Annotated in this window: 57 protein-coding genes and 5 pseudogenes (1 of these 62 running past the window's edge); 47 read left to right on the top strand and 15 right to left on the bottom strand. The window is 64.1% G+C overall.

Translation table 11 applies throughout. From position 1 onward, the window contains the following. From ACFX5Q_RS21655 to ACFX5Q_RS21645, 3 genes and pseudogenes are all read left to right on the top strand, one after another. A protein-coding gene (locus ACFX5Q_RS21655; RefSeq protein ID WP_404281303.1) for a flavin-containing monooxygenase crosses the window boundary here: on the top strand, positions 1 to 358 show its 3' portion. Its footprint begins 743 nt before the window's first position; the window shows 358 of its 1101 coding nt (coding positions 744–1101); its start codon lies beyond the left edge, outside the window; its stop codon occupies positions 356 to 358. Continuing rightward, a pseudogene (locus ACFX5Q_RS21650) lies at positions 355 to 615 on the top strand (ATP-binding cassette domain-containing protein); the annotation flags it as partial. The gene ACFX5Q_RS21655 and the pseudogene ACFX5Q_RS21650, both read left to right, overlap by 4 nt. Positions 616 to 698: 83 nt before the next feature. Then, positions 699 to 830: a hypothetical protein gene (locus tag ACFX5Q_RS21645; protein ID WP_404281302.1), complete on the top strand. Its 132-nt coding sequence runs from the start codon at positions 699 to 701 to the stop codon at positions 828 to 830. Positions 831 to 852: 22 nt separating this feature from the next. Here ACFX5Q_RS21645 and gcvA read toward each other — a convergent pair whose 3' ends face one another. Then, on the bottom strand, positions 853 to 1767 hold the full coding sequence (gene gcvA / locus ACFX5Q_RS21640) for a transcriptional regulator GcvA (protein ID WP_404281301.1): 915 nt from the start codon (positions 1765 to 1767) through the stop codon (positions 853 to 855). A gap of 120 nt (positions 1768 to 1887) precedes the next feature. On the opposite strand from gcvA, the gene ACFX5Q_RS21635 reads away from it, so the two are divergent. Then, positions 1888 to 2592, top strand: a complete 705-nt coding sequence (locus ACFX5Q_RS21635; protein WP_404281300.1) for an SDR family oxidoreductase — start codon at positions 1888 to 1890, stop codon at positions 2590 to 2592. Positions 2593 to 2602: 10 nt separating this feature from the next. Continuing rightward, the gene (locus ACFX5Q_RS21630; protein ID WP_404281299.1) at positions 2603 to 2731 is read left to right on the top strand and encodes a hypothetical protein; all 129 of its coding nucleotides are present in this window, start codon (positions 2603 to 2605) and stop codon (positions 2729 to 2731) included. 36 nt (positions 2732 to 2767) lie between these two features. Here the strand turns inward: ACFX5Q_RS21630 and ACFX5Q_RS21625 are convergent, their stop codons facing one another. After that, positions 2768 to 3304: an Hsp20/alpha crystallin family protein gene (locus tag ACFX5Q_RS21625; RefSeq protein WP_404281298.1), complete on the bottom strand. Its 537-nt coding sequence runs from the start codon at positions 3302 to 3304 to the stop codon at positions 2768 to 2770. Between the two features lie 304 nt (positions 3305 to 3608). On the opposite strand from ACFX5Q_RS21625, the gene ACFX5Q_RS21620 reads away from it, so the two are divergent. Then, positions 3609 to 3848 (top strand): hypothetical protein, encoded by a 240-nt coding sequence (locus tag ACFX5Q_RS21620; protein ID WP_404281297.1) that lies wholly within the window; start codon positions 3609 to 3611, stop codon positions 3846 to 3848. On the opposite strand, the gene ACFX5Q_RS21615 is transcribed toward ACFX5Q_RS21620, so the two are convergent. Beyond that, a complete protein-coding gene (locus ACFX5Q_RS21615; RefSeq protein WP_404281296.1) occupies positions 3742 to 4440 on the bottom strand; it encodes a GNAT family N-acetyltransferase in 699 nt (232 codons plus the stop codon). The genes ACFX5Q_RS21620 and ACFX5Q_RS21615 overlap by 107 nt on opposite strands. 333 nt (positions 4441 to 4773) lie before the next feature. Between ACFX5Q_RS21615 and ACFX5Q_RS21610 the strand changes: the two genes are divergently transcribed. The 7 genes and pseudogenes from ACFX5Q_RS21610 to ACFX5Q_RS21580 all read left to right on the top strand — a co-directional run bounded on the left by ACFX5Q_RS21610 (position 4774) and on the right by ACFX5Q_RS21580 (position 11580). Continuing rightward, complete coding sequence (locus ACFX5Q_RS21610) at positions 4774 to 5775, top strand: sugar phosphate isomerase/epimerase family protein (protein ID WP_404281295.1); 1002 nt, start codon at positions 4774 to 4776, stop codon at positions 5773 to 5775. Between the two features lie 48 nt (positions 5776 to 5823). Further along, entirely contained in the window at positions 5824 to 6876 is a 1053-nt protein-coding gene (locus ACFX5Q_RS21605) for a substrate-binding domain-containing protein (protein WP_404281294.1), read from the top strand. Positions 6877 to 6953: 77 nt separating this feature from the next. Next, positions 6954 to 8477 carry a sugar ABC transporter ATP-binding protein gene (locus ACFX5Q_RS21600; RefSeq protein WP_404281293.1) on the top strand — a complete coding sequence of 508 codons (1524 nt, stop codon included), beginning with the start codon at positions 6954 to 6956 and terminating at the stop codon, positions 8475 to 8477. Continuing rightward, on the top strand, positions 8478 to 9455 hold the full coding sequence (locus ACFX5Q_RS21595; protein ID WP_404281292.1) for an ABC transporter permease: 978 nt from the start codon (positions 8478 to 8480) through the stop codon (positions 9453 to 9455). It abuts the gene before it with no gap. Next, on the top strand, positions 9452 to 10327 hold the full coding sequence (locus ACFX5Q_RS21590; protein WP_404281291.1) for a MurR/RpiR family transcriptional regulator: 876 nt from the start codon (positions 9452 to 9454) through the stop codon (positions 10325 to 10327). The genes ACFX5Q_RS21595 and ACFX5Q_RS21590 overlap by 4 nt, the downstream gene beginning before the upstream one ends. Further along, positions 10324 to 11215: pseudogene (locus ACFX5Q_RS21585) on the top strand (ribokinase). The gene ACFX5Q_RS21590 and the pseudogene ACFX5Q_RS21585 overlap by 4 nt, the downstream one beginning before the upstream one ends. A gap of 8 nt (positions 11216 to 11223) precedes the next feature. Then, positions 11224 to 11580 (top strand): hypothetical protein, encoded by a 357-nt coding sequence (locus ACFX5Q_RS21580; protein WP_404281290.1) that lies wholly within the window; start codon positions 11224 to 11226, stop codon positions 11578 to 11580. A gap of 36 nt (positions 11581 to 11616) precedes the next feature. Here ACFX5Q_RS21580 and ACFX5Q_RS21575 read toward each other — a convergent pair whose 3' ends face one another. Continuing rightward, a complete protein-coding gene (locus ACFX5Q_RS21575) occupies positions 11617 to 12624 on the bottom strand; it encodes an aldo/keto reductase (protein WP_404281289.1) in 1008 nt (335 codons plus the stop codon). Between the two features lie 183 nt (positions 12625 to 12807). Between ACFX5Q_RS21575 and ACFX5Q_RS21570 the strand changes: the two genes are divergently transcribed. The 8 genes from ACFX5Q_RS21570 (at position 12808) to ACFX5Q_RS21535 (ending at position 22374) form a co-directional block, all read left to right on the top strand. Further along, positions 12808 to 13032, top strand: a complete 225-nt coding sequence (locus ACFX5Q_RS21570; RefSeq protein ID WP_404281288.1) for a hypothetical protein — start codon at positions 12808 to 12810, stop codon at positions 13030 to 13032. A gap of 327 nt (positions 13033 to 13359) precedes the next feature. Then, a complete protein-coding gene (gene ligD / locus ACFX5Q_RS21565) occupies positions 13360 to 15855 on the top strand; it encodes a DNA ligase D (RefSeq protein WP_404281287.1) in 2496 nt (831 codons plus the stop codon). A gap of 243 nt (positions 15856 to 16098) precedes the next feature. Further along, positions 16099 to 17049, top strand: coding sequence for a toll/interleukin-1 receptor domain-containing protein (locus tag ACFX5Q_RS21560; RefSeq protein WP_404281286.1), 951 nt, complete (start codon positions 16099 to 16101; stop codon positions 17047 to 17049). 109 nt (positions 17050 to 17158) lie between these two features. Continuing rightward, the gene (locus ACFX5Q_RS21555) at positions 17159 to 18064 is read left to right on the top strand and encodes a Ku protein (protein ID WP_404281285.1); all 906 of its coding nucleotides are present in this window, start codon (positions 17159 to 17161) and stop codon (positions 18062 to 18064) included. A 14-nt stretch (positions 18065 to 18078) separates the two neighbouring features. Continuing rightward, positions 18079 to 19182: a tetratricopeptide repeat protein gene (locus ACFX5Q_RS21550; protein WP_404281380.1), complete on the top strand. Its 1104-nt coding sequence runs from the start codon at positions 18079 to 18081 to the stop codon at positions 19180 to 19182. A gap of 232 nt (positions 19183 to 19414) precedes the next feature. After that, the gene (locus tag ACFX5Q_RS21545) at positions 19415 to 20059 is read left to right on the top strand and encodes an alpha/beta fold hydrolase (RefSeq protein ID WP_404281284.1); all 645 of its coding nucleotides are present in this window, start codon (positions 19415 to 19417) and stop codon (positions 20057 to 20059) included. Between the two features lie 9 nt (positions 20060 to 20068). After that, positions 20069 to 20839: an exodeoxyribonuclease III gene (locus ACFX5Q_RS21540; RefSeq protein WP_404281283.1), complete on the top strand. Its 771-nt coding sequence runs from the start codon at positions 20069 to 20071 to the stop codon at positions 20837 to 20839. Between the two features lie 338 nt (positions 20840 to 21177). Continuing rightward, positions 21178 to 22374, top strand: a complete 1197-nt coding sequence (locus tag ACFX5Q_RS21535; RefSeq protein WP_404281282.1) for a hypothetical protein — start codon at positions 21178 to 21180, stop codon at positions 22372 to 22374. A gap of 6 nt (positions 22375 to 22380) precedes the next feature. Here ACFX5Q_RS21535 and ACFX5Q_RS21530 read toward each other — a convergent pair whose 3' ends face one another. The 4 genes from ACFX5Q_RS21530 to ACFX5Q_RS21515 form a co-directional block, all read right to left on the bottom strand. Continuing rightward, entirely contained in the window at positions 22381 to 22473 is a 93-nt protein-coding gene (locus ACFX5Q_RS21530; protein ID WP_404281281.1) for a putative RiPP precursor, read from the bottom strand. Between the two features lie 76 nt (positions 22474 to 22549). After that, positions 22550 to 22651, bottom strand: a complete 102-nt coding sequence (locus ACFX5Q_RS21525; protein WP_404281280.1) for a putative RiPP precursor — start codon at positions 22649 to 22651, stop codon at positions 22550 to 22552. A gap of 65 nt (positions 22652 to 22716) precedes the next feature. Beyond that, positions 22717 to 22818, bottom strand: a complete 102-nt coding sequence (locus tag ACFX5Q_RS21520) for a lasso RiPP family leader peptide-containing protein (protein ID WP_404281279.1) — start codon at positions 22816 to 22818, stop codon at positions 22717 to 22719. Between the two features lie 83 nt (positions 22819 to 22901). After that, entirely contained in the window at positions 22902 to 23003 is a 102-nt protein-coding gene (locus tag ACFX5Q_RS21515) for a lasso RiPP family leader peptide-containing protein (protein ID WP_192181609.1), read from the bottom strand. 470 nt (positions 23004 to 23473) lie between these two features. Between ACFX5Q_RS21515 and ACFX5Q_RS21510 the strand changes: the two genes are divergently transcribed. The 14 genes and pseudogenes from ACFX5Q_RS21510 to ACFX5Q_RS21445 all read left to right on the top strand — a co-directional run bounded on the left by ACFX5Q_RS21510 (position 23474) and on the right by ACFX5Q_RS21445 (position 35838). Beyond that, positions 23474 to 24301 carry a hypothetical protein gene (locus tag ACFX5Q_RS21510; RefSeq protein WP_404281278.1) on the top strand — a complete coding sequence of 276 codons (828 nt, stop codon included), beginning with the start codon at positions 23474 to 23476 and terminating at the stop codon, positions 24299 to 24301. After that, positions 24277 to 25014: a WD40 repeat domain-containing protein gene (locus ACFX5Q_RS21505; RefSeq protein ID WP_404281277.1), complete on the top strand. Its 738-nt coding sequence runs from the start codon at positions 24277 to 24279 to the stop codon at positions 25012 to 25014. Before ACFX5Q_RS21510 ends, ACFX5Q_RS21505 begins: the two co-directional genes overlap by 25 nt. Positions 25015 to 25307: 293 nt before the next feature. Then, a pseudogene (locus tag ACFX5Q_RS21500) lies at positions 25308 to 26060 on the top strand (tetratricopeptide repeat protein); the annotation flags it as partial. A gap of 49 nt (positions 26061 to 26109) precedes the next feature. Continuing rightward, positions 26110 to 26472, top strand: a pseudogene (locus tag ACFX5Q_RS21495) (tetratricopeptide repeat protein); the annotation flags it as partial. Positions 26473 to 26499: 27 nt separating this feature from the next. After that, on the top strand, positions 26500 to 27129 hold the full coding sequence (locus ACFX5Q_RS21490) for a tetratricopeptide repeat protein (RefSeq protein ID WP_404281379.1): 630 nt from the start codon (positions 26500 to 26502) through the stop codon (positions 27127 to 27129). A gap of 110 nt (positions 27130 to 27239) precedes the next feature. After that, positions 27240 to 29264 carry an amidase gene (locus ACFX5Q_RS21485; protein ID WP_404281276.1) on the top strand — a complete coding sequence of 675 codons (2025 nt, stop codon included), beginning with the start codon at positions 27240 to 27242 and terminating at the stop codon, positions 29262 to 29264. A gap of 250 nt (positions 29265 to 29514) precedes the next feature. Then, positions 29515 to 30057 (top strand): cysteine hydrolase family protein, encoded by a 543-nt coding sequence (locus ACFX5Q_RS21480; protein WP_404281275.1) that lies wholly within the window; start codon positions 29515 to 29517, stop codon positions 30055 to 30057. A 162-nt stretch (positions 30058 to 30219) separates the two neighbouring features. Then, positions 30220 to 30705, top strand: coding sequence for a GFA family protein (locus ACFX5Q_RS21475; protein ID WP_404281274.1), 486 nt, complete (start codon positions 30220 to 30222; stop codon positions 30703 to 30705). A 317-nt stretch (positions 30706 to 31022) separates the two neighbouring features. Beyond that, a complete protein-coding gene (locus ACFX5Q_RS21470) occupies positions 31023 to 32225 on the top strand; it encodes an amidohydrolase family protein (RefSeq protein ID WP_404281273.1) in 1203 nt (400 codons plus the stop codon). Positions 32226 to 32368: 143 nt separating this feature from the next. Further along, complete coding sequence (locus tag ACFX5Q_RS21465) at positions 32369 to 33073, top strand: Crp/Fnr family transcriptional regulator (protein ID WP_404281272.1); 705 nt, start codon at positions 32369 to 32371, stop codon at positions 33071 to 33073. Positions 33074 to 33126: 53 nt separating this feature from the next. After that, positions 33127 to 33300, top strand: coding sequence for a hypothetical protein (locus ACFX5Q_RS21460; protein WP_404281271.1), 174 nt, complete (start codon positions 33127 to 33129; stop codon positions 33298 to 33300). A gap of 562 nt (positions 33301 to 33862) precedes the next feature. After that, positions 33863 to 34525: an outer membrane protein gene (locus ACFX5Q_RS21455; protein WP_404281270.1), complete on the top strand. Its 663-nt coding sequence runs from the start codon at positions 33863 to 33865 to the stop codon at positions 34523 to 34525. A gap of 215 nt (positions 34526 to 34740) precedes the next feature. Further along, entirely contained in the window at positions 34741 to 35400 is a 660-nt protein-coding gene (locus ACFX5Q_RS21450; protein WP_404281269.1) for a DUF6151 family protein, read from the top strand. 285 nt (positions 35401 to 35685) lie between these two features. Further along, positions 35686 to 35838, top strand: coding sequence for a hypothetical protein (locus tag ACFX5Q_RS21445; RefSeq protein WP_404281268.1), 153 nt, complete (start codon positions 35686 to 35688; stop codon positions 35836 to 35838). Between the two features lie 102 nt (positions 35839 to 35940). Here ACFX5Q_RS21445 and ACFX5Q_RS21440 read toward each other — a convergent pair whose 3' ends face one another. Continuing rightward, positions 35941 to 36483 (bottom strand): imm11 family protein, encoded by a 543-nt coding sequence (locus tag ACFX5Q_RS21440; RefSeq protein WP_404281267.1) that lies wholly within the window; start codon positions 36481 to 36483, stop codon positions 35941 to 35943. 92 nt (positions 36484 to 36575) lie between these two features. On the opposite strand from ACFX5Q_RS21440, the gene ACFX5Q_RS21435 reads away from it, so the two are divergent. After that, a complete protein-coding gene (locus tag ACFX5Q_RS21435; protein WP_404281266.1) occupies positions 36576 to 38240 on the top strand; it encodes an FAD-dependent oxidoreductase in 1665 nt (554 codons plus the stop codon). A 409-nt stretch (positions 38241 to 38649) separates the two neighbouring features. On the opposite strand, the gene ACFX5Q_RS21430 is transcribed toward ACFX5Q_RS21435, so the two are convergent. Both ACFX5Q_RS21430 and ACFX5Q_RS21425 read right to left on the bottom strand, forming a co-directional pair. After that, a complete protein-coding gene (locus ACFX5Q_RS21430; RefSeq protein WP_404281265.1) occupies positions 38650 to 38964 on the bottom strand; it encodes a GYD domain-containing protein in 315 nt (104 codons plus the stop codon). 201 nt (positions 38965 to 39165) lie between these two features. Then, positions 39166 to 39906, bottom strand: a complete 741-nt coding sequence (locus ACFX5Q_RS21425) for a sulfotransferase family protein (protein ID WP_404281264.1) — start codon at positions 39904 to 39906, stop codon at positions 39166 to 39168. Positions 39907 to 40170: 264 nt separating this feature from the next. Here ACFX5Q_RS21425 and ACFX5Q_RS21420 point away from each other — a divergent pair, with 264 nt between their 5' ends. The 3 genes from ACFX5Q_RS21420 to ACFX5Q_RS21410 all read left to right on the top strand — a co-directional run bounded on the left by ACFX5Q_RS21420 (position 40171) and on the right by ACFX5Q_RS21410 (position 43091). After that, entirely contained in the window at positions 40171 to 41370 is a 1200-nt protein-coding gene (locus ACFX5Q_RS21420) for a PLP-dependent aminotransferase family protein (protein WP_404281378.1), read from the top strand. A 260-nt stretch (positions 41371 to 41630) separates the two neighbouring features. Then, on the top strand, positions 41631 to 42434 hold the full coding sequence (locus tag ACFX5Q_RS21415; RefSeq protein ID WP_404281263.1) for a hypothetical protein: 804 nt from the start codon (positions 41631 to 41633) through the stop codon (positions 42432 to 42434). A 108-nt stretch (positions 42435 to 42542) separates the two neighbouring features. Beyond that, complete coding sequence (locus ACFX5Q_RS21410) at positions 42543 to 43091, top strand: YbhB/YbcL family Raf kinase inhibitor-like protein (RefSeq protein ID WP_404281262.1); 549 nt, start codon at positions 42543 to 42545, stop codon at positions 43089 to 43091. Between the two features lie 50 nt (positions 43092 to 43141). Here the strand turns inward: ACFX5Q_RS21410 and yghU are convergent, their stop codons facing one another. Further along, positions 43142 to 44008, bottom strand: a complete 867-nt coding sequence (yghU, locus tag ACFX5Q_RS21405; protein ID WP_404281261.1) for a glutathione-dependent disulfide-bond oxidoreductase — start codon at positions 44006 to 44008, stop codon at positions 43142 to 43144. 248 nt (positions 44009 to 44256) lie between these two features. Between yghU and ACFX5Q_RS21400 the strand changes: the two genes are divergently transcribed. Then, positions 44257 to 45159 (top strand): S1C family serine protease, encoded by a 903-nt coding sequence (locus tag ACFX5Q_RS21400; protein ID WP_404281260.1) that lies wholly within the window; start codon positions 44257 to 44259, stop codon positions 45157 to 45159. Between the two features lie 202 nt (positions 45160 to 45361). On the opposite strand, the gene ACFX5Q_RS21395 is transcribed toward ACFX5Q_RS21400, so the two are convergent. Beyond that, positions 45362 to 45973, bottom strand: a complete 612-nt coding sequence (locus tag ACFX5Q_RS21395) for a hypothetical protein (protein ID WP_404281259.1) — start codon at positions 45971 to 45973, stop codon at positions 45362 to 45364. 206 nt (positions 45974 to 46179) lie between these two features. On the opposite strand from ACFX5Q_RS21395, the gene ACFX5Q_RS21390 reads away from it, so the two are divergent. From ACFX5Q_RS21390 to ACFX5Q_RS21360, 7 genes and pseudogenes are all read left to right on the top strand, one after another. Next, entirely contained in the window at positions 46180 to 46779 is a 600-nt protein-coding gene (locus tag ACFX5Q_RS21390) for a YdeI family protein (RefSeq protein ID WP_404281258.1), read from the top strand. A gap of 96 nt (positions 46780 to 46875) precedes the next feature. After that, positions 46876 to 47112 (top strand): annotated as a pseudogene (locus ACFX5Q_RS21385) (cytochrome-c peroxidase); the annotation flags it as partial. A gap of 295 nt (positions 47113 to 47407) precedes the next feature. Continuing rightward, positions 47408 to 48616 carry an ABC transporter substrate-binding protein gene (locus tag ACFX5Q_RS21380; RefSeq protein WP_404281257.1) on the top strand — a complete coding sequence of 403 codons (1209 nt, stop codon included), beginning with the start codon at positions 47408 to 47410 and terminating at the stop codon, positions 48614 to 48616. Then, positions 48613 to 49413 carry an ABC transporter ATP-binding protein gene (locus ACFX5Q_RS21375; RefSeq protein ID WP_404281256.1) on the top strand — a complete coding sequence of 267 codons (801 nt, stop codon included), beginning with the start codon at positions 48613 to 48615 and terminating at the stop codon, positions 49411 to 49413. The genes ACFX5Q_RS21380 and ACFX5Q_RS21375 overlap by 4 nt, the downstream gene beginning before the upstream one ends. After that, a complete protein-coding gene (locus ACFX5Q_RS21370; protein WP_404281255.1) occupies positions 49406 to 50110 on the top strand; it encodes an ABC transporter ATP-binding protein in 705 nt (234 codons plus the stop codon). Before ACFX5Q_RS21375 ends, ACFX5Q_RS21370 begins: the two co-directional genes overlap by 8 nt. 7 nt (positions 50111 to 50117) lie before the next feature. Then, positions 50118 to 51005: a branched-chain amino acid ABC transporter permease gene (locus ACFX5Q_RS21365; protein ID WP_404281254.1), complete on the top strand. Its 888-nt coding sequence runs from the start codon at positions 50118 to 50120 to the stop codon at positions 51003 to 51005. 1 nt (position 51006) lies between these two features. Then, complete coding sequence (locus ACFX5Q_RS21360; RefSeq protein WP_404281253.1) at positions 51007 to 51987, top strand: branched-chain amino acid ABC transporter permease; 981 nt, start codon at positions 51007 to 51009, stop codon at positions 51985 to 51987. A 300-nt stretch (positions 51988 to 52287) separates the two neighbouring features. Here ACFX5Q_RS21360 and ACFX5Q_RS21355 read toward each other — a convergent pair whose 3' ends face one another. Next, positions 52288 to 54045 carry an adenylate/guanylate cyclase domain-containing protein gene (locus ACFX5Q_RS21355; protein ID WP_192180011.1) on the bottom strand — a complete coding sequence of 586 codons (1758 nt, stop codon included), beginning with the start codon at positions 54043 to 54045 and terminating at the stop codon, positions 52288 to 52290. Between the two features lie 387 nt (positions 54046 to 54432). Further along, positions 54433 to 55065 carry a tyrosine-type recombinase/integrase gene (locus ACFX5Q_RS21350; protein WP_192180012.1) on the bottom strand — a complete coding sequence of 211 codons (633 nt, stop codon included), beginning with the start codon at positions 55063 to 55065 and terminating at the stop codon, positions 54433 to 54435. Positions 55066 to 55319 lie beyond the last annotated feature (254 nt).

Raw genomic sequence — 55319 nt, 5'->3', positions numbered from 1 at the left:
CATCCTCAAGCAGGTCGACGCCGGGCGCATCCCGGTCATCGATGTCGGCACGGTGGCGGCGATCAAGTCCGGCAAGATCAGCATAGCGCCCGACATCGCCGGCTTCACCGAGCATGGCGCCTCCTTCACCGATGGGCGGCAGGAGGCGTTCGAGGCCGTCATCCTCGCTACCGGCTACCGGCCGGCATACGACAAATTCCTGCCGGCGGAGCTGCGGCCGGCCAAAAGCGGCGTCAACCCACGCGCCTCCGAACTCGGCCTCTATCTGGTCGGCTTCCACAATCCGGTCACCGGCCTGCTGCGGGAGATAGGCCGCGAGGCGACCGCGGTGGTGGCCGACATCGAACGGCGGGGCTGAGGCGCCGCCGGCGAGGCCGACCGGGTCGATCCGGCCGTCGCGCTCATCAGCTGCTGCCGACATTTATCGACAACGCCGACTGGCCGGGCGTTGACGTTACCGAGCGGCAAAGACGCTGGATCGACCGGCCGATCGCCGAATTCTCGCTGGGCACGCGGGCCAAGATCGCGATTGCCGCCGCACTGCTCGGTGCGCCGCCGCTGCTGATCTTCGATGAATCGCTGAACGGGCTCGATCCGCTCGCCGCCTGGGAGATCAAGCGCATCATCCCCGCCGTGGCCGCAAGCGGTCGCCACGCCGTCATCATCTCCACCCATGTGGTGGAGGCCGTGCCCAGCCTGTGCAACCGCGCCGTGCCGAGGGTTGCATCGCCCGCGACTGGGATGCCCGGCAATTGGCCGAGGCGGACGGCGATGCCTTCGAGGCCGAAGTCATGCTCGCACTGAAAGCCGGCGCATCCGCACCGGCGTGACGCGTGCCGAACCGGCGGCCAATCAGTCCGCAATGGTACGGATCGCTTCGCGGCCAGCCTCATCCAGCAGCCATTGCCGCACGGCCTGCGTCGGCTCGGGATGGCGCTGCTTCCTCGGCATCACGACGTGGAAATCATAGGTGCCGCGCATTTCCGCGCCGACCGGCTGGATCAGCCGGCCGGCCGCGATGTCGGCCGCGACGAGGAAGCGGCTGGCCAGCGCGATGCCCTGGCCGGCGATTGCCGCGTCGATCGCAAGACCGGTCTGGTTGAAGCGCATGCGTTTGGCTTCCGTCGCCATCTTCAGGCCGAGCGCCCGTTCCATGAATTCCGGCCACAGATTGTGCGTATCGTGCATCAGGACATGATGCTGGATGTCGGCCGGCGCGATCCCGCCAACACCGGGCGGCAGCAGGGCAGGGCTGCACACGGCGATGATCTGTTGCGGGAACAAAAGGTCGACGATGAGGCCGGGTCCGAACGGCGGCTGGCCCTGCCGCACGGCGATGTCGACGCCGTCGGCCTGGAAACTGGACAGGCTTTCGCTGGCCAGGATGCGCAGGTCGACCAGCGGATTGTGCGCCACGAATTCCGGCAGTTTCGGGATCAGCCATTTGGTGGCGAAGCTCGGCGTGACGCTGATCGTCAGCCGCGCCGGTTCGGGACGCAGCAGCGCCGTCGCCTCCGAGATCAGCTCGAAGGCGCGGCGGATATTGGGCACATAGGCACGGCCCTCGTCGGTCAGCGCCAGGCCGCGCGGTAGCCGCTCGAACAGCTTTGCGCCAAGGCTGGCCTCCAGCCCGCGAATGTGCTGCGCCACCGCGCCCTGGGTCACGTTGAGTTCATGCGCGGCGAGGCGGAAGTTGAGATGCCGCGCCGAGGCCTCGAAGGCACGAAGCGCGTTGAGCGGCGGCAGGCGGAGGAAGGCTTCGGGCATCGAGGAGTTTTTCTACAGTCTGATTTCAGGCTTTCTGGTTCGAGCCAGAGGCGAAAACCGGATATATCATGGCGGAGACGTCGAAGATATTGCGGCTTGCCGCTCAGGAAGGACAAAAAAGTGAGTGTAGAAAAAGTAGCAGTGGTCGTTGCCGGGGGCAGCGGGATGGGTGCGGCGGCGGCTAAGCGCCTGGCAGCGGACGGCTTCAACGTCGCCATTCTGTCCTCATCGGGCAAGGGCGAGGCGCTGGCCAAGGAACTTGGCGGCCTCGGCGTCACCGGGTCCAACCAGTCGAACGACGATTTGCAGCGCCTTGCCGACCTGACGCTCGAACGCTTCGGCCGCATCGACGTGCTGGTCAACAGCGGCGGCCATGGGCCGCGTGCGCCGATCCTCGAAATATCGGACGAGCAGTGGCACACCGGTATGGACGTCTATCTGATGAACGTCATCCGGCCGGTGCGGATCGTCACGCCGCACATGGTCAAGCAGAAGGCCGGCGCCATCATCAATATCTCGACGGCATGGGTCGTCGAGCCGAGCCCGATGTTCCCGACCTCGGCCGTGTTCCGCGCCGGCCTTGCCGCCTACACCAAGATCTTCGCCAACACCTACGCCGCCGACAATGTGCGCATGAACAACGTGCTGCCGGGCTGGATCGACAGCCTGCCCACCACCGAGGAGCGGCGCGACAGCGTGCCGATGCAGCGCTACGGCACTTCGGAGGAGATCGCCGCGACGATTGCCTTCCTGGCCTCGGAAGGTGCCAGCTATATCACCGGCCAGAACATCCGCGTCGACGGCGGCATCATCCGGGCGGTCTGACGGCCACCGCGTGCAGGACTGCGGCTTCCTGCTGACCGATTATCCGGCGGTGCTCGCCTGGACAGGCCGCGTGCTGAAGGCCATCGGCCCGGGCTACCCCGTGCATCCCTACAGCACAGATCCGCATTCCGGCGCCTGAGCAGCCGGGCGCACGAGGCGCCCGGTTCCGGTATCGTCAGTGCTTGCTCTTGCCGGTTCCGACGTTGCTGCCACTGATCGGAATGCGCCTGGATTTGGCCAGGGCGCGCTGGGTCTTCGGCAGCGTCACGGTGAGCACGCCATTGTGGAAAGCGGCACGGACCTTGTCTTCCTCGACCTCGGTGCCGAGCGGGATGCGCCGCTCGAAGCGGCCGTAGAAGCGCTCGGAGAACTGCTTGTCCTTGTCCTCGGTCTCGGCGCGCTTTTCGCCGCGCAGCGTCAGCATGCCGTCGTTGAGCATCACCTCGACGTCCTTTTCCTCCATGCCGGGGATGTCCGCCGTGACGCGGATTTCCGTCTCGCCATCGGAGATTTCCACGCTCGGCCAGTTGGCCCGAGCACCAAAACCCCCGACGAAGGACGGCAGCCGCGTCTCGAAGCCGCGCATGGCGTCGTCGAACAGGCGGTTCATCTCGCGATGCAGCATCATGAAGGGATCGCGCTCGCCCTCGCGATAGAAGTTCGGAGCCTGACTGCCTTCCCGGCTCCAGGGCATGAGATCACGAATAGCCATTTCATTAGCCTCCTTTTCTCGACTGGTCACATCAGGCGATGCCGGCCCGCATCGCGTGTTCAGCCTGGATCCGCAGACTCTCAAGTCGAACCGTGCCGCCGCTCCGGGTTCCAGGCAGGGCGGTCAAGGAGCCGGCGCTCCCTGCGCCGGTTCCGTTCGGCAAACCGGCAAATGTCGAACTGGAGGTTGCCGGCTCGAAGTCAAGCCCCAGATTCCATCCCGCGACACATTTTACCGATGCCGGTCTTCGGCTGAGCGCCCCCGGCGTCGTATCGTCACCCTTGCATCAGGCACGGAGGACACCATGACACGCAACGACATCATTTCGGTTCTGGGGCCTGTGGACGAGGCCGTCATCGCCGACATCGCGCTGACCGGCGCCAGCCTCGAGGAATTGCGCGAGGCCTTCGCCTGGATCGGCGCTGAGGAGGCGCTGGTCAATGAGGGCCATCCCTTGCCGGATGCCAGGGTGGCGCGGCTGATCGAGATTCTTGAAGTGCCGGAGGACGAAGATGGGCCAAGGGCGCCGGCGGCGCAGGGGTAGGGCAGTAGGGCAGTAGGGCAGTAGGGTTATGCACGGGTCCGCACCACCTTACTTCCCCAACCCCCCAACTCCCCAACTCCCCATTCCCCTTGCCCTTACGCCCCGACAGCACCCTGCGCATGATCAGCGAGGCGTGGCCGCCCACGCCATGCGCAGCTTCCCGCTTCTCGACCACTTCGAAGCCGTGCTTGCGGTAGAAGGCGATGGCCCGGTCGTTGCCTTCGATCACTTCCAGCGCAATGCTCGCAATACCCGCATGGGCGGCAAGCACCGCATGCAGCATGTCGGTCGCCAGCCCCGAGCCGAATTCGCTCCTGTCCACGTGCAGCCGGTCGAGCATGACGTCGCCCTTTTCGTCCTTCGCCGCCATCGCGTAGCCGGCGATCGAGCCGTCGAGCCGTTCCGCCACGAAGGACATCTTGTTGTCGTCCTTGAGTTCCGCCGCCAGCCGCTCCGGCGCGTGCTTGTCGTCCGACAGCCGTGCCGTGGTCTCGGCGCCCATGATCGGCGCATAGGTCCGGCGCCAGGATTCTCCCAGCAGCCTTGATGCCGACGCCACGTCCTGTTCGGTCATCGCCCTGATCCGGTTCATCGCCAACTCCTGTCCTGGGTGACTTCGAAATTCACCGCCTCAAGCGCGACTTCAGCCAGCGATGGCGAAGGTGAGGATCAGATGCTTTGCGTGTGGAACGCAACGGCACACCAGCTGTTCCGCTGCATCGTTCTCCTCTGCTCGACGCCAGCCAGGCGATGCTAGCCAAGGGCAGGAGATCTCGCAAGAACCGTGAGGGCCGCAGCCGCACAGCGCCGAATCTGCCAATCTCCCGACAAAGGGACAGCGCGCGACGCGCGCCGCTCGCTTCTTGAAATAATAACTTTACAAAAATTCGTAATTATGTGAAGTAACGCAACTGAAAGGCCATCCATGACATCGCACCGCTTTGCCACCCGTCTGAATTCCTTTGCCTCGCGGCCCGAGGCAGAATGGCCCGGCCTTGCCGGCAAGCCGTCGCTGATGCAGATGGCGGCGCGCGCAGCCAAGGTCGAAGGACTCACCGACCTCGACCTCAACTTTCCCGACCATGTCGGTGAAAAGCCAACAGAAATTGCCCGGAAACTGGGCGATATCGGGCTTTCCATCAATGGCTTCGCCATGCGCTACTACTCCAATCCGGCTTTCAAGCTCGGCGCCTTCACCAATCCGGACCCGGCGGTGCGCCGCGAAGCCATCGACCTGACAAAGGCCGGTATCGACGCAGCGCGTGAAGCCGGCGCCAGCCTGATGACGCTGTGGCTCGGGCAGGATGGCTTCGATTATGCCTTCCAGGCCGACTATGCGACGCTCTGGCAACACGAAATCGATGGAATTCGTGAAGTTGCGGCGCATGATCCCGGTTGTCAGATCAGTCTGGAATACAAGCCGAACGAGCCGCGCTCTTACTCGCTGATGCCGGACGCTGCGACGACCTTGCTGGCGATCCGCGATGTCGGCCTGCCCAATCTCGGCGTCACGCTCGACTTCGCCCATGTGCTCTATGCCGACGAACAGCCGGCCTTCGCAGCCGCGCTCATTGCCCGCCACAGCAAGTTGCTCGGCGTCCATCTCAACGACGGCTACGCCAAGCGTGACGACGGCCTCATGGTCGGTGCTGTGCACACGTTGCAGACGATCGAATTGCTTCGTCAGATCCATCGGGATGGCTACGCCGGCGCCATCTATTTCGACACATTCCCCGACATGACCGGGCTCGATCCCGTGCGTGAGTGCGAGGTCAACATCGCCACCGTCATGCGCATGCTCGGCGTCGTCGAGCGCCTCGAGAAGGACAACCGCCTGTCCGCTGCCGTCGCAAGCCAGGATGCCGTCACCTCGCAGGCCATCGTCCAGGAAGCCATGCTTGGGCGCGACACGCCCGGAGTCACCTGAAGCGCCCGGCGTCGCCATACGCCGTTTTTCACCAAGGGAGGAATGACCATGAAACTTCTGCTTGCCGCCGCCACCGCTGCCCTGATGGCTTTGTCCAGCGGCTCGGCCTTTGCCGCCGACCTTGCGCCGCTCAACTCCGATACCGAGAAGGACCGCATCGACTGGTCGCAGCTGGAAGCAAAGTTCGGCGCGTTCCCCAAATTGCCCGACGGCACCAAGGCCGGCGCCGTCTCCAAGACGCTGACCAACGAATACTGGCGCTCGCTGGGCGAGGGCTACAAGGCATTCGGCGACCGCGTCGGCGTGCCGGTCGTCTATCAGGCGGCGCAAAGCGAGGGCGACCAGCTCGGACAGCTAACCATCGCCGAGGGCTTGGTGACGCAGGGCTACAATGTGCTGCTCGTCTCGCCGCAGACCGACTCCAATCTGCAGCCGATCATGGAACAGGCCAAGGCAGCCAATGTGCCGGTCGTCAACGTCAATGACGCCGTCATCCCGCAGGCCGAGCACTATGTCGGCAATGTCCAGCGCGACAATGGCGTGCGCGTCGCCAAATGGTTCATCAAGAACCGGCCGAATGGTGGCAAGGTCGCCATCGTCGAGGGCCAGGCCGGCGTCTATGCCGCTGTCCAGCGCACCGACGGCTTCAAGACCACCATCACCGAAGGAGGCAAGTTCGAGGTCGTCGCCAGCGTGCCCGGCAACTGGGACCGCCAGACCTCCTATGATGCGGCCACCAACATCCTGCAGCAGCACCCCGACCTGATCGGCTTCTACGCCAACAATGACGGCATGGCGCTGGGCATCGTCGAGGCGATCAAGGCGGCCGGCCTGCAGGACAAGGTCGCCGTGTTCGGCACCGACGGCATCTCCGACGCCTATGCCTCGATCCGCGCCGGCGAATTGACCGGCACTGTCGACAGCTTCCCGGTGCTGACCGGCGAGGTGGCGCTGGAAACGGCGCTGCGTCTCGTCGCCGGGCAGAAGCTGCCGCGCGTCGTCGCCACGCCGCAGGCGCTGATCACCAAGGACAATGCCGACCGCTATTCCGGCCCCGATGCACGCAAGGCATTGCTCGAGGACGCGGCCGTCGGCCAGTAGCACAAAAGACAGGGCGAGGCGGCGGGTGTCGGCAGAGCATTTTCGCTCGGCTGAGACTTGCCCGGAGAATGGTACCAATGTCACCCCGGCTGCAATTCGCAGGTATCTCCAAGCTGTTTCCTGCCGTGCGGGCCCTCGACGACGTGTCCTTCTCGGTCGGCGCCGGCGAGATCCATGGCCTGCTTGGCGAGAACGGCGCCGGCAAGTCGACGCTGCTGCGCGTCCTGTCGGGGGTCTACCGGCCGACAGCGGGAAGCGTCCTGATCGACGGCCAGCCAGTGACGCTGAACAACCCGGTCGCGGCGCGCGCCGCCGGTGTCGCCATGATCCATCAGGAACTGCAGCAGGTGCCGCGCCTCAGCGTCGCCCAGAACATGTTTCTCGGCCATCCGCTGACCCGTGGCGGCATCTTTGTCGCCAGAGGCGAGCAGGAACGCCGCGCCGCTGAAGCCCTTGCCGCCCTCGACCCATTTATCGATCCGGCAGCCCCGCTCGGCAGCCTGAAGGTGGCGCAGCGGCAGATTGTCGAGATCGCCCGCGCGCTGCTCGATCGCGCCAGGATCGTCGCCATGGACGAGCCGACATCGAGCCTGACGCCGAGCGAATTCGAGCGCCTGGCCGAGGTCATCGTCGGCCTTGCCCGCGACGGCGTCGCGGTCGTCTATGTCTCGCACAAGCTGGACGAGGTGTTCGGCATCTGCAAGCGCGCCACCATCATGCGCGATGGTGCCGTGGTCGATTCCGTTGATCTCGCGCAGGTGTCGGAAAAATCCGTCGTCGCCATGATGGTCGGCCGCGAGCTTGCCCAGGAACAGCACCGTTCTCATGCCACCGGCGATGTCAGGCTCATCGTGCGCGGGCTCGCCTCGGCGACCAAGGTGCACGACGTGTCCTTGAACCTCAATCGCGGCGAGGTGCTGGGCATTGCCGGCCTGGTCGGCTCGGGCCGCACCGAGTTGCTGCGGCTCTTGGCCGGCGCCGACCGTGCGTCGTCCGGTACCATCGAGATCGACGGCAAGGCGGTCAGGTTTTCCGGCCCGCGCGACGCCATCGCCGCCGGCATCGGCCTGGTGCCGGAGGAGCGCAAGCGCGAAGGCATCGTGCCGTTGCGCTCCATCACTAGCAACATGGCGTTGGCCTCGATGGGCGTGTTCGCGCCGCGCAGCGTCATCGATCATCGCCGCCTGAAGCGGGTGGCCGCCGAGAAGATGAAGCGGGTCAATCTCAGGCCGTTCCTGCTCGACCGGCCGATCCGCCTGTTCAGTGGCGGCAACCAGCAAAAGGCGATCATCGGCCGCTGGCTCGCGGCAGGGACCCGCATCCTTCTGTTCGACGAGCCGACGCGCGGCATCGATGTCGGCGCCAAGGCGGAGATCTACCACCTGATCGAAGAGCTCGCCGCCGAGGGCCATTCGGTTGTTGTCGTGTCTTCCGAACTGCCCGAGGTGATCCGGCTTGCCGACCGCGTGCTGGTCATGCGCGACGGCACGGTCGCTGCCGAGCTCGACCGCGCAAGTCTCAGCGAACAGGCGATCGCGGCGCATGCCATACCACAAACGCAAATGCAGGCCGGCAAAACCGGACCGCAGGCAAGGCAGTAGATGACGGACATATCGGAAAATACAGCAACGCGGCCCAAGGCGGATTTCCTGCACCGGTTTTCCATGCGCGACGCGGGCACGCTGATCGGCCTGATCGTCATCCTCGCCGTCTTCGGCGCGCTGGTGCCGGGCTTCTTCGCCGAGCGCAATTTGATCAACATCCTGCAGCAGTCGAGCATCAACGCTTGCCTGGCGCTGGGCATGACGCTGGTCATCATCTCCGGCGGCATCGACCTGTCCGTCGGGCCGACAGCTGCACTTTCGGCGGTCATCTCGGCCTCGATGCTGGTCGCGGGCGTGCCGTTTCCGCTCGCCATCGCCTCGAGCTTTGCCATCGGCCTTGCCTGCGGCGTGCTCAACGGCGTGCTCGTCGCCCATGTCGGGCTGCAACCCTTCATCGTCACGCTGGGAACGCTCAGCACCTACCGGGCGCTGGCGCTGATCTACACCGGCGGCAATCCGGTACTTGGCCTGCCGGCCGGCTTCCGCGCCATCTTCAACGGCTCGCTGTTCGGCCTGCCGCTGGCGGTCGTCATCGTCGCCGTCGTCGCGCTGGTCGCCTGGATCATCCTCAAGAAGACGCCTTTCGGCGAATATCTGCTCGCCGTCGGCGGCAATGAGGAGGCCGCCTACATCGCCGGCGTACCGATCGCCCGCACCAAGATCGCCGCCTACATGATATCGGGACTTCTGGCGGCCCTTGCCGCGCAGATCCTGATCGGCCGGCTGGGTGCCGCCGAGCCCATCCTTGGCAATCTCTGGGAGCTTGACGCGATTGCCGCGGCCGCTATCGGAGGCGCCTCGCTGATGGGCGGCAAGGGCAGCGTCATCGGAACCATTCTGGGCGCCGTCATCCTAGGCGCCATGCGCAACGGCCTGACGCTGATGAACGTCCAGTCCTTCTATCAGCTGCTTGCAACTGGCCTTATAATCCTCGCCGCGATGCTTATCGATCGCGTGACGAGGGGACGTGGATGACCTTGAGCAGCCTGGATCTGAAAGCCGTAGGACCGCGCATCCGCATGATGATGCCGCATCTGACCCCACTGGAGGCGAAGGTGGTGGAGACCGTCTTCGGCCGGCGCGGCTTCGACGACACCATTCCGCTGAAGCAGATCGCCGAGGAGGCCGGCGTCTCGGAGGCGATGGTGGTCAAGATCGCCAAGAAGCTCGGCTTTTCCGGCTATCGCGACTTCCGCACCGCCGTCTACGAGTACAGCCGCCTGCCGACCGCCGAGATGCATCAGGAACTGTCGGCCGACGACAGCTCGGCCGAGATCGTGCAAAAGGTGTTCCGCACCTCGATCCAGGCGCTGGAGGAGACGCTGGCCATCCTCGACATGGAGGATTTCGACCGCGCCGCCGATCTGCTCTACAGGGCGAAGAACCGCGACTTCTACGGTGTCGGCGGTTCGGCTCAGATCGCCCGCGACGTGTCGCACAAATTCCTGCGCATCGGAATCCGCGCCTCGGTCTACGACGACTCCCACATGATGCTGATGTCGGCCTCGCTGCTCGGCGCCGACGACGTCGCCGTCGGCTTCTCGCATTCCGGCAACACGTCAGCCGTCATCGACGCCATCCAGCTTGCCAGGAAGAGCGGCGCCCGCACTTTAGCCATCACCAATTACGACAACTCCCCGCTGGCCCAGATTGCCGACATCGTGCTGTGCTCGACGGCGCAGGGCTCGCCGCTGATGGGCGAGAACGCGGCCGCGCGCATTGCCCAACTCAACATCCTCGACGCGCTGTTCGTCGCGGTCGCGCAGCGCGACTACCAGGCGGCGGAGCGCAATCTCGGCCGCACCATGTCGGCAGTGACGTCGAAACGAAAAGACCGGGGCACATGACGCCGTCGACAACGCCGCTGGTCACCGTCTTCGGCAGCCTCCATTACGACATCATGGTCGATGCGCCCGACCGCCCGCGCAAGGGTGAGACGGTGACGGGCCATGCCTGGCACCCCAAATGTGGTGGCAAGGGCGGCAAACCAGGCGGTGTCGGCGGCGCGGGCCGGCGTGCGTGCGGCGATGATCGGCGCCGTCGGGGACGATGATTTCGGCAGGGCGCTACTCACCAATCTCGACCGCAACGGTGTGAACCGCCGCTTCGTGCGGATCGAACCCGGCGCCGGCTCCGGCATGAGTGTCGCGATCTTTGACGCGAGCGGCGACTATGGCGCGGTGATCGTCTCGGGCAGCAATCTCACTCTGGGCGAACAGGACATCGCCGCCGCCCGCACAACGATCGCCGAAACCTCGGTGCTGTTGTTACAGAACGAGGTGCCGGAAGCCGCCAACATCGCCGCCGCCTGCGCCGTGAAGTCATCCGGCGGCTGTATCGTTCTTAACGCCGCCCCGGCTCGCGAACTGTCGGGCGAATTGATCGCGCTTGTAGACATCGTCATCGTCAACGCCATCGAGGCAGAGTTCCTGGCCGGCGTGCCGGTCGTCGACACGCTGCAAGGCGCCGTCGAAGCGGCGCGCCGCCTGGTAGATGCCTACCCGGCCGCGATCGTCACAGCCGGTGGGGATGGGGTCGCCTATTGCGACCAAACGGGTGAGGCCCTCGCGCTGGCGGGCATTCCGGTGAAGGTCGTCAGCACCCATGGCGCCGGCGACGAGTTCGTTGGAGCGTTTGCGACCGCACTTGCTCGTAGCGAGCCGGTCGAGGCGGCACTTGCCGCCGCCAACGCCGCCGCAGCTAGGCTGGTGGCGACGCCGGAAGGGGAGCGGTGAGGGGCGAGATGGTACGTGAAATCAGGGATTTGATTGAGTTTTTCAGGCCACATGTTCGCGAAGCTGAGACACTCGATAGGCTGCGCAAGATGGTCGACAACCGCGGTTCCTGGTCGAAGGCGTATCACCTATTCGGTCACATCCGGCATAAGACGCTGCGTGCAGAGAGGGCCAAGGACAATCAAGCCATTGCGCAGTACATGTTCGAGGAGGCATGCGCAAAAGCTCTCTTCAATCTCACACGCGGTGCGGCACCGTTCGATGCTGACTCGCCATACTGGGTGGTGCCGAATGCTCTGGTCTGCGCACGCAGCCTTGGGCTCGATCAGATGGAGGTGGTGAATATCGTCACCGCCGGCGATTGACGGCCCGAAGCGTCATTGGCCGCGGACGCCCAGACCCTACCGATCGATCATCGACATCGTCCGCTCGCCGTAGCGCGGGCCTGCGACCTTGCCTGGTGCCAGCGCCACGTCGAGTGCCAGCATTTCGGTGGCATCGAGTTCGATCGCGGCCGCCGCGACGTTTTCCTCCAGATAGTGTCGCCGCTTGGTGCCGGGGATCGGCACGATGTCGATGTCGAAATCATTACCCTTGTGCAGCAGCCAGGCCAAAGCGATCTGCCCGGGCTTGACCCCTTTGACACCGGCGATGTCGCGCACGGTTGAGGCCGCCGCGACATTGGCGTCGTAATTGGCGCCCTGGTAGCGCGGGTCGCCGCGCCGGAAATCGCCTTCCGGATAGTCTTCGGCGCGTTTGACGTCGCCGGCGAGGAAGCCGCGGCCGAGCGGCGCGAACGGCACCAGGCCGATGCCGAGTTCCTTGAGCAGCGGCATGATCTCCGGCTCCAGATTGCGCTCCCATAGCGAATATTCGCTCTGCACCGCCGACACCGGATGCACGGCGTGCGCGCGGCTTATGTTGGCCGCACCTGCTTCCGACAGGCCGAAGAAGCGCACCTTGCCCTCGGCGACAAGCTGGCCGACCGCACCGGCCACGTCCTCCATCGGCACATCCGGATCGACGCGGTGCTGGTAGAGCAGGTCGATATGGTCGGTGGCGAGCCGGCCGAGCGAGCCTTCCACCGCCTCGCGTATATGTTCGGGCCGGCTGTCGCGGTCGGTGCCGACCTGCTTGCCGTTCTCGATGCGGAAGCCGAATTTGGTGGCGATCGTCACATCGGCGCGCCGGCCCTTCAGCGCCCGGCCGAGCAATTCCTCATTGATGTAGGGGCCGTACACTTCCGCCGTATCGAGGAAGGTGCAGCCGAGCTCGATGGCACGGTGCAGCGTCGCGATCGACTCCGCCTCGTCGGCCGGCCCGTAGGACTGGCTCATGCCCATGCAGCCGAGGCCGATCGCCGATACCTGCAGCCCCTGGCTGCCGAGTTTGTGTGTGCCGAGGGTCATCTGCCTATCTCCGGAGAAAAGTATCTCGGTGAAACTATAGGGGCCGCCTGCCTTGCGTCCAGCCGGCCGAGGGCGAGGCGAGGGGGAGATCGCGCGTCGCCGCCTCGCAAATTGACTCAATCGACGCTCTCCGCCATCCTTAAGGCAGGTCGCCCATGGCGGCCATGTGTGAAGAGTGAGCCGATGGCCAGTCCTGTCACTGCCCAGAAATCCAAGCGCGCCGCGGTGCGCAAGGCGCTTGATCGCCACAAGGTCTATGTCACCGCGCAGAGCTTCTCCGGCGGCGCCTATCAGGCGCGCGTGCTGGTCGACGGCGAAGCCTATTGGGTCGATGAGTTCCGGCTGAGCCAGCTGCAGCGGGGCTTGTCACCTGCCGAGCTCGAACTGACGCCGGCCACCGACGATTGAGCCGCGTGATCCCTTCGTCATCCCAGGGCGGAGCAGGAGCGAAGCGACGTCGCGCAGACCCTGGGATCCATGCCGTGACGTGGATCAAAGAATGCGAGCGGATCAGAAGTAGCGCTCTGTCGCGCCCCCCTCTGTCCTGCCGGACATCTCCCCCACAAGGGGGGAGATCGGCAGTTCCGGCGCTCCGCTCCTTGCAACGTTACCGATTGGCGAAATCGGCGGTGACATCCAATCTCCCCCCTTGTGGGGGAGATGTCCGGCAGGACAGAGGGGGGCGCGAAGGAATGAGGCGATTGTTCCCGTCTGCCGCGCGCCTCGGTTTCTGACATGCCAGCCCCTTCCAAACTCAAAGCCTATCGCGCCAAGCGCGAATTCACCAAAACGCCGGAGCCGGCGGGCGGGCTGCTTGCCGATGAGGGCAACCGCTTCGTCGTCCACAAGCACCACGCCACCGCCGACCATTACGATCTGCGCTTGCAGGTTGGCGACGTGCTGAAGAGCTGGGCGGTGCCGCGCGGTCCTTCGCTCAACCCGGCCGACAAGCGCCTGGCGATCGAGACCGAGGACCATCCGCTCGAATATATCGACTTCGAGGGCGTCATCCCCGAAGGCGAATATGGCGGCGGGCCGATGATCGTCTGGGACACGGGCACCTGGGCGCCGATGGACGATGTCGAGAAGAGTTTTCGCACCGGCGCCTTCAAGTTCCGCCTCGCCGGCGACAAGCTGAATGGCGGCTGGATGCTGACCAGGCTGAAGCCCAAGCCCGGCGAGGACGAGGGCAAGAAGAACTGGCTGCTGTTCAAGGAGCGCGACCTCGCCGCCGACACCAGGCTCGACATTCTCAGCGAGCGGCCGGAAAGCGTGAAATCCGGCCGCCGCATCGAGGAGCTGGTGGCGCCGCCGAAGCCTGCGGCAAAACCTGCCAAACCGCTTGTACTGAAGGCCGGCGCGCTGCCCGGCGCCGTGCAAGGCCCGGCACCCACCCGCATCGAGCCGCAACTGGCGACGCAGATGGCAAAACCGCCAGGCAGCGACGATCCCGCCGAACGCACCGGCGAGACCTGGCTGCACGAGATCAAGTTCGATGGCTACCGCACCGCGGCGCATCTGGCGGACGGGCAGGTCAGGCTGATCACCCGCGGCGGCATCGACTGGACGAAGCGCTATGGCGACCTGCCGCACGCTTTCGCCAAACTGCCGTGTCACGATGCCATCATCGACGGCGAGATTGTCGTGCTCGACGCCAAAGGCATCAGCCGTTTCGCCCTGCTGCAGGATGCGCTGGCCGAAGGCGCCGGCAACAAGCTGCATTTCTATGCCTTCGACCTGCTTTATCTGGACGGCTGGGATCTGAGGAAAGCGCCGCTCATCAGGCGCAAGGCGCTGCTTGCGCAACTGCTCGCCGGCCTCGGCGCCAACTCCGCCATCCAGTTTTCCGACCATGTCGAAGGCGGCGGGCAGGGGCTTTACGACCAGGTGACGGAGCTGGGATTGGAAGGCGTCGTCTCCAAGCGCGCCAGCGCCAGCTATCAGAGCGGCCGCACCAAGAGCTGGACCAAGGTCAAGGCGCTACAAAAGGACGATTTCATCATTGCCGGCTATACCACCTCCGATGCTGCCGAAGGGCTGGCCGCTCTGGGCATGGCCGAATTCGAGGACGGCGAGTTGCACTATCGCGGCAAGGTCGGCACCGGCTTCGATGCCGAGACGGCACGAGAATTGCTCGCCCGGCTGGAGCCGCTCACCGCAGGCGCCACGCCGCCGGAGGGCGTGCCGCGCGAGATCATGCGCGAGATGAACTGGGTGCGGCCGCTGCTGTCGGCCCGCATCCACTATGCCAACCGCACCGCCGACAATGCGTTGCGCCACGGTGTTTTCCGTGGCCTCAGGGATGTCGGCCTGTCGACGCCGGTCTCGGCCAAGCGTAAACGCCTGATTTCGGAGGCCGACCTCGCCACCATCTGGGTCACCAATCCCGAGCGGCGGCTGTTCGGCAAGACCGGGCCGACCAAGCTCGACATCGCCGTCTACTACGCGCTGGTCGGCGACTTCATGCTGCCGCACATCATCGGCCGCCCGGTATCACTGGTGCGCTGCCCGACCGGCCTGCCAAAGGACTGTTTCTTCCAGCGCCACGCCTTCACCGGCATGCCGCCTTCGGTGGCTGTCTTCGAGTCGATCAATTCCGAGGGCGAGACCAAAACCTACCTGTCCGTGGAGGATGCAAAAGGCTATCTGGCGCTCGCCCAGTTCGGCGTCGTCGAGTTCCACACCTGGGGCACGCACCGCACGAAACTCGACAAGCCCGACCAGATCGTCTTCGACCTCGACCCGGGCGAGGGGATTGCCTGGCGCGAGGTGGTGGAGGCAGCCGTGCACATCAAGGGCGGATTGGAGGCGCTGGGACTGGTGCCCTTCGCCAAGACGTCCGGCGGCAGCGGCATCCACATCACCGTGCCGGTGACGCAGAAGCAGAACTGGAAGAAACTGCACCAGGCGACCAGCGCCATCTCCACCCATCTGGCCGCCACCGCGCCCGACACCTTCACCACCACCATGGGCAAGGAAAACCGCAAGCGCCGCATCTTCATCGACTACCATCGCAACGCCCGCGGCCATACCTCGGCCGCGCCCTATTCGCTGCGCGCCCGCACCAATCTGCCGGCCTCGACCCCGGTGAGCTGGACGGATCTGGAGTCGATCGATGCGCCGCAGGATTTGAACTATGCATCGCTGCCAGGGTTGCTGGCGACGTCGGGCGATCCCTGGGCCGAGATCGATGAGTTTGCGCGGGATTTGCCGGTGTTTGAGGGAAAGTAGCTCAGGAGCGTCAGCGCAACCTCAACGCGTTATCATCCTAGAGCGTTGCAAGGAACGAAGCGACGCGGCACCCTCCCGGTGGCTGAAGAATGCAACGGACCTGAATGGTCGCTCCATGGGCATTGAGTCCCCTAAGGTCGCGATAACCGTTGGGTGCGAGAAATTGTGAATTGTGGGTGCGAGCGGTCTTGCGTCGCCTCAAGAAGTTGCCGACCCGTCCATCGTGCGGCATTGTGCGGCGACATGGCCAAGAAATCTACTTTCGAATACGATGTCGCCCTGTCGTTCGCCGGCGAGGACAGGGCAGTGGCTGAGGCTGTAGCGACAATCGTCAGACACCACTCTGTGCGGGTGTTTTACGACGAATTTGAGGTCGTTTCACTTTGGGGGAAGGACCTCTATCAGCACCTCAGCGAAATCTATCAATCCAAGGCACGATTTTGTGTGATCTTGTCATCCAAGCACTATGCCGACAAGCTCTGGACGAAGCATGAGCTAAAACAAGCGCAAGCGCGTGCGTTCAAACAAAACCAAGAATACATTCTTCCTGTTAGATTGGACGACACAAGCCTTCCTGGGATCAGTCAGACGATTGGCTACTTGGATCACAGGAAGGTAGGCGACGAGGGTGTTGCCGCTCTGCTGCCTAAGAAGCTTGGGATCAAAGAGCCCTTACTGCCTGAATCGCTCTCAACTCAACCGGAGTTTGTAGAGTATCAAGGCCAACGCATGCACCGTGCTCATCCTGCACAAATCGTCCTTGCTCAAACACAGCCGCATACACTGATAACGCAGGCGCTACCTAGAATACGTTATGGCAGCGAGCCTTGGATTATAGAAGACGGAATAACCCCTAAGCAGCACTGTCATGATTGTGGTGTTCTTGTGGGACAGTACCATACTCACGGATGCGATGTTGAGGTCTGCAGTCTCTGCAATGGGCAAGCAATTTCTTGTGGCTGCGTCCACAGGCCAATTACGACCGAACAACTTGCTCGATGGGAAGACGGTGAGGAAGACGTCTATTTTTGGGTCAGACTTCTCGGTGGCGGGACACGCGTCGCCTCTCCGGTCGTCATCCTCGGGCCTGATCCGAGGAGGAGGGGTGCCATCGACGCTTCCTACAATTTGAATTATTCTCCATCGTCAGCCCCATCCGTCGGCAACCCAACCCGCGCTAAAACATTTCGCTAGGGATTTGCCGGTATCTTGAGGCTCGATGTAGGATTTCCGCAGCCTCCTTCGTCCTTCGGACGAAGCGCTGCAAAAAGTTTGTCAGTGCATGGCCGCGTAGGAGTGTTTCATGGCGCCCAGGGCAAGTTGGAAAGGTTACCTCAAGCTCAGTCTGGTCAGCTGTCCGGTGCGGCTATACCCCGCCACCAGCGCGAGCGAACGCATCAGCTTCAACCAGCTGCATAAGAAGACCCACAACCGCATCAACATGAAGCCGGTCGACCCCGAGCTCGGCCTGGTCGAGCGCTCGGACCTGGTCAAGGGCTACGAATACGAGGACAAGCAGTATATCATCATCGATGATACCGACCTCGACGCGGTCAGGATCGAATCCAACCACACGATGAACATCGAGGCCTTCGTCGACGAGGACGAGGTGGATGTCATCTACCAGGACGCGCCCTATTATCTGGCGCCGGACGGCGCCATGGCGGAAGAGACCTTCGCCGTGCTGCGCGAAGCCATGCGCAAATCCGGCAAGCTGGCGATCGCCCGCCTGGTGCTGTCCAGCCGCGAGCGCGTGGTGACCATCGGCGCGCGCGAGAACGGTATGTTCGTCTGCACCTTGAGGAACCCGAACGAAGTGCGTGGAACGGCTGAATATTTCGGCAACATCCCGGCCGGCAAGCCGGATGCCGAAATGCTGCAGCTCGCCGAAGCGCTGATCAAGCAGAAGGAAACCACCTTCGATCCGAAGAACTACGAGGACCGCTACGAGATCGCGCTGATGGCGATGATCCGCGAGAAGCTGAAGGGCCACAAGCCGATCATCGCGGCGGCCCCCGAGCGCGGCAACGTTATCAACCTCATGGATGCGCTGAAGGCCAGCCTGTCGCAGCAGGCCAAGCCGCCGGCCAAGTCGAAGAGCAAGGCGGACGAGGCCGAAAAGCCTGCCGCCAAGGCCAAGGCAGGCGCTGCCAAGGAAAACCCGTTGAAGGCCAACCTTCTGAAGGCCGTCGGCAAGAGCAAAGGGTGACGGCGGCCACCGGTATAGTTCCACCCGGCGCCGTCTTCGGCGTCGTCGGCGCGCTGGCGGCGTTTCCGCTCAGGCTCGCCGCGCGCGAGGTCGAGCGCCGGCAGGGCCAGTTGCGGCGCGGCGTCACCCGGCGCACGACCCATGTCGTGTTCGGCCGCGCGCTGCTCGCCAAGGCAGCGATCACCAAGAACGGCGACGCCCAGATCGAGCGCCGCGTCCTGGCCGAGCGCGCCGCCGACCGCGCGCTCGCCAGCGAAAACGGTTTTTTGCGCCTGCTCGGCCTGATGAAAGCGCCGGAGGCGTCCGCACTTTCAAGGCAGTCGCTCCTCGACCAGTCTCGGCTAGGCGCCACCGATCTCGACCTGCTCTCGCTCTTCGATGCCTTCGAGCACGATAGCGAGCCCTATTCCTTCCGCGACCTCATCCTCGCCCGCAAATATGCCGGGCTGATATCGGGTGGCGCGTCCTGGGGCGCGATCGCGCGCTCGGTGCACCGCTCCGGCCCGGTCGCTTCGCTTACCGCCAAGTCGCTCAATGTCGGCTCGCAGCACGGGCGCCCGGATGCGATCTATCTCGAGGATGGCCAAAGCGAGCTCGACGGCCAGCTGCTGTTCGATCTCGGGTCCCCTGACGATGACACGCTTGAGGAGCTGTTCGCGGAGGCCGAAGCGGCGGAGGAGGACGGCCGTCACGACGATGCGACGGCCCTCTACCAGCGTTGCCTCGCCATCGATCCGACCGACGCCATCGCCGCCTTCAATCGCGCCAACTGCCTGCGCGGCGCCAGCCGCACGGCGGAAGCAGCACACGACTATGCCCGCGCCATAAAACTCGACCCAGCCTTCGTCGAGGCCTGGTTCAACCTTGCGGGGCTTATGAGCGACGAGGGCCGCGTGGCCTCGGCCCGCCGGCATCTGCAAAAGGCCATCGCGCTCGACAAGACCTATGCCGATCCGGTGTTCAACCTGGCCCGGCTGGAATTCGATGCCGGCAATTTGCTAGAGGCGCGCCGCAACTGGGCGCGCTACCTCGAACTCGACGCCAGTTCCGAATGGGCGCGTATGGCGACCAAGGGGATCCAGTTCGTGGATTTGCAGCTGGCACGGACGGCGGGGTGACGATGGTTGGCGAAGGCCGAGATGACGGCCAATCTCCCCCCTTGTGGGGGAGATGTCCGGCAGGACAGAGGGGGGCGCTGTCCCGCCGACCGATCGGCTCGTTTCAGAGCGTATTGTTCCGGGGAGATTTGACCGAAGGCCCGCGTTCCTTCGCGCCCCCCTCTGCCCTGCCGGGCATCTCCCCCACGAGGGGGGAGATCGGCGCCGTCACCGTCGCGCGAAGGGCCACCCCATGACCTATTTCCTCTTCGACGGCGACGACAACGCCCCTGTCACCATCCTGCTTGCGCATGGCGCCGGCGCGTCGATGGACTCACCCTCGATGACCGCCACGGCCAAGGCACTGGCAGCGGCCGGCTTCCAGGTTGCGCGCTTCGAATTCCACTATATGGCCGCCCGCCGCTATGGCCACCGCAAGCCGCCGCCGCGCGCCGAGACGGTGAACCCGGAATACATCAAGGTGATCGCCGACCTCAGGGCAAAGGGCGTGGGCGGCCCGCTGATCATCGGCGGCAAGTCGATGGGCGGGCGCGTCGCTTCGATGGTCGCCGACGAGATGTTTGCCAAGGGCGAGATTTCGGGCCTCGTCTGCCTTGGTTACCCCTTCCATCCACCCGCCAAGCCGACGCAGTTGCGGACAAAGCATCTTGCGGAGCTGAAGACGCCGACGCTGATCTTCCAGGGCACGCGCGACGAGTTCGGTACGCCGGACGAGGTCGCGACCTACGATCTCTCCGACCGCATCGAAATGGTCTGGCTGGAGGACGGCGATCATGACCTTAAGCCGCGCAAGAGTATCTCCGGCTTTTCCGCCGCCGATCATCTGAAGACACTGGCCGAGGCGGTCAAGGTGTGGACGGGCAGGATCACCGCCTGACGCCGCCCGATGAAGATCGCCAGCTTCAACATCAACAACGTCAACAGCCGGCTGGATAACCTGCTGGCCTGGCTCGCCGCAGCAAAGCCCGACATCGTCTGCCTGCAGGAGCTGAAAGCGCGCGACACGCAGTTTCCGCGCTCGGCGCTTGCCGCGGCCGGCTATGGCGCGGTGTGGAAGGGCGAGCCGACCTGGAACGGCGTCGCCATTCTCGCGCGCGGTTCCGAACCGGTGCTGACCCGCGATGTCCTGCCCGGCGACGAGGCCGACAAGCAGAGCCGCTACATCGAGGCGGCGGTCAGCGGCATCGTCATCGCCTGCCTCTATGCGCCGAACGGCAACCCGCAGCCCGGCCCGAAATTCCAGTACAAGCTCGCCTGGCACGAAAGGCTGGAGGCGCATGCCGAGCAGCTGTTCGACACCGGCCTGCCGGTGGCGCTGGTCGGCGACTACAACATCGTGCCCGAACCGCGCGACATCTACCCGACCCGCTCCTATGACGACAACGCGCTGGTGCAGCCGGAGAGCCGGGCGTCGTTCCAGCGGCTGCTCGACCAGGGCTGGCTCGACGCGCTGCGCAAGAAGCATCCGAAGGAAACGCTCTACACATTCTGGGATTATCGCCGCAACCGCTGGCCGCGCGACGCGGGGCTCAGGCTGGATCACATCCTCCTGTCGAAGAAGCTCGCCAACAAGCTCACCGCCGCCGGCATCGACCGCGCCGTGCGCGGGCAGGACGGCGCCAGCGACCACGCGCCGGTGTGGGTGGAGTTGCGGTGAGGGAGACGCCTTCCCCTTCTCCCCTTGTGGGAGAAGGTGGATCGGCGCGCAGCGCCGAGACGGATGAGGGGTACTGGAAGAAATGAGGCGTCAGCGATCAAGCCACCGATGCGGCATTCTGGCTCGGTTGGAGACAGAAGTATTCGCCAAGCTGGAGCACCCCTCATCCGACCGAGCTTCGCTCGGCCACCTTCTCCCACAACAAGGGGAGAAGGGGAGGCGCTATCTGTCCAGCGGCCACATCCCAAGTTAGGTTGCGGGCAAAGCACCACCACGGATCGCAACGATGCCTAGCCTATTCGCCAAATCCGACACGTCCCCGCCGAGAGGTGCCGGGCTTGCCTGACATCGGCCTGACCGCAATCCTCGTCACCTCTTGCGTTATCCTCACCGCCGCCGCGCTGCTTGCCGTGCTGCTGCGGCAGGCGCGTGAGCGCAAGATCGCCCGACGCCGGGCCAATCCCGCCGGCGACTATGCGGTGCGCACGCGCTGGGCCCCCAGCACCACCAGCACGCTCAACTTCTCGTCCTTCGTCTATATGGACGTCGACGGAGACGGCAAATACGGCCTTGCCGACCGGCCAATGGCCGGTATCATGGTGCGGCTGTTCGACGAACGGGGCGCCTTCGTCAAGGCGGCGCGCAGCAACAATGGCGGCTTCGCCAACTTCACCATGTCGACGAAGCGGCGCCGGACCGCGCTCCGCGTGCCCGGCCTCTACCGGTTTTCGGTCTCCGTGCCGCCGGGCTGGCGCGCCAGCGGTGCCAACGAGAACCAGTCGATACGCTTGCACGCCGCGCCCGAATCCCTGGTCGGCCTCGCCGGCGATAGCCTTCCGACGCCGGTCGGCCTTGTACCCGGCCGCTACCTGGCGGGCAGGATGCCGGCGGCAGCGCAAGCGACGCTTTCGGTGATGGGCAAGGGCGAGGTTCTCGAAAGCCGGACACTGGCTCCAAGCTCGTCGTTTCGCGTCGATCTCGCCAGCCGGGCAGATGCGGTGGAGATCTCCGGCGACGGCCTCGACCGGCGGCTGGCGCTGTCGTCCTATCCGACCGATCTCGGTCTGCTGTCGCCCGGCTCCGTCGCGCCGGACGCACCGCTGCGGACGATCGGCTTCGACGACGTCACCAAGCGCAGCCTGCGCAAGGTCCCCTGCGGCCACGCCGGGCTCGACTGGCGCAATCTCAACGCCATGTCGCGTGACAACACGAAGAACAGCGAGGGCTACGTCAACGGCAACGTTTCCGGCGATCACTTCGCCTACACCAGCAGCGGCCATCCGGCCGAATTCGGCCGCGATCGCCCCTTCGGCTTTCATTCGGTGATGCTGACCGCCGCATGGCTGGCCTGCGAGGGCGAGATTGCGCTGGTCGAAAGCTGGCTAGGGGAGGAATTGCTGCGCAGCGACGAGATAGTCCTGTCGGCACTGACGCCGTGCCACTATGCCCCAATGCTCAAGGCCGTAACACGAGTTCGCCTGTCGACCAGACACCATTGGCAGCTTGTCGTGGATGACCTGGTTCTGGTCTTCTGAGATCAATCAGAGTGTTGGGTTCGAGAGCGCGCCGTTGGCCGTGATCGCCGAAAGCCTGTCCTTCTTGACAAGCGTCGGCTTCTCATAGGTCTTTTTCATGCCTGACCTCTCCAAAATCTTGTGCCGGCAACATCGGCTTGCCGTCAATCGCGGAAGGGCGCCTGGCCCGCCGAGATTATTGCGGCGTGATGACAGGTCCGGAAGCGCCGTTGACGGCGGTGATCGCGGAAAGCCTGCCCTTCTTGAAAAGCGCCGGCTTCTCATAGGTCTTTTTCATGTCCAAGTCCTCCAAGGATCTTATGCAGTCAGGTTGCCATCTTCGCTCAATCAAGGATGCTGAAATCAGCCTGCGGGCCCGATGGGGCCGGAAGCGCCGTTGCCGGCCGTGATCGCGGAAAGCCTGCCTTTTTTGACAAGCACCGGCTTCTCGTAGGTCTTCTTCATGCCCAACGCTCCAAGATTCCCAGCCCGGCAATGTCGGGCTGCCGTCTTCCGTCAATCATGGGTGAGTGTCTGCCCGGCTGAGATCAGCCCGGCAGCACAACAGGACCGGAGGCGCCGTTGGCGGCGGTGATCGCGGAAAGCCTGCCCTTCTTGACAAGCACCGGCTTCTCATAGGTCTTCTTCATGATCGAACTCTCCAGAATATCCCGCGTGGATAATGTCAGACTCGTGTTTCCTGTCAACCATGCCGGCCGCTGTTGCCCTCTATTCTTGAAGAAGTCGGCATTTCTGCTCTCGACGCCCGTGCGGAGTGACGCGAAAGACACAGGCAGCAGCGCGTTGCGCATTCGGATATTCGCGCGTCGGCCGCATAGATCTGTGATTCCAAGGTCTTTCCCGAAAGCAGTAGGCCCGCAATGGCTCCCTGATGGAGACGTCCCCGATCTCGCAATTTCCGACACTTGGATAGGTTCAGCTTTTGATCGAATTGATTGAATCGCCGACCTGCTCTAACTATTTGTTTTTACGCAATTACGGACGGAAAACCGCCGCGCGCTTTTCCTGGAATTGCTCTAGCCTTCGCGACGAGCTCGGCTAGGATGTTGATATCGCTTTCTTCCCGCGGGGGAGACTGGCGCCGCTGCGGGGGGAACCGATGAACAGGTCTGTTGACAGGCTGCTGGCGTTTCTTGTGCTGGCCGTTGCCTTGGCCTGTCTGGCGCATCTGTACCTGCTGCCAGGCACTTTCGCCTTGAGCCGCCTGGCGCATCCGCTGGCGGATGCGGCGTCCCTGCGGCTCGTGGCATTCCTGGCGGCGGCGCTGGTCTGCGCGCTTGGTGCGCTGCTGTTCTGGCAAGGCCTGTTGCCGGGCTGGCCGGGCCGCCAGCGCGGCGCGCGACTGTTCGGCCGGGCGGCGGAAGTGCAGGTTTCGGGCAGGCCGCGCCTGCGCCTGGTTTTCCTTGCCCTGCCGATGCTCGCCGTGCTGGCACTGCTGGCCGACCAGTTCGGTCCATGGCGGACGGGCGGGGAGGTGCCCGCCGAGCCGAAGGGTCAGGATGTCGCCGATGCTCCGCCGCCGGCGCCGGCGGCCCCATCGCCCGTCACGCCGGCTCCGCCACCAGAGCAGGTCGTCAAGACACCGCCTCCAGCCGAGCCGGCGCCGGTCACGCCGCCAGCTCTTGCGCCGGCCCCGGAAGAACCGCCAAAGACGGCACTGGCACCTGCGCCGCCGCAGGCTGCCCCGCCGCCACAGACCGTGGCGCCCCCGCCACCATCCGCGCCGCCGCAACCCACCCAGCCCGACGGCCATCGCGATGCCGTGGTCTGGCTGGCGGTGTCGGCCGACGGGCATCAGATCATGAGCGCCAGCACCGACCGCATGATCAAGCTCTGGGACATCGACGGCAAGCGGCTGATCCGCGATGTGTCCACAAGGACATGGCGCGCACGGCGCTGTTCATGCCCGACGGCAAGCGGGCACTGACCGCGGGCGACGACGGCGAGATCGTGCTGCGCCAACTTTCGGATGGCGCGGTGCTGCACGTCTTTTCCTCAGGCACGAATGGTGGCGTCAGGAACCTGGCGATCAGCCCGGACGGCAGACTGGCCGTCAGCGGCCACGACACCGGCAGCGTCATCGTCTGGGATATCGACAAGGGCAGCGTGCTGCATGTGCTGCCGGGCCACGACTGGTCCGTCAGCGCCGTCGCCGTCTCGCCTGACGGCACGCGCGCCATCTCGGGCAGCATCGACGGCGAGTTGAAGCTCTGGGACATCGTTTCAGGCAAGCAGTTGCGCAGCTGGCACGGCCACGAGCAGGGCACCTATGGCGCCGTCTTCACCGCCGACGGCCACCATGCGGTGACCGGCAGCGGCGACTACACGATCAAGCTCTGGGATCTCGACACCTTCAAGGAAGTGCGCCGCTTCGAGGGCCATTCCGGCACCGTCTATGAAATCGCGCTTTCCTCCGACGGCAAGCGGCTTGCCTCGGTCTCGCTCGACGGAACGGCGCGGCTCTGGAACATGGACACCGGCGCCGAGATCGCCGAGTTCGATCCAGGCACCGGGCCGCTTTATTCGGTCGCCTTCGCCGCCGACGGCACGCTGCTCACCGGCGGCTACGACCGCGCCATCAGGGACTGGCCAGGGGCGGGCGGCGACGGCGTGGTGCTGTTCGCCGGCGCGCCGGAATAGCGGAGGTATCCACAACCGCGGATATTCCACATCAGCGCGGCTTGCGCTAATGATTGCTGGGGATCGCAAATGGGTTGGGGACCGTGAGCAACAACGACTGGCCGCTTGAAGCGGATACGACAGTTTTCAGTCCGACCGCGCCGCGTCGCCGAAGAATTGTTCCGATCGTCTTGCTTGTGCTGACTGCGGTCGTGCTGTTTTGGCCGGCTCGCAATTATTACGTTCAGTGGTCTGCCATAAGAAAGGTGCAGGCGGCATTCCTCGCCAAGGACTACATCGAGGCATACCGCCAGATGTCGCTGTTGGCGAAGATGGGCAATGCCGATGCACAAGGCCAGCTCGGCGCGCTGTACTGGCGCGGCCAGGGCGTGGCGCAAAATGACGGCCAAGCGGTGTATTGGTGGAAAAAATCCGCCGAGCGCGGCAATGCGGAAGCCATGGCCGCACTGGGTCAAGCCTACTTTATGGGCAGGGGAGTCGAAAAGGACAATCAGCTTGCCGAGAGTTTTTCACGAAAAGCCGCCGACAAAGGCAACATGAATGGGCAGTACCAGCTCGGCGTCTTGTACTGGCATGGCCAGGGTCTGGCGCAAAGTTATGAGCAGGCTCTCTATTGTTGGCGCAAGGCGGCTGATCAGGGGAGCGGGGAAGCCGAATATTCTCTCGGCCAAGCCTACTCCAACGGCCAAGGGGTCGAAAGAAACGATCAGCTGGCGTTGAAGTTTGCCAGGCAGTCAGCCGACAAGGGCAATGCGAATAGTCAGTACGTCGTCGGCGTCCTGTATGCGAAGGGCCAGGGTGTTACGCAAAGTTATGAGGAGGCCCTCTCCTGGTGGCGCAAGGCAGCCGATGGCGGGAGCGCCGAAGCCATCTTCTGCATCGGCCGTGCCTACTATCTCGGCCAAGGTCTCAAGAAGGACGATCAGCTCGCCGTGATGTGGACGCGAAGGGCGGCCGACAAGGGCGAGCCGAATGCCCAGGCTCTGCTGGGCACTCTCTATTCGCTTGGCCACGGCGTTGGTCAGGATGACCGCCTGGCATTCGAATTGTGGATGAAGGGCTGCAACTGCCGGTCTGGCCGATGCGCAATACGCGGTGGCGGCTGCTTATGGGCAGGGAAAAGGCGTCGCCACGGACGACGGCCAGACATTTGCGTGGATGAACAAGGCTGCCAATCAGGGCTATTTGTTCGCTCAGTCGAATCTGGGCGGATATTATTCGATGGGCCGAGGCGTCGCGAAGAGCGACGAGCAGGCGGTCTATTGGTGGCGCAAGGCCGCGGAAGCGGGGAATGCCGAAGCCGGTGCCAATCTGGCCCGGGCATATTCCCTTGGCGAAGGCGTCAGGCGGGACGATGCGTTGGCCGCGACTTGGGCACAAAAGGCGTCAGACGGCGGAAACGCCGACGCTCAATACCTGCTTGGCATCCTTTACAGCCAGGGTCACGGCCTCGCGCAGAACGATAATCTGGCCTTCCAATGGTGGATGAAGGCCGCCCTCAAAGGCCATGTGGTCGCGCAGTACAATGTCGGGGTCGTGTATCGGGACGGGCAGGGCGTCGGGAAGGACGAGGGGCGGGCATTCGATTGGCTGAGCAAGGCGGCCGACAAGGGCAACGACCTTGCGCAGTTCGCTCTCGGTGGACTGTATTGGGATGGTATGGGAGTGACGAAGGACGCCTTTCGGGCGGCAAGGCTCTGGCGCAAAGCCGCCGACCAGGGCAATGCCTTCGCACAGAAAGCGCTCGGCACAGCCTATTCCGAGGGTGTCGGCGTTCCGCAAAGCGGTGCGGATGCGGCGGCATGGTGGCTCAAGGCGGCGCGACAGGGAAATGTCGATGCCCAGCTCAGTCTGGCCTACGCCTCCGCCAACGGCGTGGGCATTGCAAGAGACGACAAGGCTGCCGAGTCCTGGTGGCTGGAAGCTGCAAAGGCGGGCAATGTCGATGCCGAGTTCAGCCTGGGCACGCTCTACTATCGCGGGATCGGCGGGAAGCCCAACTACAAGGATGCCGCCAAATGGTTCTTGAAGGCGGCGGGGCACGGCAACGCCAGTGCCAAGACCTGGATTGAGCTGATGAAGGAAAACGGCCAGCTCGACAGCAAGATGTTGTGAGCTGAGTGCCCAAGCAACGCTGCGAAATCGGCGAAGCTTCCAAATCTCCCCCTTGCTGCGGAGATGCCCGGCCGGGCAGAGGTGAAGAAATGCCATCCGAGTAGTATCCGATGACCAACCTCCACCTCGTCGAAGCCTCAATCGCCGACCTGCGCCGTGCGCTGGAAGAGGGCACCGTCACCAGCGTCGAACTGGTTGGCGCCTATCTCCGGCGCATCGCCCAGTACGACCGCCATGGCATTGCCCTCAACGCCGTGCCCGTCCTCAACCCCAAAATGTTCGAGGAGGCGGCTGCCTCCGACCGCCGCCGCAGGGCTGGCGCGACCCGCGGGCCATTGGACGGCATCCCCTACACCGCCAAGGACAGCTACAAGGCGGAGGGACTGACTGTAGCCGCCGGCTCGCCGGCCTTCGAGCATCTCGTCGCCAGTGAGGACGCCTTCACCATCGCGCGCCTGCGCGCCGGCGGCGCTGTGCTGATCGGGCTGACCAACATGCCGCCGATGGCCAATGGCGGCATGCAGCGCGGCGTCTATGGCCGCGCCGAAAGCCCCTACAATGGCGACTACCTGACCGCCGCCTTCGCCTCCGGATCGTCCAACGGATCGGGGACGGCAACGGCCGCGAGCTTCGCTGCCTTCGGCCTCGGCGAGGAGACATGGTCGTCCGGCCGGGCGCCGGCCTCCAACAACGCGCTGGTCGCCTATACGCCGTCGCGCGGCGTCATTTCGGTGCGCGGCAACTGGCCCTTGGTGCCGACCATGGACGTGGTGGTGCCGCACACCCGCTCGGTGCCTGACATGCTGGAACTGCTCGACGTGATCGTCGCCGACGACGCGGAGACGCGCGGTGATTTCTGGCGCGCGCAGCCCTGGGTGGCGCTGCCGAAGTCCAGTGACGTGCGGCCGCAAAGCTACACCGCGCTCGAGCTGAAGGGCGCGCTGAGTGGCAAGCGGCTCGGCGTGCCACGCATGTATATTGGCCGCGATACGGAAGCCGCCAAGCCGATCGAAATCCGCGCCTCGGTGCTGGACCTGTGGCAGCAGGCGGCGCGCGATCTGGAGCGGCTCGGCGCAAAGATTGTCGAGGTCGATTTTCCCGTCGTCTCCAACTACGAGCGCGACCGCCCGGGTACGAAAACCATGGTCGAGCGCGGTCTGCTGCCGCAAGAGTTCGCCGAGCGCGAGATCTGGGATCTCTGCATCTTTGCCTGGGATGACTTTTTGCGCGCCAATGCCGATCCGGCCATTCCCGATCTTGTCTCGGTCGACGGCCCGAAGATCTTCCCGCAGCCGCCGGGGACGCTGCCGGATCGCTATGGCGAGGACGGTTTCGACCTGGCGGAGTATGTCGAGCGGGCGAAGCTGGGCGTCACGCCCTTCGCCGACATCCCGACGCTGGAAGCGGGCCTGAAAGGCCTGGAGGCGACGCGACGGATCGACTTCGAGGACTGGCTCGACGATCAAGGCCTCGACGCGGTGGTGCTACCGGCCGTGGCCGATGTCGGGCCGGCGGATGCCGATATCGACAAGGCCTCGGCAGCCCTTGCCTGGCGCAACGGCACCTGGGTCGCCAACGGCAATCTGGTCTGGCGTCACCTCGGCATTCCGACCGTCACAGTGCCGATGGGCACCATGGCCGATATCGGTATGCCGGTCGGCCTTACCTTCGCCGGCAAGGCTTATAGCGATGTGGAACTGCTTCGCATGGCCGGCGACTATGAGCGCTCAGCTGCCCGCCGCACAAGCCCGCCGCGCACGCCGGAATTGCCGGACGATGTGTTTTCCGCTGGTCGCGGCCGGGTGGGTGACTGGCAAGGCGAGCCGCTCAGCATTGCGCTTGCTGCCGAGAAGCGAGATTCCGGCGATCAGGACCAGATCGTTGTCACGCTCGACTTGCAGGTCGATGCAGACGAAGCATCAACGGCGAGCGTAACGCTTCACGTCAATGGCGAGCTCGTCGCGTGCGAGCGCATCGGCAGGCGCTTCACCGGGCGCGTGCTGGTTCCGGCGCGCGAGCACGCCGGGTTCCACAGCATCTGGCGGAGCGCCTACGGCTCCATCGTCACCGCGCTGGTGCGAGCTGAGGACGGCCGCACCGCCGGCGCTTATGCGGTGACCGGCGGGATCGGGTGAGGGGCGGAAGCTGCGATCTCCCCCCTTGTGGGGGAGATGGCCGGCAGGCCAGAGGGGGGCGCTGTCCCGCCAGCCTCTCAGTCAACCTATCCGCCATCCTCGCGGGCTTTCGGATGGGCGAATGCAGGAAGGCCGCGATCCTTCGCGCCCCCCTCTGCCCTGCCGGGCATCTCCCCCACAAGGGGGGAGATTGGCTGCTTCAGCGTCGCCCTATCCTTGACCCACCCGCCACCCACGCTATGTTCGCGCCATGCCAGAACCAGCCCTCGCGCCCCTCATCGTCATCGATCTCCAGACCGGCATGTTCGACGGTCGCTTCGAGCCGCCTATCCATGATGCCGACGGCATGGTTGCCCGCGCCCGCGCGCTGATCGACTGGGCGAGGCGGAGCGGGCGCAAGGTGGCCTTTGTCAGGCATGATGGGCCGACGGGCGATCCGCTGGCGCCGGGCGAGCCGGGCTGGCCGGTGTGGCCGGCGCTCGGCCAGGCCGGGGATGAGCCGACTTTCGCGAAGAGTGTTCGCAATGCTTTCAGCAACTCAGGCCTTGGCGAATGGGTGGCCGGGCAAGGCGCCGGCGAGGTCGTGCTTGCCGGCGCGCAGACCGATTTTTGCATTGCCGCGACGGTGGAGGGTGCCTTTGCCGAAGGGCTCGGCGTCACCGTGGTTTCCGACGCCCACTCGACAATGGACACGCCCGGCGAGACCGCCGCCGAGATCATCGCCCGCCACAACGCGGCCTTCACGGAGGCCGGCGTCACGCTGGTTACGACGAAGGCGCTGACGGGGAACTGAGCTCCCCTTCTCCCCTTGTGGGAGAAGGTGTCGCCGAAGGCGACGGATGAGGGGTGTTCCAGGGAACGCCAGCGTCTCACTCCGCTGGAACACCCCTCATCCGTCTCGGCGCCCTCGCGCCGATCCACCTTCTCCCACAAGGGGAGAAGGGATAACGCAACCATGGAGGCCACCTTGCCACACCTGACCTTGCCGGCCGAAGGCGGATGCCGTTGCGGGCGCGTGCGGCTGAAGATTTCCGCGCCGCCCTTGCTCACCATGGCCTGCCATTGCACGGGCTGCCAGTCGATGTCGGCCAGCGCCTATTCGCTGAGCGCCGCCATTCCGAGCGACGGGTTCGAAGTCATTGAGGGCGAACCGGTGATCGGCGGCCTGCACGGCGCCTCGCGGCATTTCTTCTGCCCGCATTGCATGAGCTGGATGTTCACGCGGCCGGAGGGGCTCGACTGGTTCGTCAACCTGCGCCCGACCATGCTCGACGATCCAGGCTGGTTCACGCCCTTCGTCGAGACCTGGACCAGCGAGAGGCTGCCCTGGGCGACGACGCCGGCCGTGCACAGCTATGCGGCGCTGCCGGCGATGGAGGAGTATGAGGCGCTGACGGCCGAGTTTGCCCAGAACTTTGTGAGAGGCGGCTCCGCCGGCTGATCGCTTTTTGGTCGCGCCGGTGCCGACGGAGCAGGGGTGGTTGCCACCACATATTGCCTGATGGGGGCGCGGGCCTGCCGTGGTCGACGCGGCTGCGGGGGCGCATGTTGGGGTGTGCTCTGAGCTCGCGCCGACCAGGGCGGCTCGTACCGCCGCAAAATCAGCATCGCACATCGCTGGTTCGCCGAAACTTCCGCGAAAGCGGAATATGCGGGCGCTAAAGAACGGATTCGGCGCAAACACTTTCTCGCCTTTCCCGCATTGACCTCCTTCGAACGAGCGGCGACGACTGGCGCTTCAACCGATGGACGGCGCCCTTGACCGAGCAGACGATTTTCCTGAACGCAAAACTGGCCGATGGCGCGCTGGTCGATCTCATCGTCACCGACGGGCGCTTCAGCGCCATCACCCCGGCAGCCGAGCGGACGCAAGCAACCGCCGCCGCCACCATCGACCTCGGTGGGCAGCTCGTCGTGCCCGGTTTCGTCGAGGGCCATATCCATCTCGACACCTCCTTTTACGGCGACGCCTGGCGTCCGCACATCCCGTGCACCGACGGTTTCGACGTGCGCGAGCGCGTCGCGTTCCAGGCACAAAACCTCGCCGCCGCCGCGCCGATGGCGGAACGCGCGAAAAGCCAGCTCGAGCTCTGCATCGGCAATGGCAGCCTTGCCATGCGCAGCCATGTCATGGTCGATGGCTCGGTCGGCCTGAAGCACCTCGAAACAATCCTTGCCGTGCGCTCGGCCTATCACGACCTGATCGACATCCAGCTCGTCGCCTTCCCGCAAAGCGGTATTTTGTCTTCGCCCGGCACGCCGGAACTGCTCGACGAGGCGCTCAGGCTGGGCTGCGACCTGATCGGCGGGCTCGACCCAGCTAGCTTCGATCGCGACGTATCGGGCCATCTCGACGTGGTATTCGGCCTCGCGCAAAAGCACGGCGTCGGCGTCGATATCCATCTGCACGATGGCGGCAGCCTCGGTCTGTTTCAGATCGAGGAGATCGCACATCGGACAAAGGCACTCGGCATGGCCGGCCACGTCGCGGTCAGCCACGCCTATGCGCTGGGCGACATTCCCGCCGATGCGCTCAACAAGGCCGGCGCGATGCTCGCTACCTCAGGTGTTTCGATCATGACCAACGCCCCGGGCAACCACGCCTTTCCGCCGGTCGCGGCGCTGCGGCAGGCCGGGGTCACCGTCTTCAGCGGTTCCGACAACATCCGCGATTCCTGGTGGCCCTATGGCGATGGCGACATGCTCTCGCGCGCCAATTTGATCGGCTACCGCTCCGGCTTTTACGAGGACCGCGAACTTGCAGCGGCCTTCGACGTGGTGACCTATGCCGGCGCAAAAGCGCTGCGGCTTGAAGGCTATGGCATCGCGGTCGGCGCCGCCGCCGACTTTGTCGCCATGCCGGCCGAGCATGTCCCCGAGGCTGTGGTCGCCGTGCCGGGAGCGCGCACCGTATATCGCCGGGGCAGGGCTGTCGCGAAGGATGGGAAGATGGCGCGGTGATGAGGGGCGGCTAATATATCGTTCGCCAAGTTTTGTTCGAAAGCGTACACTGAGCAGATCGCCAGCCACATTCATGGGCGCTGACGCCGGGCGCACGCGGCCGGGAGATGACATGCGCTCTTGCCCCTTTTCGGGAGAGTGCGATGGACCAGACGGTCAGCAGGGATAAAAGCGACCTTTTGCGCCGCATGAACCCAGACGACTTTGCGCTGCTCGCGCCTCATTTGCACAATCGTTTCCTCGACCTCAGGGATCCGCTCGAAACGGCAGGCGAGCCGATCAGCTCGGTTTGCTTCCTCGAAAGCGGCATCGCCTCGGTGGTGGCCAGGAACCGGCCGGGCCTCGACACAGAGGTCGGCATCATCGGTCGCGAAGGCATGTCCGGGTCCGCGCTGGTGATGGGCGCCGACTGGGCACCTCACGATTGCTACATCCAGATGACGAGCGAGGCGGTCTGCATGGATGCGGCACCCTTCAACGCCGCGCTCCAAAGCAGCCAGACGCTTCGCCCCTTCCTGCTGCGCTATGTCCACTATCTGCATATCCAGACCAGATCCACTGCGTTGAGCAATGCCCGTGCGAAGCTGGAGGATCGGCTGGCCAGATGGCTGCTGATGTGTGATGACCGGGTGGCCGGCGAGCAAATCCTGATCACCCACGAACTCCTGTCGGTCATGCTTGGGGTCAGGCGTCCCGGCGTCACGGTCGGTCTTCAGATTTTGGAAGGGCGCGGCCTCATCAAGTCTCGACGCGGCGCGATCACCATTCGCGACAGGGACGGTCTGGTCAGCATCGCCGACGGCTTCTACGGCCAGGCCGAGGCCGACTATGACCGGCTGCTTGGCTAGCACCTTCAGCGGCGTGGACCGGAAATGGCCGACGCGAATGCCGGTGAGGCCAGGTGGATGTATCCGCCTTTGACTGCGACATCCTGCGAACCGCTTTCATCAAATCGGTCATGGAAGGCAATGTCCCGGAAGCCCGGTGGCGCACGCTCGCCGCGTCCCTCATCCGCGACTTGACCGGCCACGAAGACATCGACCCCGACATGCTGGACTGGCTCACGCGCAAATAGCGCCGCTGGTTTTTGCCACGCTGACCTTTCGGTTTGGAAAAGGCCGTGGCCAACACGCCTGGCGACGGCAGGCCAGCGCCGCCGCACCTACCCCAACCCAAGCGGCCTGCCGTCTTCGGCAGATACGCTGCGGCAAAACAATAAGTTGCAAAGAAAATTGCGAGCCGCCGGGTGGATAGACAAAGGGCCTGACACCGGGGGGTAGTGTGGTGCCAGGCCCTTGCCGTCGGGTTCGACAGCAAGAATGCGCATGTGCCGGCTGGTGTCGCAAGGCGGACCATGGTCCGCACCAAAGGTCGCCTGTGATCGCGGACTTGAGGCTATCGCTCCGGGCTTCTACGAGGGCCGGGCTGCGAGCTTCGGCGTGGTGACTTGTGCCGACGCGAAAGCGGCGCCAGGACTTTCGTGGAGACATTTGCGCGTTGCAGCCTTCGCTCTCCACGACTGGCCTGTTGCTACTTTGCAACTGCGTTCGATCACAATTTCGAGAGGTAAAACTTTTGGTTGAAGCGGCTGATTTGCCGAGCGATATCAACCTTAGTCGATTCACGCGGAGGGCTTCATGAAACTGGTATTGCTCTGTTCGGTTGCATTTCTGGCAGCCACTTCTCCAATTCTGGCCGCGGACCTTGTCCAGCCCGTCGCCGCCATGCCTTTTTCGTGGACCGGCTTCTACGTTGGCGCTCAAGCGGGCGGCGGGTGGAATGACAGCCGTTGGTCGGGTACCACCTTCATTCCCTTCAATACAAATGGGTCCGGCGGTATTTTCGGCGGCCAGATAGGCTACAACTACCAGATCAACCAGTTCGTCATCGGCATTGAAGGCGACCTTGCAGGCTCGACTGTGAAGGGCGACAACCAATGTTCCAATGTTACCGGCACGGTCTGCGAAACCAAGCAGGACTATCTGGGCTCGGTGCGCGGGCGTCTCGGTTATGCTGTCGATCGGTTCCTGGTCTATGGCGATGGCGGTGTTGCCTTCACCAACTACAAATTTGCGGAAGTCGACAGCTTTCAGCAATCGTTTGGAGGCGGGTCTCGGGTTGGCTGGACCGCCGGCCTGGGCGTCGAATACGCCTTCACCGACCATTGGACCGCGGGCGTCGAATGGAACTACTATGATTTTGGCACCAAGTCTGGCGAAAGCGACGTGAATACGGGCTTCTTCGTAGACAATCGCGACACAGAAAATGTCGTCGTCGGAAAGATCAACTACAAATTCTGAGGCGCTGGGCAGCAAGCCGTACCGACGGGCCATTTCGATGTGGTCCTGACGCGGAAGCACGGCGCTGTTGCCATAGCTGACTTCTTGCGGCAACCCAATGCCGTTAATGTGAACCACGATGCCCATGAACGGCCCGGTTCGGCCCGCAGGAGAGATGTGCGAGGACATCAATCCACACGGCGCTCTGGGGCAAGCCTCGCCCCCGACATCATGACGTGCCGGGATCAGGGAGCTTGTCTCATGACTCAGGCCGCAAAGGATGTTCCGCTTCGTTGCCGCTGCGGCCGCGTCAGCGGCGTCGCCAAGGACGTTGCACCGCGCACCGGCTTCCGCTTCACCTCTACTGCCGGGACTGCCAGGCCTTCGCGCGCTTCCTCGAGCGGCCGGACATGCTCGACGTCGCCGGCGGCACGGACATCTTCCAGATGCTGGCTGGCCGTGTGACGCTTGCCGCGGGCAAGGACGCCGTGCGCTGCCTGCAATTCTCCGGCAAGGTGCTGCGCTGGTACACCTCTTGTTGCCGGACCCCGATCGGCAACTCGGCCGGCCCGCGCTTCCCGGTGGTCGCCATCACTCATTCCTTCATGTGCCACGACGCCGCGCCCCGCGACACGGTGCTCGGCGCGCCGCTTTGCCGGATCCATGAACTCTCCGCCGTCGGCCCGCTGCCACCCAACGCGCCGCCGCCACCGACGTTCAGCCTCTTTGCGCGGCGCGTCTCAAAACTTCTCTTCTGGTGGCTGCGCGGCCTCGGCCGGCCGAATCCGCTCTTCGACCAGCACACGAACGCCCCGCTTTCCCTGCCGCGCGTCATCGCGCCGGCCGAGCGCGATGCACTGGCCGGTGTGCCGATGCCCGCTCGCTTGGAGTCTTGATCCGCCACTTGCTGACAAATGATCTGGCTGGCTCGGTCTTTGGAGCCGGGAAGGTGAATCAGCGCATCAGCCAATAAGGCTAAGTGGCGGATATCGCAGGCCGCATGCTTGGCGGTGTCGCACATCCCTCCAAATTAATTTGCATACAAATGTTTCGGATTGGCACGGTTTCGTGAAGCACTTCACCGTTCCCGCGTAATCGATCGGATACAGAAGCATCGCAAAACCGGCGCGGCGTGAGAGGGCAGCACTGCTTTTTCCACCGCTACGATATGGAGGATGTCGATGTTCAAAACCCTTGGCCGAATTGCAGCTGCTCTCAAGCGAGCCGGCAAGCGCAACGAGACGATGCGCGCATTGGATAATCTGCCGCCGGAAACCCAGAAGGACATCGGCTGGTCGAAGTCCCCTTCTGACGAAATCCGGCTGCCGTTTTAACGGGCCGAGCCGGACGCCTTGCTCTGTCGAACGCATCCGGCCGGCGGCGTCCGGTCGCCTCTCGCCCAACCACCACCGCAGCGCCGCGATCACGGATCAGCGCTACCTGGCTTCGTCCGATGTCCATACGGGCTTGAAAGACACCGTCTTCAGGCCCGCGTTTCGGACCCGATCGACGAACACGTCGTTGACGAACACGGACGACGCGCGCATCGGCAGCTTGAAGATCTCGGCGTTGCCGATGCGATGCGCGTGGAACACGTAGCGTTCGATTGCGAGGATGCCGCCGTCTTCGAAAGTGACGATCTGCGACCGCTCCTTGTCCAGCGCGTCGATCACATTGGTGACGTTGAAGAGCCAGACCGGATCGCCGCTAAGCGGCAGCAACTGGCCATAGGGCTGCAATGATGCCGCCAGCGCATCGACGGCGGGCTTGCGCAGCAGCGGTGCGTGTTCGCCAAGCCAGGGGAAGTCCGAATAGAGGTAGACGCGGTCGTCCTCGGCGATGCGCTGCATGACCGGCGGATCCCATGTGTCGAGAACCCTTCCATCCAGGCCGAAGAAGAACTCGAAGTAACTGTCATCAACCGGCAGGACCCACTCCTGATCCTCCAGGACCGCGAACTCGTAGAGGCTGATCGGCATCGGTCGGTATCCTTGCGTCAGGGGTAACGCTCTCCACCTTTTTCTGTTGATCGCGCCCAAAAAACAACGCTAATTGATGCCTGCGAGGGGCCATGCTGACAGTTGATGAAGTGGGAGCGATCCCGTTGTTCTCGGGTCTGCCGGCGGCCGAGCTGGAGCGCCTGGCGCGGATGGCCGCCGACCTTCATCTCAGCCCCGGAGAGTTCGCGGTCCACGAGGGCGGCGAGGCAGCGCTCTTTGCGGTTCTCGCCGGCAAGATCGAAGTCGTAAAAACCTTCGACGGCGTCGAGCGGACGCTCGGCTGGCGGTTGCCGGGAACGATCTTCGGCGAGGTGCCGATCGCGCTTGGCTCGGGTTTTCCGGGCGGCTATCGCGCCGCCGAGCCGTCCCGCGTCATGCGCATCGAGGTCCAGCAATACTATTCCATCGCGGCGGTTTCGAAGGACGTCGCCCAGAAGGTCAGCGCGCTGGCCCGCGAGCGCATGGGTGGGCTGCAGAGCGTCACCGCCGAACCGCAGAAGCCGCGCGTCACCCTGGTCGGCCACCGTTGGGACACGGCCTGCGGCGACCTGCGCCGGTTTCTCGCCCGCAACCAGATCTCGTTCACCTGGCTGCTGCCCGACACGTCGGATGCCGAGGCTTTCTGGTCCGCCCAGGGCAGGCCGGCTCGGGATGGTCCCGTCGCCCTCCTGACGGACGGCGAGATCGTCGAAAGACCCGCCGTGCGCGATCTTGCCATTCGTCTGGGGTTGCAGACGCGCCCGCGCGGCGCCGAGTACGATGTCGCGATCGTCGGCGGCGGGCCGGCCGGTCTTGCCGCGGCGGTCTATGGCGCCTCCGAGGGCCTGCGCACCATCGTCGTCGAGCGCGAGGCGCCCGGCGGGCAGGCCGGCACGTCGTCGCGCATCGAGAACTATCTCGGCTTTCCGAGCGGCATTTCCGGCGACGAGCTCGCCAGCCGCGCGCTGCAGCAGGCAAAGCGGCTCGGCGCCGAAATCCTGGTCACCCGCTCGGTCGCCGGCATCGATCCGGCGACGCATGAGGTGGTGCTCGACGGCACCGATGTCGTGCGCGCCCGCAGCCTCATCCTGGCCACCGGCGTCGCCTGGCGCCGCCTCGCCATCGACGGGTTCGACCGGCTGATCGGCAAGGGCGTCTATTATGGTGCCGCGCGCAGCGAGGCGAGCAGCACGCATGGGCAGGATGTCTACCTGATCGGCGCCGGCAATTCGGCCGGCCAGGCGGCGATGCATTTTTCCGGCCATGCGCGCAGCGTCACACTGCTCGTGCGCGGCCCGTCGCTTGCCGACAGCATGTCCCACTATCTGATCGAGCAGCTCAGGGCGAAATCGAACGTAAAGGTCCAGCTTCGCTCCGAAGTCCAGGCCGTGCACGGCGAGACGCACCTGACGGCGATCGACATTCTCGACAAGACAAGCAACGAGGTAAGCCGGCACGAATGCGGCGGGCTGTTCGTGTTCATCGGCGCCAACGCCGAGACCGAGTGGCTGCCGGCCGAGGTCGCGCGCGATGCGCGCGGCTATGTGTTGACCGGCGACGACGTGAAGAAGGCCGGGCTCTGGTCGCATGGCCGCGACCCCTATCTGCTCGAGACCAGTGCGCCCGGAATCTTCGCCTGCGGCGATGTGCGGCTGAGCCCGGTCAAGCGGGTCGCGTCAGCAGTCGGCGAGGGCAGCATGGCCATCGCCTTCGTCCACCAGTATCTGGCCAATGAGGGCAAGGCCCAGCGCATTTGATGGCCGGACCGCCTGCTTGACAGGCCGGCCCCATTGCCTCAGCCTTTGGGCCAAGCAGGGGAACGCGCGATGAAGAAACAATACTCGAAGCCCATACTGGTCAGAAAAGGCCGGCTCTCGGCCCAGACCGCTCAGCAGGCCGGTTCGCAGGCACCGGATTAACACCGGCGCAACCGCCTAGAGCGGTTCAACGTTTCACGGAAACGCAGAACCGCTCTATCTCTTTGTTTTCACGCAATTCCGGACGGAAAACCGCTGCGCACTTTTCCTGGAATTGCTCTAAGATCGTCATCTGATACGCAAGGACGGAACTGACGCCGGCCAGCCTAGCTGGCGCGCCAACCGCGGTATATTTCGGGACCCGGCAGCACGGGCACCGTTCGATCGAGCCGTGCTGCCTTCAGGCCGGTCAGCCGGCAGGCTTGTAAGAGCCGGCAGCCTTTTTGGCGGCGGCGAGCACCCCCTTCATGTCGAGTTCTTCGAGGATGACGAGGTCGCTCACCGAACCGCTTGCCCGTACAGCAAGGGCCATGCCCATCCCGGCTGTCTGGTCAGGCACCTCGCCATTGACGACGACGTCGTAAGCGCCGCGCGTAAACATCAAACTGGTCATCTTGCCGCCAACGCTTTCGAACGTTGCCTTGATTGCGGCTTCCCGGTCTGATCCCTGCATCAGTCCCTTGGCGGCGTGGGGTTCATAGTTTGCCAATATGGTAACCTTCATGGCTGTCTCCTCCAAATATCGTTGCCTCGTGCTGCTCAAACGTTTGAGCAGCACGGAGGTGCTTGTCTTTTCACTGACATTTTGACGTGGCCTGTGGACCGCCAGGGCAGCCATGGCCAACGGCAGTTCATGACCGGAGCTAAGCTGCGGTCTGCCGCAATATGCGCCTATTCTAATATGACGACAATCCCGGCTAGCGCACTAACCCAGCCACCACCAGAGCGCCGCGATGACCGCCACCACGCCGGCGATCGACAGCCCCAGCATGATGTAGGCGCCCTTGATGATATCGCCGATGACCTTCTTGAGGCTGGCGCGGTCGTTGAGGTTGGGGAAAGGCTCGTTCGGGTGCGCCACGCCGAGGAAGTCGCAGAGCGGCGCCCAGCCGTCGGTCACCTTGAACACCAGCAGCTTTTCCGGCGGCACCGCCGCCTTCACCTCCTCGGTGTAGGCGTTGTAGCGCGCGACCGCCTTGGCACGGTCGTCCATCACGCCGGCCAAGGTGCGGCCCCACACCAGCTTGCTCGACATGTCGCCGAATTTTCGGCCGAACGGCGTCAGCCATTCCAGGATCTTGAACTGCCAGACATTCTCGGTGAAGTAGATCGTGTCGATCGTGCTCTCGTACCAGGCTTCGGCGCCGCGCGGATGCAGCGTCAACAGCACCTTGGCGTCGGGATAGGCGGCCAGCAATTCCTGCCAGACGCAGCAGCCGGGATTGTCGACGGTGGCCGTGTACTTGGCGAACACCTGGTTCCAGTCATGCTGGCTGCCGGGCGGGCTGTTCGCCACCTTGCGCCAGAAGTCGAGATGGCCCTTGTTGGCCTTGTTGAGGATGACTTCCTGCATGTGATAGCTCGGAAAGCCGAGCCTGTTCAGCGCGGCGAAGGTCGACCACGTGCCGGTGCGGCCGAATCCGGCCCCGATGAGCTTGAGCGTCATTCCCCATCCCCATTTTTCTGGACCGCTGTTCTTTTTATGCGGATCCATCCGAAACGAGGTTGCATCGACCCCAGCAAGCGCGCAACAAATTTCCATGCGCAACCAATAAAACGTGAATTTTTGCTTTGGGTCACGCAGAAGGACCTTCTGGCTATTCCAGCGGGCGGGGGAGCCTGATAATAGGTCAGCCAGATTGACCTAATTGCCCGAGCTGATCCTGGTCACGCTCGAAGAAAATCCACGGGGAGGTGGGCTGTGACATTGATGGACCTCTTGGCGTCGCGCTCGTCGCGCATGAAGGCCTCGGAAATCCGCGAGCTGCTGAAACTGCTCGACCAGCCCGACATCATCTCCTTCGCCGGCGGCATCCCAGACCCGGCGCTGTTTCCGACCGAAGCCATATCCGATGCCTATGCTTCGGTGCTCGGCGGCGCCGAGGCGGGGTCGGCACTGCAGTATCAGGTCAGCGAAGGCTATCTCCCGCTGAGAAGATGGCTGGCCGGTCAGATGGGCAAGCTCGGCGTCGCCTGCGACGAGCACAACATCTTCATCACCTCGGGCTCGCAGCAGGCGCTGGATTATCTCGGCAAGCTGTTCCTCTCGCCCGGCGACACGGCTTTGGTCACCTGGCCGACCTATCTCGGCGCGCTGCAGGCTTTTAACGCCTATGAGCCGCGCTACGACCGGCTGACGCCGGACGGCGGCAACATGACGCCAGCGGCCTATCACGCGGCCGCTGCTGCCGCCGGCGGCAAGGTGAAGTTTGCCTATCTGGTGCCGGATTTCGCCAACCCGACCGGCGAGACGCTGAGCTTCAGGCAGCGCGAGGCGGTGCTCGATCTCGCCGGCGAGCTCGACATCGCCGTCATCGAGGACGCCGCCTATCGCGCGCTGCGCTATGATGGCGAGGGCGTGGCGCCGATCCTGGCGATCGACTGCGCGCGTTCCGGCAGCATCGAAAACGCTCGCACGCTCTATTGCGGCTCGTTCTCGAAAATCCTGTCGCCGGGCATGCGCGTCGGCTGGGTCTGCGCGCCGCGCCGCGTCGTGGAGCGCCTGGTGCTGATGAAGCAGGCCTCCGACCTGCATAGCCCCTCGATCAACCAGGTGGCCATGCACCGCGCCGCCGAAGCCGTCTTCGACCGCCAGGTGGAGAAGCTCATCGGCGCCTACCGGGAACGCCGCGACGGCCTGCTTGGCGCGCTCGAGGCCAACATGCCCGAAGGCGTGACCTGGAGCCGGCCGGATGGCGGCATGTTCGTCTGGGTGACGCTGCCCGAAGGCACCGACGCCACCGCATTGCTCACCCGCTCGGTCAAGGAGGCGCGCGTCGCCTTCGTGCCGGGCAACGCCTTCTTCGCCGACGGTTCGGGCCGCAACACGCTGCGGCTGAGCTTCACGCTTGCTGACAAGCGTGCGGTGGAAGAGGGCATACCGAGGCTGGCGGCGCTGCTGAAGGGGTAGGGGCTCGGCGATCCTTCCCTTCTCCCCTTGTGGGAGAAGGTGGCCTCGCGAAGCGAGGTCGGATGAGGGGTGCTGGACGGATCTCGACATAGGCGACGTAAGCGATTTGAATCCTTCGATTTTTTGCACCTCATTTCTTCCAACACCCCTCATCCGTCTCGGCGCTGCGCGCCGATCCACCTTCTCCCACAGGGGGAGAAGGGGAGCGCTGCACCATCCCCTCTTGAGCCCTCCGCCGGGAGGTGACAGGTTGGCGCGCCATGGCCGCCGCGTCGACATCGCCCCGCATCATCCTGCTGATCGGCAGCGCGCCCGATGTGGTGCGTTGCGAGGCCTGGCCGAAGGCGGCCTTCAGCCGGATCGTCGCCATCAACAATGCCTGGCGCGTGCGCGCCGACTGGGATTTCCTCGTTCATGCCGGCGATTTTCCGCCGGACCGGCTGCCGCCGCCGCAGATGCTGCGCCAGGCGCAGATCTTCAGCGCAGCAGACTACGTGCCGGCGCAAAACAGTTTTGGCGGCTTCGTCTATGCCGGCGGTACCATGGCGATGACGGCGGCCTACTGGGCCATCCACAGCCAGAAGCCGGACGTGCTCGCCTTCCTTGGCTGCGACATGATCTACGACCAGCCGGAAAAGACGCATTTCTACGGCATCGGCCGTGCCGATCCGCTGCGCGACGACCCGACGCTGCAGAGCCTCGAGGCCAAATCCGCCCGCCTGCTCATCCACGCGCTGAGGCGCGACACGTTCTGCGTCAACCTGTCGGACCTGCCGCACAGCCGGCTGCTCCTGCCGAGGCTTTCCTTCGATGAGCACAGGCATTTGTCGCCCCAGCGGCTCGCCGACATGAAAGCGGGCGTGCTCGCGGGCATCCAGTCCCAGGCGGTGGAAGAGGCCGAGCGCATCGAAGGCGAGCTCGGCTATTTCTACGAGGACGGCATGTACTGGAACCATCTCGACGAGATCGACGGCAGGTTTCTCGCGGACATCGACAAGCTGTGGATGGCGGCGGTCGGGGAGGTAGCGACTTGGCCGGCCGAGGAATGCACCGCCGCTGAGTAGAGACGCTCTGTGGCGATCCGTCGCCATCCCGTCACGCAAAGTTGCGCGTCGCCGGGCGGCCGTTTTGGCTAAACTCTGCGGCAATCCAGCCAGAAGGATAGGAATGCCATGACCGCGCGCTTTGGTCTCATCGCCCTTGTTGTTGTTGGCTTCGCCAACCAGGCGTCAGCCTTCGAGATCGCCAGCCCATCTGTATCGGACGGCAAATGGGACCAGAAATATCTCGGTGACCGCGCCGGCAGCTGCACCGGACAAAGCGTTTCGATTGCCTTGAACTGGAAGGACCCGCCGACCGGCGCCAAGAGCTATGCGCTTACCATGTTCGATCCCGACGGCGCAGGCGGCAAGGGCTTTTGGCACTGGCTGGCCTGGAACATCCCGGCGAGTGCCAACGGGTTGCCTGAAGGGGCTGGCTCGGAAGGCGGCAAGGGCCTGCCCAAGGGCACTGTGCTCGGCAAGGGCGGTGGCGGCCGTGCCGGCTATTTCGGCCCATGCCCGCCGTCCGGCAGCGGCACGCATCACTATGTCTTCACTCTCTATGCCATCAAGGCGGACAAGCTCAACGCCAAGGCGAACGCTTCCCCCGCCAGCATAGCGGCCGCCGCCAAGGCGCAGTCGCTCGGCACAGCGACGGTGACTTATACTTACGGGAAGTAGGGAGCCAATCTCCCCCTCGAGGGGGAGATTGGGAGCTTGGGCGCCTGGCCTTACTCCGCCGCGAGCTTGTCCTGCGTCTTGGTCTCGAAATCGCTGGCGTCGTGGCGTTCGTGCAGCTGCATGGCCGGGTCGCCGAAGGCGCGGTTGACCATGCGCCCGCGCTTCACCGCCGGCCGGGCGTCGATGGCGTCGGCCCAGCGCTGCACGTGCTTGTATTCCTGCACGGCCAGGAACTCGCCGGAATCATTGTACATCCGGCCCTTGGCGAGCCCGCCATACCAGGGCCACACCGCCATGTCGGCGATCGTGTAGTCGGGGCCGCCAAGATATTCGCTTTCCGCCAGCCGCCGGTCGAGCACGTCCATCTGCCGCTTGGTCTCCATGGCGAACCGGTCGATGGCATATTCGATCTTTTCCGGCGCATAGGCGTAGAAATGACCGAAGCCGCCCCCGAGATAGGGCGCGGAACCCATCTGCCAGAACAGCCAGGACAGCGCCTCGGTGCGCGCCGCCCGCTCGGTCGGCAGGAATTCACCGAACTTTTCGGCGAGATAGACCAGGATCGATCCGGATTCGAACACCCGGATCGGCTTCGGTTCGCTGTAGTCCATCAGCGCTGGGATCTTGGAGTTGGGATTGACCCCGACAAAGCCGCTACCGAACTGGTCGCCATCGTTGATGCGGATCAGCCAGGCGTCGTATTCGGCGCCCTTGTGGCCACGCGCCAGAAGCTCCTCCAGCATGATCGTCACCTTGACGCCGTTCGGCGTCCCCAGCGAATAAAGCTGCAGCGGATGCTTGCCGACCGGCAATTCCTTATCATGCGTCGGGCCGGCGATCGGCCGGTTGATGCTGGCGAAGGTGCCGCCATTCGCCTTGTTCCAGGTCCATATTTTCGGCGGTGTGTATTGGTTCATCGGGGGAGGCCTTGTGGTTTTCGACGGGGGGTCTTGGGAGGGTCAGCTTGCGCGAGGTTGGATGGGGCGGGTTTGGTTTATTCCGGTATAGATAGCGAAGGCTGCGGAAAGTTCAACTTGTGTTGAACTACTATCGATGATGTCGGCGCCGACTCCCTTCTCCTGTGCGGGAAGGAGGCCGCCAGCCCTTGCACCCCACTCAATCCGCCATACCTATGGAAAAGACCCGACCTAGCCAGGATGAACGGATGAACATCGATACCATTTCTCGCTCCGTCGTGGCCGTCCGCGCCACGATCCCGGACGACGCCTTCACTGCCGATGCGCTGGGCACCCGCCGCGAAGGCAGCGGCGTCGTCATCCGCGACGACGGGCTGGTGCTCACCATCGGCTATCTGATCACCGAGGCCGAGGAGGTCTGGCTGACCGACCAGGACGGCCGCGTCGTCCCCGCCCATGCGCTCGCCTACGACCAGGAATCCGGCTTTGGCCTGGTGCAGGCGCTGTCGCCGCTCGGCCTGCCGGCGGTGGCGCTCGGCGATGCCCACAGGGCCAAGCCCGGTGACGCCGTGGTGCTCGCCGACGGCATCGGCCAGCAGGTCCATGCGCATATCGTCACCAAGCAGGAATTCGCCGGCTATTGGGAATATCTGCTGGACGAGGCGATCTTCATTGCGCCGGCCCACCCGTCCTGGGGCGGGGCGGCACTGTTCGACGAGGATGGCAGGCTGCTTGGCGTCGGATCGCTGCGCCTGCAGATGAGCCGCGCCGGCGAGGTCGCCGATATCAACATGATCGTGCCGATCGACCTCCTGCCGCCGATCCTCGACGACCTCTTGACGCGCGGCCAGGTCGCCAAGCCGCCGCGCCCATGGCTCGGCGCCTTCTCGGCCGAGAGTAACGGCGTGGTCATGGTGATGAGCGTCGCCGAAGGCGGCCCCGCCGCCAAGGCCGGCCTGCGCCAGGGCGACATCATCTCGGACGTGCGCGACGGCGAGGTCGACGGCCTCGCCGACTTTTACCGCAAGCTGTGGGAAAGTCCGGCCGGCGCCGAAATCCCGCTCAGGGTGGTGCGCGACGGCCGTGAAACCTGGCTGCGGGTGAAATCGGCGGATCGCAACAGCTTTTTGAAGAAGCCGCATCTGCAGTAACACAACCGATCTCCCCCCTCGTGGGGGAGATGCCCGGCAGGGCAGAGGGGGGCGCGAAGGATCGCGGCCTGTGGCTGCTCCTCACCGAGAATCACGAGGGGGCAACTCGCCGACAGGCTGGCGGGACAGCGCCCCCCTCTGGCCTGCCGGCCATCTCCCCCACGAGGGGGGAGATTGGCAGCTTCGGCGCGGCGCTCCGCCATCACTCTCCACAAGCCGAAAACCCCGTGCCCGCGTTCCACTCGGCGAACGGGATGACCGCGCCCTCGACCGACACTTTCTTGCGCACCGTCTTGCCGTCAGGCTGCTGCTTGCTGCTTTTGCCCTTGCCGGTCAGCACATTGTAGTCGCAGCTGCTTTTGGAATTTTCCTTCAGGGCATCGTCATGGTCGTAGGCAAATCCGGCGACGATGAAGGCGCCTTCGCGCCAGGCGACGGTCAGCGTCTTGTTGGTGCGCTCGCTGCCTTGCGGCATCGCCGGCAGATAGAATTTTATCGAGCCGTTGGGCAGCGCGGTCAGCTCCGGCTCGGTGTCGGAGTTCTCGTAGCCCGGCCGGTCGTAGCCGTTCCATTCGCCGTAGACCTGCTCGCGCACCACGCCCGCCGGCTTGAGATAATTGTGCTCCTTATCCCCAAGGAAGAAATGCACGTCCATCGGGTCGCTGGGCTGGGTCTCGACGATCATCACCAGGTCGGTGGCGCCGTCGCGGTTGAAGTCGCCGGTGGCGGCGGTGATGATCTTCTGGCTTTCGATCGGTTCGGCCATGGTCGAGGTCGACAGCAACAACGCAAGCCCGAACAATATGGATCGCACGGCATTCCCCCGAATTGCAGTCTGCCTTGCCCGGCTTCGACCAACGGGGATGCAGCGCGCTTTGCGAACTTTCACGCCTGGAAACTGGCATGGGCGTCGGCTGCGGCGCAAGCCACTCCCGCAAGGTTTGCTACGAGGTTCCGCTGCTGCTTTATTCGAGGATGAGGAGGAAGGACGCTAATGCTCGCAAAAGGAAAATCCGCCTGATGGCGCCGGTCAAGGTCGACCACGACAAGGTCAGGGAATTCCGGGATCCGGAGAGCTTCTACGCCTGGCTCGGCCAGCATCACGCCACGGAGACCGAAGTCTGGATCAAGGTCCACAAGGTGGGTTCCGGCCTGCCGTCGATTACACCCAAGCAGGCCATCGACATCGTGCTGTGCTTTGGCTGGATCGACGCCGTACGCAAGAGCCTCGACGACATGAGTTACCTGCAGCGCTACACGCCGCGCGGCAAAAAGAGCATCTGGAGCCAGATCAATGTCGACAATGTCGCCCGCCTGATAGCGGAGGGCCGCATGACCGAGCATGGGTTGAAAGAGGTCGAGGCGGCCAGGGCCGACGGCCGTTGGGGCCGTGCCTATGCCAGCGGCAAGGACATGAAAATCCCCGACGACCTGCAGGCCGCCATCGATGCCGAGCCCAAGGCGAAAGAAATGCTGGCCAAGCTCAGCGCGCAGAACCGCTTCGCGCTCGCCTTCCGCACCCACAACATGAAGACCGAAGCCGGCCGCAGGAAGAAGATCGAGACCTTTGTCGAGATGCTGAAGCGCGGCGAGACGATCTATCCGCAGGGCAAGAAATAATCGCGGGCGGCTCGACCGAGAGCGCCCGCAACGGGAATGAGGCGCTACCGGCCGAGATCAAGCGCCGCCGTCAGGTCTCCCATCGGCGGCTGGTCGAAGCAAAGCTTCTTTCACAACGGCTACTTCCATTCGCTGCGCGACGCCGTCGCCTTCTACGCCACGCGCGACACCGATCCCGGCCGCTGGTACCCCAAGAATGCCGACGGCACCGTCCGCCAGAATGACGACCTGCCCAAGCCGGCGCTGACCGATGCCGAGATCGACGACATCGTCGCCTTCCTGCAGACGCTGACCGACGCCGACCAGCAGGCCGGCGCGCCGCCGGTGCAGTGAGCGGCCGGGATTATCACCGGCGTCGACGCTCGAGGGCCGGCAGGCCAGCGAGCAGCTTCACGCAGTCGTGACCGGCCGGCCGGGGTGACGCGCGGCATGCTACGAAAATAGCATTCTCGCACCTTGGGGTGGATGCTAGGGTCGCGGCCCGTGCACCCAAGGCACGCAGCGGCCCGCAAGACGGAGGCATACTGAGCGGGACGCCGGCCGTATTCTCAGCAAATCGGACGACACTGTTGAACCATCGTGACGCTGCCGCGTTTCCTGCGGTTGGCCACAAGGGAGGAAACCACCTGTGAAAGCATCCTATCTCGTCTCGGTCGCGTTGCTTGCGGCGACCGCCATGCCTGCAGCCGCGGGCGAAATCTCCGACGGCAAGGTCAAGATCGGCATCCTCAACGACCAGTCCGGCGTCTATGCCGATTTCGGCGGCAAGTGGTCGGTCGAGGCCGCCAAGATGGCGGTCGAGGATTTTGGCGGCAAGGTCCAGGGCGCGCCGATCGAAATCATCAGCGCCGATCACCAGAACAAGCCCGACATCGCCTCCAACATAGCGCGCCAGTGGTACGACACCGAGCAGGTCGATGCCATCATGGAACTGACCACGTCCTCGGTGGCGCTCGCCGTCCAGGGGCTTTCCAAGGAAAAGAAGAAGATCGACATCGTGACCGGCGCCGCTTCGACCGATCTTACCGGCAAGCAGTGCTCGCCCTATGGTTTCCACTGGGCCTACGACACCCATTCGCAAGCCGTCGGCACCGGCGGAGCGCTGGTGCAGCAAGGCGGCGACAGCTGGTATTTCATCACCGTCGACTACGCCTTCGGCTATTCGCTCGAGGGGCAGACCGCCAAGCTGGTTGAAGCCAGCGGCGGCAAAGTGCGGGGCGAGGTGCGTTATCCGCTGGGCTCCACCGACTATTCGTCCTTCCTGCTGCAGGCGCAGTCCTCCGGCGCCAAGGTCATCGGGCTCGCCAATGCAGGCCTCGACACCTCCAACTCGATCAAGCAGGCGGCCGAGTTCGGCATCGTCGCAGGCGGCCAGCGGCTGGCGGCGCTGCTGTTCACGCTGGCCGAAGTGCACGGGCTCGGCCTGCAGGCGGCGCAGGGCGTCGTGCTCACCGAAGGCTATTACTGGGACCGTGATGACAAGAGCCGCGATTTCGCCGACCGCTTCTTCAAGCGCACCAACCGGATGCCCAACATGATCCAGGCCGGCACCTATTCGGCGGTGACGCAGTATCTCAAGGCCATCGACAAGGCCGGCACCGACGAGACCGAAGCGGTGGCCAAGCAATTGCATGAGATGCCGGTCAACGACGTCTTCACCGCCAACGGCAAGGTGCAGGCCGACGGCTCCATGGTGCACGACATGTATCTCTACCAGGTCAAGAAGCCGGAAGAGAGCAAGAAGGACTGGGACTACTACACCTATCTTGCGACCATTCCGGGCGACAAGGCCTTCATGAAGGCCGAGGAAAGCGGCTGCCCGCTCGTCACCAAGTGACGAGCGCAACCGCCGCGACCGTCCGTCCGGACGGTGATCAGGACGTGCCGCGGGTGGTGCTTTCCGCCCGTGGCCTTCGGCGCGACTTCGCCGGCTTCGTCGCGGTCAACAATGTCGATCTCGACGTTCATCACGGCAAGATCCACGCGCTTATCGGGCCGAACGGCGCCGGCAAGACCACGATCTTCAATCTGTTGACCAAATTCCTGCAGCCGACCAGCGGCAGGATCGAGCTGCTCGGCACCGACATCAGCCGGACCTCGCCGGCAAGGGTTGCGCGCATGGGCCTGGTCCGGTCGTTCCAGATATCGGCGATCTTTCCGCATCTGAGCGTCCTCGACAATGTGCGCGTCGCGCTGCAGCGGCCGAGCGGGCTGGGCTTCCAGTTCTGGCGCTCGCTGTCAGCACTCGATGAACTGACGCCACGGGCACGCGAACTTCTCGGCATCGTCGGCCTCGATGACGCTGCGAACCGGCTCGCCGGCGATCTGTCCTATGGCAGGAAGCGCGTGCTCGAAATCGCCACCACGCTGGCGCTCGATCCGAAAGTGCTGCTGCTCGACGAGCCGATGGCCGGCATGGGGCACGAGGATGTCGGCACGATCTCGCAAATCATCCGTTCGCTGGCTCGCGACCGGGCCGTGCTGATGGTCGAGCACAATCTGACCGTCGTCGCCGATCTTTGCGACTGGATCACCGTCATGCAGCGCGGGCAGGTGCTCGCCGCCGGCGACTACGCGACCGTAAGCCAGGACGAGCGCGTCAGGATCGCCTATATGGGGACGGAGCATGAGTGAGCCGCTGCTTGCCGTGCGCGATCTTCACGCCTGGTACGGCGAAGGCCATGCGCTGCATGGCGTGAACCTCGATGTCTCTCGCGGCGAGACCGTGACCTTGCTTGGCCGCAACGGCGTCGGCAAGACCACCACGCTGCGTGCCATCATGGGGCTGGTCCGCAAGCGCACCGGCAGCGTCACTTTCAACGGCACGGACCTGATCGGCCTGCCGCTGCACCGCGTCGCCCGTCAGGGCATCGGCTTCGTTCCCGAGGAGCGCGGCATCTTCGCCACGCTGACGGTCGACGAGAACCTGATCCTGCCGCCGGTGGTGGCCAAGGGCGGCATGAGCGTCGACGAGATCTTCGAGCTCTTCCCCAACCTCAAGGAACGCCGCAACAGTCCGGGCACAAGGCTCTCCGGCGGTGAACAGCAGATGCTGGCGATTGCCCGCATCCTCAGGACAGGCGTGCAGATGCTGCTGCTCGACGAACCGACCGAAGGCCTGGCGCCGGTCATCGTCCAGCGCATCGGCGAATTGCTGGCGACCTTGAAGAAGCGCGGCATGACGATCCTGCTCGTCGAGCAGAATTTCCGCTTCGCCGCCCGCATCGCCGACCGCTTCTATTTGATGGAGCACGGCAAGGTGCTGGAGGGGTTCCCGGTCGGCGAACTCGCCGCGCACACTGAACTGCTGCACGAAGTGCTGGGAGTATGATGGCGCCATGACGATGATCTTCGGCATCCCCATCCAGGCCTTGCTCGGGCAGTTGCTGGTCGGGCTGATCAACGGCTCCTTCTACGCCATGCTGAGCCTCGGACTGGCCGTCATCTTCGGCCTGCTGCGCATCATCAATTTCGCCCATGGCGCGCTCTACATGCTCGGCGCCTTCATCGGCTACTTGCTGCTCGTCCATGTCGGCATCGGCTACTGGCCGGCGCTCGTCCTGGTGCCGGTCGCCGTCGGCCTGTTCGGCATGGCGGTCGAGCGCGCGGCGCTGTCGCGGCTCTATCGGATAGATCCGCTCTACGGCCTGCTCTTCACCTTCGGCATGGCGCTGGTCATCGAAGGCGTGTTTCGGTTCAATTACGGCGTGTCGGGAAATCCCTATGCCGTGCCGGCGCTGCTTGCCGGCGGCACCAATCTCGGCTTCATGTTCCTGCCCAACTATCGCGGCTGGGTGGTGCTGGCCTCGCTTGTCGTCTGCATCGGCACCTGGCTGCTGATCGAGAAGACCAGGCTCGGCTCCTATCTGCGGGCCGCGACCGAGAACCCCGAGCTGGTCCAGGCCTTCGGCGTCAACGTGCCGCTGCTTCTGACGCTCACCTACGGGCTGGGCGCCGCCCTTGCGGGACTTGCCGGCATCCTGGCCGCACCCGTCTACCAGGTCAGCCCGCTGATGGGGTCGGATCTCATCATCGTCGTCTTCGCCGTCGTCGTGATCGGCGGCATGGGCTCGATCCTCGGCGCCATCGTCACCGGCTACATGCTCGGCCTTGCCGAGGGCCTGACCAAGGTATTCTATCCCGAGGCGTCGAACCTCGTTGTCTTCGTCATCATGGCGATCGTGCTTCTGCTGCGGCCGGCCGGCCTGTTCGGAAGGGATGCCTGATATGAGCGAACTGACCCTTCAGGAAAGACGCACCGCTGCCTCCGTGCGGCTGGAATGGGCCCTGGTGGCGCTTGGCATAGCGGCGCTGATTGCCGCGCCGTTCTTCATCTACCCGATCTTCGTCATGAAGATGCTGTGCTTCGCGCTGTTTGCCTGCGCCTTCAACCTGCTGCTCGGTTACACGGGGCTGCTGTCCTTCGGCCACGCCACCTTCTTCGGCGGTGCCGCCTATTTCTGCGCCTATGCCGTCAAGGCCTGGGGCTGGCCGCCCGAGGCAGGCATCCTGCTCGGCATGGGCGGCGCAGCACTGCTCGGGCTGGTGATGGGCTTCCTCGCCATCCGCCGGCAAGGCATCTATTTCGCCATGATCACGCTGGCGCTGGCGCAGATGTTCTATTTCTTCTGCGTCCAGGCACCCTTCACCGAAGGCGAGGACGGCATCCAGGGCGTGCCGCGCGGCACTCTGTTCGGCATCGTCGACCTGAACGTCACGATGAACATGTACTATGTCGTGCTCGCCATCTTCCTGATTGGCGTGTTCGCCATCTGGCGCATCGTCAATTCGCCCTTCGGCATGATCCTGCGCTCGATCCGCGAGAACGAGAACCGCGCCATCTCGCTCGGCTATTCGGTCGGCCGCTACAAGCTCGCCGCCTTCGTCATGTCGGCGGCACTTGCCGGGCTTGCCGGTGCTACCAAGGCAATCGTCTTCCAGTTCGCCACGCTCACCGACGTGACCTGGCAGATGTCGGGCGAGGTGATCCTGATGAACCTGCTCGGCGGCATCGGCACCATGGTCGGGCCGGTCGTCGGCGCCGGCCTCGTCGTCGGCCTGGAAAACACCTTGGCCACTTCGGGCTTCCCGGTGACCATCGCCACCGGCCTGATCTTCATGGTCTGCGTGCTCGTCTTCCGCCGCGGCATCGTCGGCGAAATCTACGCGCGCTGGCTGGCGCCGGCGGCAGCCGGCAGAGACCGCTGACCGATCCCGAGATCGACGACATCGTCACCGAGATGGGTGGAAAGCGGAACGGCAGATTTCGGGGAAGCAGCTCAGGAAAGCAGACGTGCAGTTCGCTCGCTTCTATGTCTGTCATGGGCCGAGAGAGGACTGGCAGCTTCAAGACTCGAATCGTCAGAAGCGGACATTCAGCTTCTTGGGGGCATCGACGTGATTTACCCGAAGCCGACATCGCCCCTGGCTCTTCCCGCATTGCTCTCGATCGCGCAATTGCACCTTGCGCGCCTATCCCGATTGTCGGATCAGAATTGAAGCCAGTTGCTAGTCGGGCAATCCTGCCAAGCGCATGCATTCGATGAGGTCGTCAGCCATCTTGGGGTCAACAAACATTGGATTCTTCCGCAGGGCACGCAGCGAGTAGCGCGGAATCAGGCGGAGCAGCTCGTCCACGTAATGCTTGGCTTCCTTGGGGCGACCTTGACGAGCATAGGAACACGCCAATGTCACTAGCGCACCGAACAGAGCGGGATCTTGTTGAAGCCCCTTCTTCGAAACGTCGATCGCTTTTTCATAATCGCCGAGGAAGAAATAAGCGTGTCCCATCGCGTCATATAGCCAGGTTCCGCGAGAATCGCGTGGGTTGCCGCGTTCCGCTCTTTGGCAAGCAGCCAAGCCACCTTCCAAATCGCCACGAAACACCAGGGCATGCCCCAAGACCGCGTAGGCCTCGGCATAGTTCGAATTGAGCTCTATCGCCCGTTGGGCCACCCTGATGGCCTGCTCTGCCTCTCCGGTCACCGCCAGCATGAACGCCAGAGACTGATTGGCCTGCGGGTTTGTTGGCGCCAGGTGAACCGCCTTCTCCGCCCAGCGCCGGGCCTCTTCGAAGGCCAGGCGCGCCGGACGAATCCATCCGCGCAACCCGATGTGCACGTGGCATTGACCAAGCAGGGCGTGAGCATTGGCGAAATCGGGGTCGATCTCGATCGCTCTTCTGAGATCGGCAATCGCCGCTTCCACATCCTGCTTCGTCATCCTGTGATAGGCGGCGATCGCCCGCAAATAGTGGTCCCATGCACCGAGATCGTCCGGCCGTTTTCCTCGCGCCCGCTCGATCTCAGCCAACGTGATTTCGGGTCCGACTACCGACGCGATGCTGGCCACGATGTCGTCCTGCAACTCGAAGAGATCATCCATCTTGCGGTCGTATCGCTGTGCCCATACATGGCGATCTGACTCCGCATCGATCAACTGAGCGTTGATTCGCACGCGGTCACCGGCCCGGCGCACACTGCCTTCGAGAATATACCGGACCCCGAGCTCCCGCCTAATCTTCTTCACGTCAACGGCCTTGCCCTTATAGGTAAAGGCGGAGTTGCGCGCGATAACAAACAACCATTCGAAACGCGAAAGTGCCGTCGTCAGATCTTCGGATATGCCATCCGAGAAATACTCTTGGGCATGATCATCGGACATGTTGTCGAACGGCAGGACGGCGATCGACGGTTTGGCCGGCAAGGGAATAGGGCCAGCCGGTTGGCTCGACACGCTCGCCGCAACCACTCGATACGTCCGTACGGGATCTGCGATATTTCTTACCTGGTGAGTTCCGAAGTCCTGGAACCCGGCGTCGAGTTTGCCTTTTACCTGGTCGAAGGCCATGCCGGAGATACAGATGCCGCCTGGGTCAGCCAGCTTTTCAAGTCGCGCCGCGACGTTGACGCCATCGCCATAGATGTCTTCGCCATCGATGATGATATCGCCTACGTTCACACCAATCCGAAAGGAGATCGACGCGCTATCGGGCATTGCGAGATTTCGTTCGGCAACGCGGCGCTGAATGCAGACTGCACAGTCCACCGCATCGACCGCACTGGCGAACTCAATTAATGCTCCATCGCCCATGAGCTTCACCAGACGCCCTCGATACTCGGTGAGGATCGGGCTTATCAAGTTGCGGCGCAGTTCCTTGAGCGCACTCAGTGTTCCTGTCTCGTCCGCTCCCATGAGGCGGCTGTAGCCCACGACGTCAGCCGACATTATGGCAGCAAGACGCCGCTGAACGCGTTGCTTCGTCATTCCCTTCCGCCTCTGGCTAACGCTGGTCGCAAGTGTATCGCCCACTGCCTTGGTGTGTCTACGAAGGTCTCGTTTCCCCAAATTCGACAGGCCACCGCGCGATGCGGCGACTGGCGCGGATCCGTCAATCGGGCATGGTCCGCCGTGGAAGAAGGAGCGCGAGATGATCGCTGAGGTCGCTCATCGTAACCGGCGCCGTGTCTGGAACTGCTTGCCCAAACAGGTACATGCCGGGTGCCTCGACTACGCCGCCGTCGTGACGTGTCCGGCCTTTGCGACGACTTTAGAGAACGGCAGGTTTGACAAATGCCATGGCGCCTCTCGAATGTCCGAAACGCGGCGCGTGACGGCCCCCCGGGGCACGCCGAGAGGCCACTATGATTCTGATCAGATCTCAGTCCCTTCGGCGAGGGCAAGCGCATCTTCGACGTCCACGCCAAGATAGCGAACCGTATTCTCGATCTTGGTATGGCCGAGCAAGAGCTGCACCGCTCGCAGGTTCCCCGTCGCCTTGTAGATGATCGAGGCCTTCGTGCGACGTAGCGAATGAGTGCCATAGTCCTCTGGGCGAAGACCGATCGCTGTAACCCATTCATCGACTAACCGGGCGTACTGTCGTGTGCTCATGTGAGCAGAACAATCGACCCTGCTTGGGAAGGCAAAATCGTCGACTGTTCCGCCACGCCGCTCGAGCCACGCTAGCAAGCTCGATCTCGCGTCAGGCATCAACTCAAACTGGACAGGTCGTCGTGTCTTTTGCTGAATTACAATTGCACACGTTCGGATTTCTGGACCGACGACCAGGCTGCCGATCTTGATTTTCACCAGGTCGCATCCGCGTAGCTTGCTGTCGATTGCGAGATCGAAAAGCGCTCGATCGCGCAAGCGCCGTTCGCGATCGAGGAGGAATCGTATAGCCCATATTTGCCGTTGCTTCAGAGGTCGCTTCGCACCAACTTTCTTGCCGGCATTCCAAGCCCGTCGCTCCTGATCCGGAGGATCATACCGTGAAATTCCCATAGTTGTTTCTCCTTCGGCCACATTGGCCGAAAGGAAAACGAATTATGGAAGCGACACTCATTTTGGGCCGCTAGCGGACTGGCAGCTTCGAACCTCAGATCTTTAATTGCGGACCTTCAGGTCGATAGCGACCGCTGCGGCCCGTCGTGCCGTGGGTCGGGCTGCGCGATGCGCACACGTTCGGCCGAAGTCGCCTCTTGAGCTGTCTAGTCCCCGAGCGGCAGGCCACTGGAACGAAGGGCGGCCTTCTCGGC

This window comes from Mesorhizobium sp. IMUNJ 23033 (assembly GCF_044778005.1).
GTDB lineage: Bacteria > Pseudomonadota > Alphaproteobacteria > Rhizobiales > Rhizobiaceae > Mesorhizobium > Mesorhizobium amorphae_A.
This window is presented reverse-complemented; position numbering and strand designations above follow the sequence as displayed.

Bases quoted from the DNA above. Each gene is read 5' to 3' on its own strand.
- ACFX5Q_RS21435 (WP_404281266.1), top strand. From the start codon at position 36,576: ATGCTGACAGTTGATGAAGTGGGAGCGATCCCGTTGTTCTCGGGTCTG.
- ACFX5Q_RS21350 (WP_192180012.1), bottom strand. From the start codon at position 55,065: ATGGGAATTTCACGGTATGATCCTCCGGATCAGGAGCGACGGGCTTGG.
- ACFX5Q_RS21445 (WP_404281268.1), top strand. From the start codon at position 35,686: ATGTTCAAAACCCTTGGCCGAATTGCAGCTGCTCTCAAGCGAGCCGGC.
- ACFX5Q_RS21615 (WP_404281296.1), bottom strand. From the start codon at position 4,440: ATGAACCGGATCAGGGCGATGACCGAACAGGACGTGGCGTCGGCATCA.
- ACFX5Q_RS21525 (WP_404281280.1), bottom strand. From the start codon at position 22,651: ATGAAAAAGACCTATGAGAAGCCGGCGCTTTTCAAGAAGGGCAGGCTT.
- ACFX5Q_RS21415 (WP_404281263.1), top strand. From the start codon at position 41,631: ATGGCCGCCGCGTCGACATCGCCCCGCATCATCCTGCTGATCGGCAGC.
- ACFX5Q_RS21540 (WP_404281283.1), top strand. From the start codon at position 20,069: ATGAAGATCGCCAGCTTCAACATCAACAACGTCAACAGCCGGCTGGAT.
- ACFX5Q_RS21455 (WP_404281270.1), top strand. From the start codon at position 33,863: ATGAAACTGGTATTGCTCTGTTCGGTTGCATTTCTGGCAGCCACTTCT.
- ACFX5Q_RS21545 (WP_404281284.1), top strand. From the start codon at position 19,415: ATGACCTATTTCCTCTTCGACGGCGACGACAACGCCCCTGTCACCATC.
- ACFX5Q_RS21400 (WP_404281260.1), top strand. From the start codon at position 44,257: ATGAACATCGATACCATTTCTCGCTCCGTCGTGGCCGTCCGCGCCACG.
- ACFX5Q_RS21440 (WP_404281267.1), bottom strand. From the start codon at position 36,483: ATGCCGATCAGCCTCTACGAGTTCGCGGTCCTGGAGGATCAGGAGTGG.
- ACFX5Q_RS21475 (WP_404281274.1), top strand. From the start codon at position 30,220: ATGGAGGCCACCTTGCCACACCTGACCTTGCCGGCCGAAGGCGGATGC.
- ACFX5Q_RS21620 (WP_404281297.1), top strand. From the start codon at position 3,609: ATGACACGCAACGACATCATTTCGGTTCTGGGGCCTGTGGACGAGGCC.
- ACFX5Q_RS21600 (WP_404281293.1), top strand. From the start codon at position 6,954: ATGTCACCCCGGCTGCAATTCGCAGGTATCTCCAAGCTGTTTCCTGCC.
- yghU (WP_404281261.1), bottom strand. From the start codon at position 44,008: ATGAACCAATACACACCGCCGAAAATATGGACCTGGAACAAGGCGAAT.
- ACFX5Q_RS21365 (WP_404281254.1), top strand. From the start codon at position 50,118: ATGACGATGATCTTCGGCATCCCCATCCAGGCCTTGCTCGGGCAGTTG.
- ACFX5Q_RS21490 (WP_404281379.1), top strand. From the start codon at position 26,500: ATGAAGGCCGCCCTCAAAGGCCATGTGGTCGCGCAGTACAATGTCGGG.
- ACFX5Q_RS21480 (WP_404281275.1), top strand. From the start codon at position 29,515: ATGCCAGAACCAGCCCTCGCGCCCCTCATCGTCATCGATCTCCAGACC.
- ACFX5Q_RS21430 (WP_404281265.1), bottom strand. From the start codon at position 38,964: ATGAAGGTTACCATATTGGCAAACTATGAACCCCACGCCGCCAAGGGA.
- ACFX5Q_RS21570 (WP_404281288.1), top strand. From the start codon at position 12,808: ATGGCCAGTCCTGTCACTGCCCAGAAATCCAAGCGCGCCGCGGTGCGC.
- ACFX5Q_RS21425 (WP_404281264.1), bottom strand. From the start codon at position 39,906: ATGACGCTCAAGCTCATCGGGGCCGGATTCGGCCGCACCGGCACGTGG.
- ACFX5Q_RS21580 (WP_404281290.1), top strand. From the start codon at position 11,224: ATGGTACGTGAAATCAGGGATTTGATTGAGTTTTTCAGGCCACATGTT.
- ACFX5Q_RS21625 (WP_404281298.1), bottom strand. From the start codon at position 3,304: ATGGCTATTCGTGATCTCATGCCCTGGAGCCGGGAAGGCAGTCAGGCT.
- ACFX5Q_RS21520 (WP_404281279.1), bottom strand. From the start codon at position 22,818: ATGAAGAAGACCTACGAGAAGCCGGTGCTTGTCAAAAAAGGCAGGCTT.
- ligD (WP_404281287.1), top strand. From the start codon at position 13,360: ATGCCAGCCCCTTCCAAACTCAAAGCCTATCGCGCCAAGCGCGAATTC.
- ACFX5Q_RS21410 (WP_404281262.1), top strand. From the start codon at position 42,543: ATGACCGCGCGCTTTGGTCTCATCGCCCTTGTTGTTGTTGGCTTCGCC.
- ACFX5Q_RS21360 (WP_404281253.1), top strand. From the start codon at position 51,007: ATGAGCGAACTGACCCTTCAGGAAAGACGCACCGCTGCCTCCGTGCGG.
- ACFX5Q_RS21575 (WP_404281289.1), bottom strand. From the start codon at position 12,624: ATGACCCTCGGCACACACAAACTCGGCAGCCAGGGGCTGCAGGTATCG.
- ACFX5Q_RS21515 (WP_192181609.1), bottom strand. From the start codon at position 23,003: ATGAAGAAGACCTATGAGAAGCCGGTGCTTGTCAAGAAGGGCAGGCTT.
- ACFX5Q_RS21420 (WP_404281378.1), top strand. From the start codon at position 40,171: ATGGACCTCTTGGCGTCGCGCTCGTCGCGCATGAAGGCCTCGGAAATC.
- ACFX5Q_RS21390 (WP_404281258.1), top strand. From the start codon at position 46,180: ATGGCGCCGGTCAAGGTCGACCACGACAAGGTCAGGGAATTCCGGGAT.
- ACFX5Q_RS21560 (WP_404281286.1), top strand. From the start codon at position 16,099: ATGGCCAAGAAATCTACTTTCGAATACGATGTCGCCCTGTCGTTCGCC.
- ACFX5Q_RS21530 (WP_404281281.1), bottom strand. From the start codon at position 22,473: ATGAAAAAGACCTATGAGAAGCCGACGCTTGTCAAGAAGGACAGGCTT.
- ACFX5Q_RS21605 (WP_404281294.1), top strand. From the start codon at position 5,824: ATGAAACTTCTGCTTGCCGCCGCCACCGCTGCCCTGATGGCTTTGTCC.
- ACFX5Q_RS21505 (WP_404281277.1), top strand. From the start codon at position 24,277: ATGCCCGACGGCAAGCGGGCACTGACCGCGGGCGACGACGGCGAGATC.
- ACFX5Q_RS21465 (WP_404281272.1), top strand. From the start codon at position 32,369: ATGGACCAGACGGTCAGCAGGGATAAAAGCGACCTTTTGCGCCGCATG.
- ACFX5Q_RS21555 (WP_404281285.1), top strand. From the start codon at position 17,159: ATGGCGCCCAGGGCAAGTTGGAAAGGTTACCTCAAGCTCAGTCTGGTC.
- ACFX5Q_RS21610 (WP_404281295.1), top strand. From the start codon at position 4,774: ATGACATCGCACCGCTTTGCCACCCGTCTGAATTCCTTTGCCTCGCGG.
- ACFX5Q_RS21595 (WP_404281292.1), top strand. From the start codon at position 8,478: ATGACGGACATATCGGAAAATACAGCAACGCGGCCCAAGGCGGATTTC.
- ACFX5Q_RS21485 (WP_404281276.1), top strand. From the start codon at position 27,240: ATGACCAACCTCCACCTCGTCGAAGCCTCAATCGCCGACCTGCGCCGT.
- ACFX5Q_RS21370 (WP_404281255.1), top strand. From the start codon at position 49,406: ATGAGTGAGCCGCTGCTTGCCGTGCGCGATCTTCACGCCTGGTACGGC.
- ACFX5Q_RS21590 (WP_404281291.1), top strand. From the start codon at position 9,452: ATGACCTTGAGCAGCCTGGATCTGAAAGCCGTAGGACCGCGCATCCGC.
- gcvA (WP_404281301.1), bottom strand. From the start codon at position 1,767: ATGCCCGAAGCCTTCCTCCGCCTGCCGCCGCTCAACGCGCTTCGTGCC.
- ACFX5Q_RS21355 (WP_192180011.1), bottom strand. From the start codon at position 54,045: ATGACGAAGCAACGCGTTCAGCGGCGTCTTGCTGCCATAATGTCGGCT.
- ACFX5Q_RS21510 (WP_404281278.1), top strand. From the start codon at position 23,474: ATGAACAGGTCTGTTGACAGGCTGCTGGCGTTTCTTGTGCTGGCCGTT.